This is a genomic window from Phytohabitans kaempferiae, from assembly GCF_042433955.1.
Classification (GTDB): Bacteria; Actinomycetota; Actinomycetes; order Mycobacteriales; family Micromonosporaceae; genus Phytohabitans; species Phytohabitans kaempferiae.
This window is the reverse complement of the sequence record NZ_JBHLUH010000020.1, coordinates 54,797-98,034: the sequence shown is the minus strand read 5'-3', so window position 1 is coordinate 98,034 and position 43,238 is coordinate 54,797. Positions and strand designations below refer to the sequence as shown.

39 protein-coding genes and 1 pseudogene (1 of these 40 cut by a window edge) are annotated in these 43,238 nt (G+C 72.0%); 29 read left to right on the top strand and 11 right to left on the bottom strand.

Going from position 1 to position 43,238, the window contains the following annotated elements:
• Positions 1–114: 114 nt before the first annotated feature.
• From ACFFIA_RS13970 to chrA, 7 genes are all read left to right on the top strand, one after another.
• Entirely contained in the window at positions 115–1,455 is a 1,341-nt protein-coding gene (locus ACFFIA_RS13970) for an ABC transporter substrate-binding protein (RefSeq protein WP_377250753.1), read from the top strand.
• Positions 1,456–2,385 carry a carbohydrate ABC transporter permease gene (locus tag ACFFIA_RS13965; protein WP_377250750.1) on the top strand — a complete coding sequence of 310 codons (930 nt, stop codon included), beginning with the start codon at positions 1,456–1,458 and terminating at the stop codon, positions 2,383–2,385. It begins immediately after the preceding gene.
• Positions 2,382–3,287, top strand: a complete 906-nt coding sequence (locus tag ACFFIA_RS13960; RefSeq protein WP_377250747.1) for a carbohydrate ABC transporter permease — start codon at positions 2,382–2,384, stop codon at positions 3,285–3,287. The genes ACFFIA_RS13965 and ACFFIA_RS13960 overlap by 4 nt, the downstream gene beginning before the upstream one ends.
• Positions 3,288–3,386: 99 nt before the next feature.
• Positions 3,387–4,469 carry a LacI family DNA-binding transcriptional regulator gene (locus ACFFIA_RS13955; RefSeq protein WP_377250745.1) on the top strand — a complete coding sequence of 361 codons (1,083 nt, stop codon included), beginning with the start codon at positions 3,387–3,389 and terminating at the stop codon, positions 4,467–4,469.
• A 35-nt stretch (positions 4,470–4,504) separates the two neighbouring features.
• On the top strand, positions 4,505–5,032 hold the full coding sequence (locus tag ACFFIA_RS13950; RefSeq protein WP_377250743.1) for a hypothetical protein: 528 nt from the start codon (positions 4,505–4,507) through the stop codon (positions 5,030–5,032).
• Between the two features lie 47 nt (positions 5,033–5,079).
• Positions 5,080–5,826: an arsenate reductase/protein-tyrosine-phosphatase family protein gene (locus ACFFIA_RS13945; protein WP_377250740.1), complete on the top strand. Its 747-nt coding sequence runs from the start codon at positions 5,080–5,082 to the stop codon at positions 5,824–5,826.
• Positions 5,827–5,854: 28 nt separating this feature from the next.
• Positions 5,855–7,057: a chromate efflux transporter gene (gene chrA, locus ACFFIA_RS13940; protein ID WP_377250737.1), complete on the top strand. Its 1,203-nt coding sequence runs from the start codon at positions 5,855–5,857 to the stop codon at positions 7,055–7,057.
• Positions 7,058–7,135: 78 nt separating this feature from the next.
• Here chrA and ACFFIA_RS13935 read toward each other — a convergent pair whose 3' ends face one another.
• Positions 7,136–8,341, bottom strand: coding sequence for an AI-2E family transporter (locus ACFFIA_RS13935; RefSeq protein ID WP_377250735.1), 1,206 nt, complete (start codon positions 8,339–8,341; stop codon positions 7,136–7,138).
• Positions 8,342–8,603: 262 nt separating this feature from the next.
• Between ACFFIA_RS13935 and ACFFIA_RS13930 the strand changes: the two genes are divergently transcribed.
• Both ACFFIA_RS13930 and ACFFIA_RS13925 read left to right on the top strand, forming a co-directional pair.
• Complete coding sequence (locus ACFFIA_RS13930; RefSeq protein WP_377250767.1) at positions 8,604–9,608, top strand: TerC/Alx family metal homeostasis membrane protein; 1,005 nt, start codon at positions 8,604–8,606, stop codon at positions 9,606–9,608.
• An 84-nt stretch (positions 9,609–9,692) separates the two neighbouring features.
• A complete protein-coding gene (locus ACFFIA_RS13925; protein WP_377250733.1) occupies positions 9,693–11,018 on the top strand; it encodes a hemolysin family protein in 1,326 nt (441 codons plus the stop codon).
• A 3-nt stretch (positions 11,019–11,021) separates the two neighbouring features.
• Here the strand turns inward: ACFFIA_RS13925 and ACFFIA_RS13920 are convergent, their stop codons facing one another.
• The 3 genes from ACFFIA_RS13920 to ACFFIA_RS13910 form a co-directional block, all read right to left on the bottom strand.
• Positions 11,022–11,429 carry a four-helix bundle copper-binding protein gene (locus ACFFIA_RS13920; protein WP_377250730.1) on the bottom strand — a complete coding sequence of 136 codons (408 nt, stop codon included), beginning with the start codon at positions 11,427–11,429 and terminating at the stop codon, positions 11,022–11,024.
• Between the two features lie 313 nt (positions 11,430–11,742).
• Complete coding sequence (locus tag ACFFIA_RS13915) at positions 11,743–12,084, bottom strand: ArsR/SmtB family transcription factor (RefSeq protein WP_377250727.1); 342 nt, start codon at positions 12,082–12,084, stop codon at positions 11,743–11,745.
• Positions 12,085–12,110: 26 nt separating this feature from the next.
• Positions 12,111–12,743, bottom strand: coding sequence for a TetR/AcrR family transcriptional regulator (locus tag ACFFIA_RS13910; protein ID WP_377250724.1), 633 nt, complete (start codon positions 12,741–12,743; stop codon positions 12,111–12,113).
• A gap of 131 nt (positions 12,744–12,874) precedes the next feature.
• On the opposite strand from ACFFIA_RS13910, the gene ACFFIA_RS13905 reads away from it, so the two are divergent.
• The 3 genes from ACFFIA_RS13905 (at position 12,875) to ACFFIA_RS13895 (ending at position 16,308) form a co-directional block, all read left to right on the top strand.
• Positions 12,875–14,086, top strand: a complete 1,212-nt coding sequence (locus tag ACFFIA_RS13905; RefSeq protein ID WP_377250722.1) for an acyltransferase family protein — start codon at positions 12,875–12,877, stop codon at positions 14,084–14,086.
• An 89-nt stretch (positions 14,087–14,175) separates the two neighbouring features.
• On the top strand, positions 14,176–15,324 hold the full coding sequence (locus ACFFIA_RS13900) for an LCP family protein (RefSeq protein ID WP_377250720.1): 1,149 nt from the start codon (positions 14,176–14,178) through the stop codon (positions 15,322–15,324).
• Between the two features lie 180 nt (positions 15,325–15,504).
• Positions 15,505–16,308: a TerC family protein gene (locus ACFFIA_RS13895; RefSeq protein ID WP_377250718.1), complete on the top strand. Its 804-nt coding sequence runs from the start codon at positions 15,505–15,507 to the stop codon at positions 16,306–16,308.
• A gap of 88 nt (positions 16,309–16,396) precedes the next feature.
• Here the strand turns inward: ACFFIA_RS13895 and ACFFIA_RS13890 are convergent, their stop codons facing one another.
• The 3 genes from ACFFIA_RS13890 to ACFFIA_RS13880 form a co-directional block, all read right to left on the bottom strand.
• On the bottom strand, positions 16,397–16,960 hold the full coding sequence (locus tag ACFFIA_RS13890) for a dihydrofolate reductase family protein (protein ID WP_377250715.1): 564 nt from the start codon (positions 16,958–16,960) through the stop codon (positions 16,397–16,399).
• A 464-nt stretch (positions 16,961–17,424) separates the two neighbouring features.
• Positions 17,425–18,603, bottom strand: coding sequence for a cation:proton antiporter (locus ACFFIA_RS13885; protein ID WP_377250712.1), 1,179 nt, complete (start codon positions 18,601–18,603; stop codon positions 17,425–17,427).
• 4 nt (positions 18,604–18,607) lie between these two features.
• A complete protein-coding gene (locus tag ACFFIA_RS13880; protein WP_377250709.1) occupies positions 18,608–19,096 on the bottom strand; it encodes a cation:proton antiporter regulatory subunit in 489 nt (162 codons plus the stop codon).
• A gap of 235 nt (positions 19,097–19,331) precedes the next feature.
• Here ACFFIA_RS13880 and ACFFIA_RS13875 point away from each other — a divergent pair, with 235 nt between their 5' ends.
• Positions 19,332–19,667, top strand: a complete 336-nt coding sequence (locus ACFFIA_RS13875) for a hypothetical protein (RefSeq protein WP_377250706.1) — start codon at positions 19,332–19,334, stop codon at positions 19,665–19,667.
• On the opposite strand, the gene ACFFIA_RS13870 is transcribed toward ACFFIA_RS13875, so the two are convergent.
• A complete protein-coding gene (locus ACFFIA_RS13870) occupies positions 19,664–20,134 on the bottom strand; it encodes a TrkA C-terminal domain-containing protein (RefSeq protein ID WP_377250704.1) in 471 nt (156 codons plus the stop codon). The genes ACFFIA_RS13875 and ACFFIA_RS13870 overlap by 4 nt on opposite strands.
• A gap of 288 nt (positions 20,135–20,422) precedes the next feature.
• Here ACFFIA_RS13870 and ACFFIA_RS13865 point away from each other — a divergent pair, with 288 nt between their 5' ends.
• On the top strand, positions 20,423–21,184 hold the full coding sequence (locus ACFFIA_RS13865; protein WP_377250702.1) for a site-specific integrase: 762 nt from the start codon (positions 20,423–20,425) through the stop codon (positions 21,182–21,184).
• A 1,133-nt stretch (positions 21,185–22,317) separates the two neighbouring features.
• Positions 22,318–22,924 (top strand): annotated as a pseudogene (locus tag ACFFIA_RS13860) (IS256 family transposase); the annotation flags it as partial.
• Here the strand turns inward: ACFFIA_RS13860 and ACFFIA_RS13855 are convergent.
• A complete protein-coding gene (locus ACFFIA_RS13855; protein WP_377250765.1) occupies positions 22,812–23,057 on the bottom strand; it encodes a ricin-type beta-trefoil lectin domain protein in 246 nt (81 codons plus the stop codon). The pseudogene ACFFIA_RS13860 and the gene ACFFIA_RS13855 overlap by 113 nt on opposite strands.
• Between ACFFIA_RS13855 and ACFFIA_RS13850 the strand changes: the two genes are divergently transcribed.
• Positions 23,029–23,190, top strand: coding sequence for a hypothetical protein (locus ACFFIA_RS13850; RefSeq protein ID WP_377250769.1), 162 nt, complete (start codon positions 23,029–23,031; stop codon positions 23,188–23,190). The two genes, ACFFIA_RS13855 and ACFFIA_RS13850, sit on opposite strands and share 29 nt — an antisense overlap.
• Before the next feature lie 80 nt (positions 23,191–23,270).
• Here the strand turns inward: ACFFIA_RS13850 and ACFFIA_RS13845 are convergent, their stop codons facing one another.
• Positions 23,271–28,508: a DUF5005 domain-containing protein gene (locus tag ACFFIA_RS13845; RefSeq protein WP_377250700.1), complete on the bottom strand. Its 5,238-nt coding sequence runs from the start codon at positions 28,506–28,508 to the stop codon at positions 23,271–23,273.
• Between the two features lie 407 nt (positions 28,509–28,915).
• Between ACFFIA_RS13845 and ACFFIA_RS13840 the strand changes: the two genes are divergently transcribed.
• The 10 genes from ACFFIA_RS13840 to ACFFIA_RS13795 all read left to right on the top strand — a co-directional run bounded on the left by ACFFIA_RS13840 (position 28,916) and on the right by ACFFIA_RS13795 (position 38,360).
• Positions 28,916–29,308, top strand: coding sequence for a hypothetical protein (locus tag ACFFIA_RS13840; protein ID WP_377250698.1), 393 nt, complete (start codon positions 28,916–28,918; stop codon positions 29,306–29,308).
• A gap of 547 nt (positions 29,309–29,855) precedes the next feature.
• Positions 29,856–29,987: a hypothetical protein gene (locus tag ACFFIA_RS13835; RefSeq protein ID WP_377250696.1), complete on the top strand. Its 132-nt coding sequence runs from the start codon at positions 29,856–29,858 to the stop codon at positions 29,985–29,987.
• A 334-nt stretch (positions 29,988–30,321) separates the two neighbouring features.
• Entirely contained in the window at positions 30,322–31,095 is a 774-nt protein-coding gene (locus ACFFIA_RS13830) for a 2-keto-4-pentenoate hydratase (protein WP_377250693.1), read from the top strand.
• Positions 31,096–31,535: 440 nt separating this feature from the next.
• Positions 31,536–32,528 (top strand): ABC transporter substrate-binding protein, encoded by a 993-nt coding sequence (locus ACFFIA_RS13825; RefSeq protein ID WP_377250690.1) that lies wholly within the window; start codon positions 31,536–31,538, stop codon positions 32,526–32,528.
• The gene (locus ACFFIA_RS13820; protein WP_377250687.1) at positions 32,525–33,379 is read left to right on the top strand and encodes an ABC transporter permease; all 855 of its coding nucleotides are present in this window, start codon (positions 32,525–32,527) and stop codon (positions 33,377–33,379) included. Before ACFFIA_RS13825 ends, ACFFIA_RS13820 begins: the two co-directional genes overlap by 4 nt.
• Complete coding sequence (locus tag ACFFIA_RS13815) at positions 33,372–34,217, top strand: ABC transporter ATP-binding protein (RefSeq protein WP_377250684.1); 846 nt, start codon at positions 33,372–33,374, stop codon at positions 34,215–34,217. Before ACFFIA_RS13820 ends, ACFFIA_RS13815 begins: the two co-directional genes overlap by 8 nt.
• The gene (locus ACFFIA_RS13810) at positions 34,210–34,965 is read left to right on the top strand and encodes an ABC transporter permease (protein ID WP_377250682.1); all 756 of its coding nucleotides are present in this window, start codon (positions 34,210–34,212) and stop codon (positions 34,963–34,965) included. The genes ACFFIA_RS13815 and ACFFIA_RS13810 overlap by 8 nt, the downstream gene beginning before the upstream one ends.
• Entirely contained in the window at positions 34,962–36,065 is a 1,104-nt protein-coding gene (locus tag ACFFIA_RS13805; protein WP_377250679.1) for an MFS transporter, read from the top strand. Before ACFFIA_RS13810 ends, ACFFIA_RS13805 begins: the two co-directional genes overlap by 4 nt.
• Positions 36,066–36,216: 151 nt before the next feature.
• Positions 36,217–37,371 carry an iron-containing alcohol dehydrogenase family protein gene (locus ACFFIA_RS13800; protein ID WP_377250677.1) on the top strand — a complete coding sequence of 385 codons (1,155 nt, stop codon included), beginning with the start codon at positions 36,217–36,219 and terminating at the stop codon, positions 37,369–37,371.
• Positions 37,362–38,360: an asparaginase gene (locus ACFFIA_RS13795; RefSeq protein WP_377250675.1), complete on the top strand. Its 999-nt coding sequence runs from the start codon at positions 37,362–37,364 to the stop codon at positions 38,358–38,360. The genes ACFFIA_RS13800 and ACFFIA_RS13795 overlap by 10 nt, the downstream gene beginning before the upstream one ends.
• A 5-nt stretch (positions 38,361–38,365) precedes the next feature.
• On the opposite strand, the gene ACFFIA_RS13790 is transcribed toward ACFFIA_RS13795, so the two are convergent.
• Positions 38,366–39,667 carry an MmgE/PrpD family protein gene (locus ACFFIA_RS13790; protein ID WP_377250672.1) on the bottom strand — a complete coding sequence of 434 codons (1,302 nt, stop codon included), beginning with the start codon at positions 39,665–39,667 and terminating at the stop codon, positions 38,366–38,368.
• A gap of 29 nt (positions 39,668–39,696) precedes the next feature.
• Between ACFFIA_RS13790 and ACFFIA_RS13785 the strand changes: the two genes are divergently transcribed.
• The 3 genes from ACFFIA_RS13785 to ACFFIA_RS13775 all read left to right on the top strand — a co-directional run.
• Positions 39,697–40,959 carry a M20/M25/M40 family metallo-hydrolase gene (locus ACFFIA_RS13785; RefSeq protein ID WP_377250670.1) on the top strand — a complete coding sequence of 421 codons (1,263 nt, stop codon included), beginning with the start codon at positions 39,697–39,699 and terminating at the stop codon, positions 40,957–40,959.
• Positions 40,960–41,069: 110 nt separating this feature from the next.
• Complete coding sequence (locus ACFFIA_RS13780) at positions 41,070–41,531, top strand: (2Fe-2S)-binding protein (RefSeq protein ID WP_377250667.1); 462 nt, start codon at positions 41,070–41,072, stop codon at positions 41,529–41,531.
• Positions 41,528–43,238, top strand: partial view of a xanthine dehydrogenase family protein molybdopterin-binding subunit gene (locus tag ACFFIA_RS13775; RefSeq protein WP_377250664.1) — the 5' portion only. 473 nt of this gene lie beyond the right edge of the window; the window shows 1,711 of its 2,184 coding nt (coding positions 1–1,711); the start codon lies at positions 41,528–41,530; its stop codon lies beyond the right edge, outside the window. Before ACFFIA_RS13780 ends, ACFFIA_RS13775 begins: the two co-directional genes overlap by 4 nt.

The following is a 43,238-nucleotide window of genomic DNA, read 5'->3' as shown; positions in this document are numbered from 1 at the left end:
AATTCCGCAACGAAGCCTTGACAGGGCCTCCGTGGCGCACAGATTCTGTGAACGCTCACAGAGACTCAACTCACACTGCTTCCCCTTCGAGTGAACTCAAGGAGGGCACCCCCAATGACTCAGCAGCTCCCGCTCGGGCGGCGCGGCTTCCTCAAGGGCATCGCCACCATCGGCGCGGCCGCCACGCTGCCCACCTTCCTCGCGGCCTGCGGCGGCGACGACGAGGAGTCGACCCAGCCGCAGGGCGACCCCGACGCCCCGGCCAACCTGACGTTCTGGACCTGGGCCGCCAACATCGAGAAGGTCGTCGAGATCTGGAACGCCAAGAACCCCACGCAGAAGGTGACGGTCAGCAACCAGGCACAGGGCGACGAGCTGATCACCAAGACGCTCACCGCGCACCGGGCCGGCAACGCGCCCGACCTGATCCAGGCCGAGTACCAGGCGCTGCCCGTGCTCATCACCAACGGTGTGGCCGCCGACCTCACCTCGCTCGCCGACAGCGTCAAGGGCGAGTTCACGGAGGGTACGTGGGCGCTGACCTCGTTCGGCGGCAAGGCGTACGCCATCCCCCAGGACGTCGGCCCGATGATGCTCTACTACCGCGAGGACCTGTTCCAGCAGCTCGGCCTCACGGTGCCGAAGACCTGGGACGACTTCGCCGCCGTGGCGCGGCAGGTGCGGCAGAAGGACCCGAAGCGCTACCTCGCGACGTTCTCCTCCGGCGACCCGGGCTGGTTCGCCGGCCTCGCCGAGCAGGCCGGCGCCAACTGGTGGGTCAACGACGGCGGCACCTGGACGGTGACCATCAACGACGAGGCGACCAGGAAGGTGGCCTCGTTCTGGGGCGGGCTGGTCAACCAGGACGTCCTCTCCGGCAAGCCGATGTACACGCCGGAGTGGAACAAGGCGATGAGCGACGGCACGCTGCTGGCCTGGCCGAGCGCGATCTGGGGCGCCGGCGTGCTGGAGGGCGTCGCGCCGGCCACCAAGGGCAAGTGGCGCATGGTGCCGCTGCCGCAGTGGGACGCGGCCGCACCGGCCACCGGCTACTGGGGCGGCTCGGCGACCGCCATCTCCAGCAAGTCGTCGCAGCGGGCGCAGGCGGAGAAGTTCGTGCGGTGGCTCAACACCGACCCGGAGGCGCTCGACGCGCTGATCCGCGAGGGCGGCATCTACCCGGCCGCCACCAAGGGCCAGGCCAGCCCCGAGCTGAGCAAGGCGCCGGCGATGATGCCCAACCAGCCGTCGTTCTTCACCGAGGCCGCCGAGATCGCCAAGACCGCGCGCGGCTTCAACTGGGCGCCCAACGTCAACGTGACGTACGGCCAGTACAACGACATCTTCGCCAAGGCCATCCAGGACAGGTCCGACTTCGCCGCCGCCGTCGACGCGATCCAGGCCGCCTCCGTCGCCGACCTCAAGAAGCAGGGCTTCCAGGTCGAGGAGGCGTGAGTGGTCGCCGCCACCACGGTCCGCCGCCGCCGGCCCAGCCGGCGCGGCGGCCCCACCCCGTACGTGCTGGTCGCCCCGGCCGTCGTGCTGCTCGTGCTCTTCCTGCTGGTGCCGATCGGATACACCGTGTACCTGAGCCTGCGCGCCTCCCGGGTCACCGGCGGCGGGCTCGGCCTCCGCAAGGAGCAGTTCGTCGGGCTGGCCAACTACGCCAGCGTGCTCACCGACTCGGCCTACCTCGACGGGCTGCTGCGCATGCTCCTGTACGGCGTGATCGTCGTGCCGTCGATGCTCGGGCTGGCGCTGCTCTTCGCGCTGCTGCTGGACACGCCGCGGGTCCGGCTCCGCGCGTTCTCCCGGATCGGCATCTTCCTGCCGTACGCGGTGCCGGGCGTGATCGCCTCGCTGCTGTGGGGCTTTCTCTACCTGCCCGGCGTGAGCCCGTTTCGGGACGCGTTCGAGCTGGTGGGGCTCCCCGCGCCCGACTTCCTCGCGCCGGGGAGCGTGCTCTTCTCGGTCGCCAACATCGGCGTGTGGGGCGGTGTCGGCTTCAACATGATCGTGCTCTTCACGGCCCTGCGCGGCGTGCCCCAGGAGATGTACGACGCGGCGCGCATCGACGGCGCCGGTGAGCTGCAGATCGCGCTCCGCGTGAAGATCCCGCTGATCATGCCGGCGATCATCATGGCCGGCATCTTCGCGATGATCTCCACGCTCCAGGTCTACACCGAGCCGGCCACGCTCCAGCCGCTCACCGACACCGTCTCCTCCACCTGGGTACCGCTGATGACGATCTACCGGGACGCCTTCATCAACGCCGACCTCCACAGCGCCGCGGCGGCGTCGGTGGTGCTCGCCATCGGCACGCTCGTCGTGTCGCTCGGCGTACTCACGCTGCTGCAACGGCGCGCGTTCGGGAGTGACCGATGAGCGAGCGGATCATCACCACGCGACGGCCCGAGCTGGCGGTGCGGACCGCGCCGCGCGGCTCGGCGCGGCCCCGCACCCGCTGGCTCCCGACCGCGCTGCTGCTGCTCGGCGCCGCGTACTGCCTCACGCCTGTGCTCTGGGTCGCGATCGCGGCGACCAAGGGGCCGAGCGAGCTGTTCAGCACGTTCTCGTTCTGGCCCAGCTTCCACGGCGGCTTCCGGTACAACATCACGCACCTGCTCGCCTTCCGCGACGGCGTGTTCCTGCGGTGGGCGCTCAACAGCCTGCTGTACGCGGGCGTCGGCGCGGTGCTCTCGGTCGGCGTCTCCACCATCGCCGGGTACGCGCTGGCCAAGTACCGCTTCGTGGGGCGCGAGCTGATCTTCATGACGATCCTCGCCGGCGTACTCGTCCCGCAGATCACGCTCGCCGTGCCGCAGTACCTGCTGATGTCCCAGCTCGACCTGGTCAACTCGTACTGGTCGGTGCTGCTGCCGAGCATCATCAGCCCGTACGGCATCTACCTGTCCCGCATCTACGCCGCCTCGGTGGTCTCCGACGACATGCTGGAGGCCGGGCGGATCGACGGGGCGGGCGAGTACCGGCTGGCGTGGAAGGTCGGGCTGCCGCCGATGATCCCGGGCATGGTCACGCTGCTGCTGCTCCAGTTCGTGGCGATCTGGAACAACTTCCTGCTGCCGTACATCATGATCTCCGACGACGGCCGCTTCCCGATGACCGTGGGCCTATTCACGATGCTCAACCAGGGCGCCAGCCAGCCTGCGCTGTACTCCCTGGTGGTCATGGGCGTCTTCCTCTCCGTGCTGCCGCTGGTCGCGCTCTTCCTGTTCCTCCAGCGGTACTGGCGGCTCGACCTGGTGAGCGGGGGCGTGAAGGGATGAGAGCGCAGACAGGTGGTGCGCACCGGCGCGGTGCCGCGACCCGGGCCGTGGCCAGCGTGGAAAACTGAGTGTGATGAGCGGGAACGGGAGGGGCAGGTAGTGGCCGAGGCGACGAACGCGCGTCACAATCCCTTGGACGCGGCCCAGCCCCACCCCAAGTCCCGAGGTGCCGCCCGCCGTGCGATGCGCCGGGGGCCGACGATCGACGACGTGGCGGAGGTCGCCGGCGTCTCCCGGGGCACGGTCTCCCGCGTGCTCAACGGCGCGCGGTACGTCAGCCCCGCCGCGCTCAAGGCGGTCGAGCGGGCGGTGCGCACCACGGGCTACACCGTCAACCAGAGTGCCCGCAGCCTGGTCACCAAGCAGTCCAACGCGGTCGCGTTCGTCCTGTCCGAGCCGCAGGAGCGCCTCTTCGAAGACCCCAACTTCAGCGTGCTGCTGCGCTGCTGCACGCAGGCGCTCGCCGAGCACGACATCAGCCTCATCCTGATGCTGGAGTCCAGCGACGCCGAGCGCGACCGCGTCCTGCGATACGTCCGGGGCGGCCACGTCGACGGCGTGCTGCTCATCTCGGCCCACTCCGGCGACCCGGTCATCGCCGACCTGGCGCGCGGCGTGGTGCCGGCGGTGGCGTGCGGCAAGCCCGGGGGAGCGGACGCCGCGATCCCGTACGTGGCGGCCGAAGACCAGGAGGGCGCCCGCCAGATGACCCGCCACCTGGTCGCCCAGGGCCGCAAGCGGATCGGCATGATCGCCTGCACGCAGGTGGTGGGCGGGCAGGAGAGGCTCCAGGGATACCGCGACGTGCTGGGCCGTCGGGCGCTCAAGCGGCTCGTGGTGCACACCTCCGACTACAGCTTCGCGGCGGGCGCGGCGGCCATGCGCGAGCTGCTCGCCGAGAGCCCCGACATCGACGCCGTCTTCGCCGCGTCCGACCTGCTCGCCGCCGGCGCGCTCGCCGAGCTGCGCCGGGCCGGCCGCAGCGTGCCCGGCGACGTCGCGGTGGGCGGCTTCGACGACTCCCGCATCGCCCGCGAGACCGACCCGCCCCTGACCACGATCCGCCAGCCGCTGGAACGCGTCGCCGCCGACATGGTCGACGTCCTGCTCCGCCTCATCCGCCGCGAGCCAGCCTCGTCCCGCCTGCTTCCCACGGAGCTGGTCCTGCGCGAGTCCGCGTAGCCCCGGCGCGGTCGTTTCGCGCTAGCGTCTCGGCCATGGACCCTGCGGCAGACAGTGACCGGGTCGCCGCCTCGCTCGCCGGCTGGCTGGCCGAGCTGAGGTTCGCCGACCGGACCGCCGACGAGGTCACCGCGGCGCTCGCGGACGCGGTGGTGGCGTGGGCGGTGGGCCAGGGATGGCGGGCGTACCGCCGGGCGCCGAGCGTGGTGCCGCTGCCGCCGCCGTTCGCCCACCGGCACTCGTGGATCGACGTCGGTTGCGCCCGCCCCGGGGCCGCGCCGATCGCCGTCGAGATCGACCGTACCGACCGGCGGCGCAGCGTCGACAAGCTGCTGGCCGAGGCGGAGGCCGGGCGGGTCGCGCTCTGGGTCCGCTGGGGCACGGGGCCCTTCGCGGCGCCGCCCGCTCCGGTCCGGATGGTGACCTGCGAGGTGACCTCGCGCCGGGGCGGGGCGGAGCACCGCTACACGCGGCAGCTGGCCCCCGAGCGGCCCGCGCCCGAGCACTCCGCCACCGGCCTGACCGCCGGCGAGCAGACCGACCTCTTCGCCGGCCCGGGGTAGGGGCGCCCCGGTTATCTATCAAACCGGTTTGATGTATCGTGCGGGGCGTGGGCGAGGCCGGTGTGGCGCCGCCGGTGTTCCTGGCGCTGGCCGGGCATCCGGTGCGGTGGCGGCTGCTCGTCGAGCTGGCGCGCAGTGACCGGCAGGTGCACGAGCTGACCGACCTGGCGGGCGAGCCGCAAAGCCTCGTCTCGTACCACCTGGGGAGGCTGCGGGCGGCCGGCCTGGTGTCCGTGCGGCGCAGCGCCGCCGACGGGCGCGTGGTCTTCTACTCGGTCGACCTGGTCCGCTGTGGAGCGTTGCTCTCCGCGGCGGGCGCCGCGCTGCACCCGGCCCTGGGGCTGGTGCCGCCACCGCCGGCCGCGCGCCCGCCGGCGGGCGCCGTGCTCTTCCTCTGCACCGGCAACAGCGCGCGCTCGCAGATGGCCGAGGCGCTGATGCGGCAGGCCGAGCCGGGCGCGCGCGTGCGCAGCGCGGGCAGCCATCCCAAGCCGCTGCATCCGTATGCGGTGCGGGCGATGGCCGAGCGGGGGATCGACCTCTCCGGGGGGCGCAGCAAGCACCTGGACGAGTTCGCCGGCGAGCGTTTCGGGCACGTGGTGACGTTGTGTGACCGTGTTCGCCTGGTGTGCCCGGCCTTCGCGGGCCAGCCGGAGCTGGTCCACTGGAGCCTCCCCGACCCGGCCCGCGAGGGCGACGGCTACACCGCGTTCGTGCGTACGGCCGGTGAGCTGAGCGTGCGGATCCATCACCTGCTGCACCGCGTCCCCCCGGCGTCCACTGTGGAGGCATGATGTCCAGCCAGCCCGCCGCACCGGCAACATGACCGAGGCCGAGCCGATGGCACCGGTGCCCGCCGCCGGAGCCCGTCCCACGGCGAGCCTCGCCACGGTCCTCAAGGAGTGGGGGCGGATCGGCTGCATCGGCTTCGGCGGGCCGCCGACCCACATCGCGCTGCTCCGCGAGCTCTGCGTCGACCGGCGCCGCTGGCTGGACGACGAGGCGTTCGAGGACGCGGTGGCGGCGTGCAACCTGCTGCCCGGCCCGGCCTCGACCCAGCTCGCCATCTTCTGCGCCTGGCACGTGCGGGGCCGGCTCGGCGCGGTGGTCGGCGGCGTCGCGTTCATCGGGCCGGGCCTGGTGGCGATCCTCGCCCTCGCGGCGCTCTTCCTGGGCGGCTCGCCCCCGCTGTGGGTCGCCGGTGCCGGGGCCGGCGCCGGGGCGGCGGTCGCGGCCGTCGCCGTACACGCGGGGGTCGGCCTCCTCCCACCGAGCTGGCAGCGCATCACCTCGCGGGCCCGCCGCGCGCGCTGGCTGGCCTATCTCGCCGTGGGGCTGGCCGGCGCGGCGCTGGTCGGCCCGTGGCTGGTCCTGCTGCTGCTCGCCTGCGGCGCGGTCGAGGTGGTCTCGCAGCGGGCGCGGCGACCGGCCGGCACCGCGGCGGCGCACGTGCCGCTCCCGGTGCTGGCCGTGGCCGGGATCGGCGGTGGCGTGCTGCTGCCGCTCGCCTGGGTCGCGCTGAAGGTCGGCGCCCTCTCCTACGGCGGCGGCTTCGTCATCATCCCGCTGATGCGGGCCGACGCGGTGGAGCGCTACGGCTGGATGACCGACGGCCAGTTCCTCAACGCGGTCGCGCTCGGGCAGATCACGCCCGGCCCGGTCGTGCACACCGTCGCCGCGGTCGGCTTCGCCGCCGCCGGTGTGGGCGGAGGGCTGCTGGCGGCGGCGGTCGCGTTCGGGCCGTCGTTCGCGTTCGTCCTGCTCGGCGCGCACCGGTTCGACCGGCTGCGCGGCAATCCGACCGTGCGCGCGTTTCTCGACGGTGCCGGACCGGCCGCGATCGGCTCGATCCTCGGCTCGGTCATCCCGCTCACCGCCGCGCTCAGCGAGCCCTGGCAGTACGCGGTCGCGGCCGGCGCCGCGCTCCTGCTCCTCGCCGCCCGGCGCGGCGTGGTCACGACCCTGCTCTGCGCCGCCGCCGTCGGCGTGGTGATCGCCCTGGCCGGCGGCCCGCTCCCCGCGTGAGCCGACGTCGCGCACAGGGTCCGGGCCGTCCGTGGCGATCCGTCGTCTGGTCGCCACGGACGCGCCGCGGGACCGCGCTCAGCTGCGCTGCTGCCGGGGGAGCACCACCTCGCGGACGATGAGCTGGATCGCGGCCACGGCCGGGATGGCGATGAGCGCGCCGACCACGCCGAGCAGGGCGATGCCGAGCAGGGCGGCCAGGATGGCGGCGAGGTCGCTGACCTTGACCGCGCGGCGCATCACCTTGGGGTAGATGACGAAGTTCTCCAACTGCTGGTAGACGATGAAGAAGACCACGCAGGCGATACCGACGGTGACCGAGCTCGTGGCGAAGCCGACCGCGCTGACCACGACCGCGCCGAGGGTCGCGCCGACCTGGGGGATGAGGTCGCAGACGGCGACGACGACGGCGAGCGCGAACGGGTACGTCACGCCGACGATCACCAGGAAGAGCCAGGTGGTGGCGCCGGCGATCAGGGCGATGGCGAGCGCGCCGGCCATGAAGGCGCCGACCTTCGCGAGGATCTCGTCGCCGATCGCCTGCGCGCGCTCGCGGCGCGAGGCGGGCACGAGCTTGTACGCGCCGAGCCGCAGCCGGTCGAAGGCGGCCAGGAAGTAGATGGTCAGCACGACCACGGTCAGGACGTTGAAGACCGCGCCGAAGACGACCTGGGCGCCGCCGAGCACGCCGCCGGCCGCGCGGGTCACGTTGGAGGCCGTGGCGGCGGACTGCAGGCGGTCGATGATCTGGTACTGGTCGTTGAGCTCGCGCAGGGTCTCGCTGCGCCGCATCTGGTCGATGTACTCGGGCAGGTTGTCCAGCAGCGCGCCGGTCTGCGTGACCACCGGCGGGACCAGCGCGAGCAGCGCGCCGCCGAGCAGGACCAGGACGCCGACGCCGACGCTGGTCACGGCCAGGGCCCGGGGGAGTCCCCAGCGCTGGAGCCGTACGACGGCGGGGTTGAGGCCGATCGCGAGGAAGAGCGCGATGAAGATCAGGATGAGGATCGACGCGGCGTCCTGGATGACCAGGAAGAAGGTGTAGGCGAGCAGCAGGCCGAGGCCGCCGGTGAGGCCGATCACGAACGGTGACCGGCCCAGCGGCGCGCCCGGCCGGCCGAACTGGGCCGAATCCTCCGGGGCGGTGCCCTCGGCCGGCGGAGCGTCGGTGGCGGGGCCGCCCGGCTCGCCCGGCCGCTGCCCGGGGAGCTGCTCCGCGGTCGCCGACGAGCTTTCTGGGGAGTTGTCCGGTTCGTGAGCGATGGTCGGCGCCTTGTCAGACACCTGGTCACCTCCGTGGCGTGTCGGCGGCGGGACCGCCGCTGACCGGCAGGGTAGTGAACGCGAGCACCCGCGCACCGCCCGTGACACGCCATCGCCCGTACGGGTGATTCGAGGCGCCTCCCAGCGGGCTCCCAGAAACGGCCCGTATCCTGTCTCGCGAGGGGAGTACCTCGCCAAGATCGTTCCGGTCAATACGGGCATGTCACCCCGCCCTCGGGACGCCGCCCGCCCTGTGCGGGTGAGGGAGACCTCGGATGGTGCCATGTGTCCGAGGAAAGGATCTTGCGGGGTGTTGGAGTCAATCGGTTCGCCGCTGCTCTGGGCGGTGACCATCACCGTTCTGCTCGTGCTCCTGGCGCTGGACTTCGCGGTCACGCGGCGCCCACATGAGGTGCCGATGCGCGAGGCCGTCGCCTGGTCTGTCTTCTACCTGGCGCTGCCGGTGATCTTCGGTGTGCTGCTCTGGTGGGGCTACGGCGGCGCGCCCGCGGTGGAGTTCTTCACCGGATACGTCGTGGAGAAGTCGCTCTCGGTCGACAACCTGTTCGTGTTCATGCTGCTGCTGTCCGCGTTCGCCGTGCCGTCGGCGCTCGCCCAGCGCGTGCTGCTGTACGGCATCATCGGCGCCCTGGTGCTGCGGGCGATCTTCATCGCGGCCGGCGCCGCGGTGATCGCCAGCGGTGCGTGGGCGTTCCTGCTCTTCGGCGGCGTGCTGCTGGTGACCGCGGTGAAGGTGATGCGCGACGCGGTCCGCGGCACCGAGCACCACATCGACATCGACAACATGCGCTCGGTGCGGCTGATGCGCCGGCTGATGCCGGTGACGCGCGAGTACCACGGTTCGCGGCTGACCGTACGGGAGGCCGGCCGGCGCGCGTTGACGCCGATGGCCCTGGTGGTCGCGGCGGTGTTCATGACCGACGTGGTCTTCGCGGTCGACTCCGTCCCCGCCGTGTACGGCGTGACCGAGGACCCCTACCTGGTGTTCGTCACCAACGCGTTCGCGCTGCTGGGGCTCCGCGCCCTGTACTTCGTGCTGCGCAACGCGCTGGCCAGCCTCCGGCACCTCAACCACGGCCTGGGGCTGATCCTGGCGTTCATCGGCGTCAAGCTGGTGCTGCACTGGGCGCACGGGGTCTGGACCTGGGTCCCGGAGGTGCCCACGCTGGCCTCCCTGGGGGTCATCCTCGCGACGCTGGCCACGGTCACCCTCACCAGCGTCGCCGCCAACCGCCGCGACCGCCGGGCCGCGCTCTCCCACCACTGACCGGCATCCGGACCGGAGGGCCACTGGTGTGGGCCATCTCGCACTGGCTACGGTGAAGGTTCCCCCGGGACCCTGGCGAGGAGGATGCGGGCGGTCGTGGACGGCTATTGGCTACAGGTAGCACTCGTCCTTGTCCTGGTGTTTGTCAACGCGGCGTTCGCGGGCAGCGAGATGGCACTGGTGTCGCTGCGCGAGTCGCAGATCCGCCGCCTCGAGCGGGGGTCGCGGGGCGGCCGGGTGCTGGCACGGCTGGCCCGGGACCCAAACCGGTTCCTGGCCACCATCCAGATCGGGATCACGCTGGCCGGCTTCCTGGCCTCGGCGGCCGCGGCGGTGTCGCTGGCCCGGCCGCTGGTCGGCCCGCTCGGCTTCCTCGGCGGCGCGGCCGAGCCGGCGGCGATCGTACTGGTCACGATCGTGCTGAGCTTCGTGACGCTGGTGCTGGGCGAGCTGGCGCCGAAGCGGATCGCGATGCAGCGCGCGGAGGGCTGGTCGCTGGTGGCCGCCCGCCCGCTGGACGCGCTCTCGGCCCTGTCCCGGCCGGTGGTGTGGCTGCTGGGGCGCGCCACCAACCTGGTCGTGCGGCTGGCCGGCGTCGATCCGAGTGCGACCCGCGAGGAGGTGACCACCGAGGAGCTGCGGGACATGGTCGCCGCCCAGCGGAGCATCTCGCCGGACCAGCGGCTGATCATCAGCGGGGCGTTCGAGGTGGCCGAGCGGATCCTGCGGGAGATCCTGGTGCCCCGGCGCGAGGTGTTCACACTGCCCGCCGGCACCCCCGCCGACCAGGCGTTGCGCGACCTGGCGGCGTCGGGGCAGACCCGGGCGCCGGTGGTCGGCCCGTCCGGGCTCGACGACGTGGTCGGCGTGGTGCACCTGCGCGACCTGCTCGACAAGGGCGGCACGGTGGCCGAGCAGGCTCACCCCGGGCTGTTCATGCCGGACACGCTGAAGGTGACCGAGGCGATCCGGCAGATGCGCCAGCAGCGCCAGCAGTTCGCCCTCGTGGTCAACGAGCGCGGCGCGATCGACGGCATCGTCACGATGGAAGACCTGGTCGAGGAGATCGTCGGCGAGATCTACGACGAGACCGACCGCGACGTGCAGGCCGTGGTGCGCGAGCCCAACGGAACGATGCTGCTGGCCGGCGGCTACCCGATCCACGACCTGCCGGACATCGGCATCGACCTGCGCCACGACGAGGACAGCGGCGACTACACGACCGTCGCCGGGCTGGTGCTGAGCCGGCTGGGGCACATCCCCACCGCGCCGGGCGAGACGGTCCGGCTGGACGGCTTCACCGCCGAGGTGGTCGAGATCAGCGGCCGGGCGATCACGAAGGTGCGGCTCCTTCCGGTCCGCGCCCTCGCGCCGCAGGCCGAGGAGGCGGCCGACCGGGCCGGCGGTTAGCGCTCAGCCAAGCGCCCCCAGCAGCTGCTGGCAGGCCTGCTCGGCGCGCCGGCACGCCTCGGCGCAGACCCGGCAGTGCTCGTGCATGGCCGAGTGCCGCTCGCACTCCATCGCGCAGGCGCCCAGCGCGGCGGTGCACGCCTGTACGGTCCGCAGCGCCACGACCGCGTCGAAGCCGGTGGGCCGGGACAGCATGTTGCCCGTGGTGGTGCAGAGGTCGGCGCAGTTGAGGTTGAGGCTGGCGCAGCGCACCAGGTGGGCGACCATCTCCTCGGCCAGGCAGGCGTCCGCGCACGCGGTGCAGGTCTGCGCGCAGTCGAAGCACGCCTCGATGCAGGCGGTCACCAGTTGGCGGTCGACCCCGGCCAGGCCGTCCGGATGGGTCTCCAACATCGCTGTCGCGTGGCCCATGACGTTCTCCCTCCGCTTCGTGGCTGTCGTCTCCGGACGGGTACCCGCGCCGCCGTTGGGGTAACTGGTCGGCAGGGACGCGGGTCCGCACGAGCGGCCTCGGTCGCCCGCGGGCACGCGGCTGTCCGGCGCGAGCGAGGTGGGGCGCCAGCGGCGCCCCACCTCGCATGTGTTTGTCACCTCGCTACCGGAGCCAGGGCTGCCGGCGGACGAGCGGCAGCCGCGCCCACCACCGGCCGAGGCCGAGGGTGGTGCCGGCGCCGACGAGGGCGAGCCCGGGCGGTGGATTCGTCGCCGGCCGGGCGGGCGGCGTCTACGCGGGCGGCTCGACTCCGGCCCGGAGGTCGCCGAGGAGCTGTGCCTGGTTGGCGAGGACCTCGGTGAGGATGCGCCGGGCGACCGCGAGCAGCTCGGCGACCTGGGGGCTGACGAGCGAGTAGTACACGGCCGACCCGTCGCGCCGGGTCACGACCAGGTTGGCTCGGCGGAGGACGGCCAGTTGCTGGGAGAGGTGTGCGGCCTCGATGCCGATCTCGGGGAGCAGCTCGGAGACGGCGTGCTCGCGTACGGCGAGGAGCTCCAGTACGCGGATGCGGGCGGGGTGTCCGAGAGTCTTGAAGAACTCGGCTTTGACCTGGTACAGCGGCGCGCTCACGGGACCACCCCTCTCCGGGGGACACGCTACGGGGCCGCTCCCGGGTCCGGGCCATCCGCGCCGGCCGGGGGTCCGAAGAGGCCGTGGCGGAGCAGGCGCTGGTTGGCGGCGCTGCGCCGGGCGAGCACCTCGGGGTCGAACATCGGCCGGTCGAGGCTGGGCTGCATGACCGGCTCCAGCAGCAGCGGGCCGAGGATCAGGCAGAGCATCTGAAACGGCGCCCACTCCAGGTCGAGGCCCGCCGGGTCGGTGCCCTCGGCGGCGACGAGCCGGTCGAGCTCGGCGCGGGCACCGGCGAGCAGCCGGGCGAAGAGGGCGGCGCTGGCCGGGCTCGCGTCCTGGAGCACGCGCCGCAGGTAGCCGCGCAGGACCGGGTCGGCGCCGAACATGCGGGCCGACACCGCGCCGACGGCGGCCATCACGTCGCCGCCGGTGTCGACGTCGCGGAGGGCGGCACCGACGCGGCCGAGCACCTCGTCGTCGACCGCCGCGCGCAGCCCCTCCTTGGAACCGAAGTGGTGGATCACCAACGCCGGCGACAGCCCGGCCGAGGCGGCCACCGCCCGCGCCGAGGTGGCCTCGAAGCCCTTCTCGGCGAAGAGCCGGAGCGCGGCCTCGCGGAGGCGGGCCCGGCCGGTCAGGTCCGGCGACAGCGTCATGCCCCGAACCGTATGCCACGCGCCCCGCCCGCTCCGCCCCGCTGCCCGCCGGGCTCAGGGTCATCCCGGAGATCGGGTTTCCGGGGGTCCACCTGACCCGAGGCTGAACATGTGTTTAGTAGGCTGAACACATGTATAGTGTTGCGCAGGCGTCACCCGATTCGCCAGCCCGGACCCGCCCCTATCTGCACTACCTCGACAACCTGCGGGTCGCGATGATCCTGCTGGTCGTGGTGCACCACGCCGCCCAGGCGTACGGGCCGCCGGACTGGTGGTACGTGCAGGACGACCGGAGTGCCGGTGCGCTGGCCACGCTCTCGGCGGTCGGCGGGGCGTTCCGGATGAGCCTGCTGTTCTTCGTCGCCGGCTTCCTCGTACCTCACGCGGCCGACCGCCGGGGCGCCTGGGGCTTCGCCCGTGGCCGGCTCCGGCGCCTCGGCATCCCGTTCCTGGTCGGCGCGGCCACGATCATCCCGGTGCTGATGTACGTCTACTACTCCGAGTACCGCGGCTACCCGCCGATCTCCTTCGGTCGCTACTACCTCGACGTGTTCCTCGGCTTCGGCGAGGAGCCGGCGGACTGGACCGGACCGATCTGGCCGGACCTCCAGTTCGGGCACCTGTGGTTCATCCAGAACCTGCTCGTGATGAGCCTGCTCTACCTCGTGGCCCGCGCGCTCGCCCGCCTCGCCCGCCGGGTCCGGCCCCGGGCGGAGCGGCCGGAGCGACCGGCCTGGACGCCGGGGCACCGCGCGCTCGTCGCCTTCACCGTCGTACTCGCCGCCGTCGCCTTCGCCATCCGGATCCGCTACCCGCTGGACGAGTGGGTACCGGTGGCCGAGTTCATCCAGGCCGAGCCGGCGCGGCTGGCGCAGTACGTGGCGTTCTTCGCCGCCGGGATCGTCGCGTACCGGCGGGACTGGCTGAGCCGGCTGCCCCGCCGCGTGGGCTACGTCTGGCTGGCCGCCGGCCTCGCGGTGACGGCGGCCCTGTTCGTCACCGGTACCGACACGTCGTACTTCGCCACCGGCGGCGCGAGCTGGGCCTCGGCCTGCTGGACGCTGGTCGAGACGGTGCTCTGCGTCGGGCTCAGCGTGGGGCTGCTCACCCTGTTCCGGGACGTGGCGACCGGGCACAACCGGCTCAGCCGGGCGATGGCCGACAGTTCGTACACGATCTACATCATCCACTTGCCGATCGTGGTGGCCCTCCAGTTCGCGTTCGTCCACACCGGCCTGCCCGCGCTGGCCGCCTTCGCGGTCGTCTCCGCGCTCGCGGTGGTGGCCAGCATCGTCGCCGCGGTGCTCAGCCGCCGGGTCCCGGTCCTCCGCGCACTTCTGTGAACGGGGATGATGGCTCTCGGCGATACTTCAGAAACCGCCCGTAGCGTCGCGGGCGAAGGCCCGTAGACCGTTTCCGATCGGAGCCCACCATGGCCGATGGCGCCGCCACCGCCACGCGTCACAAAGCCCCGCTGTGGGCGAAGGTGGCGGTCGTCCTCGGCGCGCTGCTGATGGTGACGAGCGGCGCCGTGATCGTCGGCTCCCGGCTGCTGATCTCCCGAGTCACCTCCGACATCACCCGCGCGACGCTGATCGAAGGGGTGGCCGGGGCGGGAGCCGGGGGCAACGACATCGACGGGCCGGTCAACCTGCTGCTGGTCGGCCTCGACGAGCGCGAGGGGAGAGACGAGGAGGGCGCCCGCTCGGACACGATCATCATCCTGCACATTCCGGCCAGCCACGACCAGGCATACCTGGTCTCGATCCCGCGAGACGCCCGGGTCGACGTGCCGGCGTACCCGAAGAACGGCTACGCCGGCGGCACGACGAAGATCAACGCGGCGTTCGCGGCCGGATACGAGGGGCCCGGCACCGAGCTGGAGAAGCGGGCGCGCGGCTTCGACCTGCTGGCCAAGACGATCAACTCCCGCACCGGCATCACGTTCAACGGCGCCGCGATCATCGACTTCCCCGGCTTCGAGGCGGTCGTCGAGGAGCTGGGCGGCGTCGACATGTGCGTCGACACGCGGGCCGAGTCGATCCACATCGGCGTGACCCCGGAGGGCGAGCTGGTCCGCGGCTGGTACCAGGAGGACGTCGGCCTCCAGGGCCTGCCGCCCGGCGCGAAGCCGCTGGTCCACGAGACGGGCTGCCGGCGGATGTCGGCGATCGAGGCGCTCGACTACGCCCGGATCCGCAAGAGCCTGCCCGACGGCGACTACGGCCGCCAGCGCCACCAGCAGCAGCTGCTCAAGGCGATCGGCAAGGAGGCGACCAGCAAGGGCATGCTCATCGACCCCGGCCGGCTCGACCGCGTGATCAAGGCGGCCGGCAAGGCGTTCGTGCTGGACACGCAGGGCGTACCGGTCGAAGACTTCCTGTTCACGTTCCGCGGGCTGGCCGCCAACGACCTCGTCCTCGTCAAGACCAACGCCGGAGAGTTCGCCTCCGAGACCATCGACGGTCAGAGCTTCGAGCACCTGACCCCGGACACCATGCGGATGCTCTCCGCAGTCCGCGACGGCTCGCTGCCCGGCTTCCTCATGGCCAACCCCGCGTTCGTCGCCACCACCGAGTGATCCGCGGCGACGGTCCTCTCCCCAGCACCGGCGTGGCTTTCAGCAGACTCACAGAAACCGTTGCTACGGTGCTGGCCGCGTCAACCATGCCGGTGGGCATGACCGGGTGGGCGGCGTCGCCTCGCGCGACGCCGCCCACCTTGTTGACTGGACCGCTGCCCCGCAGGCCCGATCGGACCGGTGAGACACGTGGAACTTCTGGCCAGCCCAGAGATCTGGATCGCGTTCGCGACCCTGTTGCTGCTCGAGATCGTCCTTGGCATCGACAACGTCGTGTTCATCTCGATCCTGGCCGGACGCCTGCCGGAGCACCAGCAGGCCCGCGCCCGCACCATCGGCCTCTCGCTGGCCCTGATCACGCGGCTGCTCCTGCTGGCGTCACTCTCCTGGGTGATCGGGCTGACCGCGCCCATCTTCACCGTCGCCGGGCACGAGATATCCGGCCGTGACCTGATCCTGATACTCGGCGGCCTCTTCCTGCTCGCCAAGGCGACGTACGAGATCCACCACAGCCTCGAGGGCGCCGAGCAGGGCCCGGGCCGCAAGGCCGCCTCGTTCGCCAGCGTCATCGTGCAGATCCTGCTGCTCGACGTGGTGTTCTCCCTCGACTCGGTGATCACCGCGGTCGGCATGGTCGAGCACCTCTCCGTGATGGTCGCCGCCGTCGTCGTCGCGATGGCCGTGATGCTGGTCGCCGCCGGCCCGGTGAGCCGCTTCGTCAACGAGCACCCCACCGTCAAGATGCTCGCGCTGTCGTTCCTGCTGTTGATCGGCGGCAGCCTCATCGCCGAAGGGCTCGACCAGCACATCCCCAAGGGGTACGTGTACGGGCCGATCGCGTTCTCCATCTTCGTGGAGTTCCTCAACCTCCGCTTCCGGTCGGCCCAGAAGCGGGCGCAGGCCAAACCGGTGCAGCTCAACCCCCGGTACCCCGCGACCAAGGCGGCGACGGAGAGCGAGCGCAGCGTGTCCGAGCAGTCCTGACCGATCGTTGGCTCGCCGGCGTCTCCGGGTCGGCTGACGCGTTGCCGGTCCGGTGGCGACACGCGGCCGCCACCGGACCGGCGTGCGTCTACTTCGTCGCCGGCCGGTACCGCACGCTCACCTCGGCCGTCGGATCGTCCGCGCCGACGCGGTGGAGGTAGATCGGGCTGCCGCCGATGTGCTCGTACAGCCGGATGCCCTGCCCCAGCAGCACCGGCGCGATGTGCAGGTCGATCTCGTCGAGCAGTCCCCGCTGGAGGAGCTGGCGGCCGATGTCCGGCGACAGCACCTCCACGTTCTTGCCGCCGGCCGCCGCCAGCGCGATCCGCACCGCCTCGGCCAGGTCGCAGTCGAGGAACGTGACGCGGTCGGCCGGCTCGGCGTCCTCCGGGTGGTGGGTCATCACGAAGACCTGCCCGGTGAAGGCCCCGCCGTAGACGTTGTCGGCGCCGGGGAACGCGTCCCAGCCGCGCCGGCCACCGAGCACCGCCCCGGTCGTGGCGACGTACGGGTCGACCAGGCCGGGCTGCATCGAGATTCCGGTCATCATCCAGCTCATGTCGTGGTCGGGTCCGGCCACGAATCCGTCCAGGGACATGGTGAAGTGCCACAGGACCTTGCCGTCGGCGGTCTGTGGTGCGAAGTCGTTCATGCCGTTCTCCTCGCGGTGATCGCTTCTCGTACACATGTGAGACGGCAACCACCGCGAAACCTCATCGGTCGGGTCTCATCGGTACAGGCGCGGCGGCAGACCGAACGCCGGCGGATGGTGGCCGGCGGCGCGCCGAATGGGGGCGGGCACGGATGGTGTCAACGCGGCCCGCCGGCCGACCATTGGGTACACCGCCGGCCGCGCAGGGCATACCGCGGTCGCGGTCACCGATTGCGGGTGAGGATGCATGGAGCGGCTGGACGGGCACGTGTGCCGCCGCGCACGGCCCCCGTGCCGTGGCCGGCCGCGTTCATGGGCACCGCGACACGCCGCGTCGGTATGGGAGCGGCCGCCGGGCCGGCCGGGCGGTGGGCGCCCCGCCGGCCGGCGGTCGCGACCCGCTCCGCCCGCGCGCCGCCGCCCCCGGATGCTGGGCTGGCTGGCGCCGCTGCTCGGCTACCTCGTCACCGCGCTGCTCCACCGGCTGCGGCGGCTCGGCTCCGGCGCTGCACCATCGGTTCGACCACACGCGCGGCAAGTGGCGCGACGATCGCCAGGATCAGTACGTACGCGGCGGCGAGCGGTCCCAGGCTGGCGTGCGCGCCGGCGGCGACCGCGAGTCCGGCGATCACGATGTTGAACTCACCGCGCGGGATCAGCGCCGCTCCCGCCCGGGCCCGCCCGGTGCGGCCGATGCCGGCCCGCCGGGCGACCCACCAGCCGGTGGCGAACTTGGTCGCCATCCCGGCCACCGCGAGCAGCAGCGCGAGCCCGACGACCGGCGGCAGGTCGGCGGGGTTGGTGGAGAGGCCGAAGAACACGAAGAAGACGGCCGCGAACAGGTCGCGCAGCGGGCTGAGCAGGTCGCGGGCGGTGTGCGCGAGCGGCCCGGAGAGTGCGATGCCGACCAGGAACGCGCCGACCGCGGCGGAGACCTGGAGGCTCTGCGCGATGCCGGCGACCAGCACGGTCAGGCCGAGCACCTTCAGCAGCAGCACCTCCTGGCTGGGACTGTCCACAAAGGCCTCGACGGCGCGGCCGAAGCGCAGCGCCACGAAGAGCACGACGGAGACGGTGCCGGCCGCGACCGCGAGCGCCACCGAGCCGCCGAGCAGCCCGGTGCCGGCGAGGACCGCGGTGAGGATCGGCAGGTACAGCGCCATCGCCAGGTCTTCCATCACCAGCAGCGACAGCACCACCGGCGTCTCCCGGTTGCCGATCCAGTCCAGATCGGACAGTACCTTCGCGGCGATGCCGGACGAGGTGACGTACGTGACGCCGCCGAGGACCAGCGCCGCCACCGGTCCCCAGCCGAGCACGACGGCGAGGATGACCCCGGGCGCGGCGTTGAGCACCAGGTCGACCAGCCCGCCGACGGCGGAGGTGCGCAGGGTGCCGACCAGTTCCGGTGCGGTGTACTCCAGGCCGAGCGTGAACAGCAGCAGGATCACGCCGATCTCCGCGCCGGTGGCGATGAACTCCTCGGTGGCGCCCAGCGGCAGCAGCCCGCCCTGGCCGAAGGCCAGTCCGGCGAGCAGGTACAGCGGGATCGGGGAGATCTGGAACCGGATGGCGAGCGCGCCCAGCAGGCCCAGACCGAGCAGTACCGCGCCGAACTCGACCAGCAGCAGCGAACCGTGCACGCGGTCAGCCCCGCGCCAGGATGTCGGCGACCGCGGCGGTGCCGTCGGCCGTGCCGACCGCCACCACGATGTCCGTGGCCTGGAAGCGGAAGTCGGGGCGCGGGCTGGCGATGACGTCGTGGCCGCGCACGACCGCGACGATCGACGCCGCGGTGCGGGTCCGCGCGCGCGTGTCGCCGAGGGTACGGCCGTCGTAGGGAGTGCCGGGGACGATCGGGATCTGCGCCGTCACCAGCCCGTCGACCTGGCGGTGCAGCTCGCTGATCCGCTCCACGACGCGGGCCGAGCCGAGCAGCTCGGCCATGCCGTCCGCCTCCTCGGCGTTGAGCGTCAGGGTCACCGCGGCGGTGTCCGGGTCGTGCCGGTCGTAGACCACCACCTCCCGCCGCCCGGTGCGGTGCGACACGATGCCGACCCGCCGGCCCCGCTCGGTGACGAACTCGTGACGCAGCCCGATGCCCGGCAACGTGGTGCGCTGCACCTCCAACGCCAACCCCTCTCCCCAGATCCGGGCACGAACCATCGGCTCCGGACGCATTGGTTTTCGGCATCGATCTGCTTACACGACGGCGATCACCGTTTCAACGGAAACCGGTGAGGGAGAGGCGACAAACACGAAACCTACTCCCGACGCAGGCCAGAAATGGGTGTCAGCACGTATTGCGCGACCGAGCCCTGGCCGGTAACGGTACGGACCACCCCCGACGCGAAACGACATCAGGAGCGCGATGTCCCCCTATTCCGAGTCCACCTATTCCGACGAACTGGTGGGCCGGGCACTGCACGCCCGGGACCACCGGCCGGTCGGGCGGATCACCGCCGTGTACCGGTATCCCGCCGAGCTGGACGCGCCCTGCGGCGCGGTCGCCGTCAGCGCCGGACTGCTGCGCGGTTCGTACATCGTCGACCTGGCGCAGGCGCGGGTCGTCGACGGTGTCCTGACCGTGCCGCACGACCGGCGCACCATCAGCAGCGCGCCCCGCTTCCGGCCGCTGCCGGACAACACGCTCTCCCCGGGCGACGCCGCCCGGGTGCGCGAGCACTACCGGATCGCCGGTCCTTAGTGCTCGCCGCCGTCGAGGTGGCGGGTCAGGGCGTCGATGCCCGCCGCCGTGCCGGTGGCCACGATGGTGTCCGAGGCGCGCAGGGTGGTGTCCGCACTCGGCCAGCCGACCAACTGTCCATCCCGGATGATCGCGAGTACGCGAGTGTCGGGGGTCTCCAGCACCGAGAGGCGCTGGCCGTCGGCGGGCGAGCCGCTGAGCACCTTGAGCCGCACCAGGCTCGGCTGGTCGGCGGAGGGGTCGACGTGGTCCACGGTGACGACCGGATGGAGCAGGTCGACCAGGTGGTGCGCCTCGTCCGCGTCGAGCGTGGCGGCGCGGTGCACGGCGTGCGGGTCGTCGTCGCGGTAGAGGGCGAGGGTGCGCTGGCCGTCCCGGCGCTGGATGACACCGACCCGCTGCCCGGCCCGCGTGGTGAACGCGTGCAGCGTGCCGATGCCGGGGAGCTCCTGCCGGTCGATCCGCATCCGTTCGCCTCCTCTGTGGACGGTGGGCCGGCGGCTGTCGCGGCCACGACGGTGTAGACCTGCCATGCTCGCTCGCGTACCGCCTGGCCGACCATCGGTACCCGTACCCAAATCCGGGTGCGGCGGCCACGCAGACGCGGTGCGTGGCCCCACGGACGGTGGCCGACCGGGGTGGGTCCGCCCGCCAATGTGGGTGTCGCCACGGATGGACAGTCACCGCCACCGTCGCCACGCTGGCGGTGACTGGCCGCCGGTCAGCGACGCGCCCCCGACGTCGAGGCAGCCTCCATGACCACGCACCAGTACCTGATCCAGCTCGCCGCCTCGTTCACGTCGCGGCATCCGGAGTACGGCGAAGACGTGGCCAGGTGGCTCTCCTGGTGCCTGCCGCGCGGCATCGACCCGCTCCGTCCCGCCGCGCTGGCGATCGACTGCTACCAGCGCGAGACCAGCTGTGGCACCGAGCCGCTGCGGAGCTGGCTGCACTGGTCCCGCCCGCGGCGCGACCGGCACGAGGGGCCGCGTCCGGTCGCCGCTCTCGCCATGCGCCGTGCCGGTCGGGCGACCCCGGGCGCGCGCCGCCGGCCAGCCGCAATGCTCTCCGCGGACCAGACCCGGCGCCTGCTCCGGGCCGCCGACCGGCACCGGGGCGAGCCGGCGGCGGTCGCCCTCTTCCTGCTCGCGACGACCGACCGGATCCGGCTCCAGCAGATCTGCCGGATCGACCTGGCCGACATCGACGTACGGCTGGGCGGACCGGGCCGGCTGGTGCTGCACGTGCCGGCCGGGCCAGTACTCGCGCTGCCGAAGGTGGTGGCCGACCACGTGGCCGACCACCTGGCCGCGTACCCGAAGGCCCGGGAGGTAGCCGTCGAGGGCGACCGGAGCCGCGTGCCGCTGCTGCGCAACCGGGCCGGCGGCCGTACCACCCCCACCGGGCTCGGCCAGGGCATCCGCCGCATTGCCGCCACCGCCGACCACGACATCGGCGTGCTCGCCTACCGGATCACGCCGGGCTGGCTGACCGAGGTCGATCTCCGTACCTGGTAGCGCATACCTGGCAGCGCTGGCCCTGCCGCGTTGCGCCTCGCCGGTCTTCTGCCGGGGCTCTCGCCGGTCGGGATGATCACACGGACCGCGTTTGCTCCGCTTCCCTGGAGGAAACACGTAGGCGCCAGCGGTGTCACGTCTGGCTGTCTGGCGCTGCGGGCGGGTGGCTGCCGGGCGCCGGCGCCTTTCCGTATCGCTCGCATCCGTTGTGGCACAACGTTATCGGGAGGCGTTGGGATGCGAGATCTAGGCGCTTGCGGGTGAGGTATCGACAGTTATTGTCTATGTGGCTGTGGTGTGGGTGCCGAGGTGGTTGAAGAGGGTTTGCATGCCGATGCGTAGGGGGTTTTTCGTACTGGCGGTCGATGGTGGTCCAGTGGCTGGGTTTGCGGCCGTTTCGTGGGCTGCGGACGCCCGGCGAGGATGGGTGCGATGATGTGGTCGCGGAGAGTGAGTAGTGCGGTGATGGTGTGGGCGGCTGGGGCAATGGCGCTTCTTTAGGGTGTTTCTGCTGGTAGCGGTTTCACCCTGTGCAGAGTGATGGTGTGTGTTCTACCCGGCGGGTCGGGGGTCGGTCGCTGCGGCTGGGGTAGCGGTGGGTTTGGCGTTTGGTGGCGTGAGGGCTGGTTCTGCCGGGCCGGTTGTGGACGCGGCGGCCGAGTTCAGAGCAGGCGCGTTCACGGGCGTGTCGGAGTTGGTGAGGGGGAAAATCCGTCGGGATCCGGGACACGGATCGGCGGGCGGCGTTGCGGGCACGTAGGAATCTGATCCGCCTCCCGGGTCGACGCGGTGGTGTCGGGCGGCGTCGGCCGACCAGGTCGGCCAGGGCTTGGTAGAGGCAGAACAGCGCCCAGATCTCCTGCCGGGTCCCATCCGGGCTTTGCGAGCGCGTCAGCACGTTCGGGCCGCCGCGTAGGTCGGTCTTGACCGCGTCCAGCAGGGTTTCTGCCCGCCATCGTTCAGGTGCGCCGTGCACAGCTGGATGAAGGGGATGTCAGATGGTCTGGGTAGGGAGATCCTCTTGAGTTGAAGAAGGATGACGCATGACCGTGACTGACGATCGACGTGATACTCATCCGCTCGGTGTGCCGCCGGGCAGCGGGCCTACGACAGCGCGGGCGGCGATCAATCAGATGATTGAGGCGGGACTGCTCGACGATGTAATGGCTCGGGTGGACGCCGGCGAGTTGCGGCTGGCGGGGGAGGGTGGGTTCCTCCTGGAGATGATCAAAGCGGTTCTGTAGCAGGGGTTGGCCGCGGAACGGACCGGTCATCTGGGCTATGAGAAGGGCGATCCGGACGGGCGGGGTAGCCGCAACTCGCGGAACGGGTCGAGTCCGAAGAGCCCGGCGACCGAGGTCGGGGACGTGGCTTTGGCGGTGCCGCGGGACCGGGCCGGCAGCTTCGAGCCGCGGTTGGTGCCCAAGGGGGCGCGGCGGGCAGGCGGTCTGGACGACATGATCGTCTCGTTGTATGCGGGTGGGATGACCGTGCGGGACATCCAGCATCACCTGGAACGCACGCTGGGCACCGAGTTGTCCCACGACACCATTTCGAAGATCACCCGGCGGGGTCCTGGACGAGGTCAAGGCCTGGCAGAGTCGGCCCTTGGAGGAGATCTACCCGATCATCTACCTGGACGCCCTGGTGGTGAAGGTCCGCGACGGGCACACCGTGAAGAACCGGGCCGCACACTGCTGGTCGGGGGCGCCGGTGCAGTCCTGGATCGCCGTCTGGCTGCCGCCGTGAGGCACTTGGTGCCCGCGTACGCGGTCAGCTGCCTGCCGGAGGTGTAGTTCCACTGCTGGTTGCTTCCGCCGTTGCAGTCGTACAGCTTGACCTGGGTGCCGTTGGTCTTGCTGACGCCGGGCACGTCGACGCAGCGGCTGGACGGTACGCCACGGACCGCGCCGACCGCGGCCGAGGCAGGTGCCGCGACGGCGACCGCGAGCACGGACCCGGCCAGTGCGGTGGCCGCCGCGACGGCGACGGCCACCAGGGGATGAGGCTTCGACATTCGTAACTCCTCAACACGAGACACATCTATAGAGACATTTAGACCCATGAGTTGAGGAGGCGCAATGGGCTACCTTCCGCTCGCCAGCCCTTCGGGAGATCCGGGTACCACGCAGTCGTTCCTGCTCCGTTCGATCCTCGTGTAGTCGTCCGAGTTGCGGTAGTAGTGCCCGAATCCAGTGGTCCGGACGCAGATCGTCGGCGGTCCCAGCGCCCTGGCCCACGCGACGGTGAACGTGGGTCCGGTGCGCTGGCACGAGGTGATACCGTCGCTGGCCCCACGACAGTAGTCGCTGCTCGAACGGCGCAGGTTGCCGTTGTGCCGGATCTCCCAGCCGATGTTGAGCTGGTTCAGGTACTGGAAGTTCGGCGACCAGCCGCTCAGCGTGGCGGTCGGGTAGACGGTCGCCTCGCAGAACTCGATGTATGTCACGTAGCACCGCAGGCTGTACGGCACCTGGGCGGAGACGCTTCCCGCCGCCGGGAGCGGATAGTTCGACGCCAGTGTCACGGTCGGCGACCGGGGGCTCTCGCCGCCGTACGGGCCGATTTCCGTGACGTAGAACTGGTACGCGCTGCCGCCGAGTGGCCTGACGACCTGCCAGGTACGGCCGCTGACCGGGTAGGTCTGTCGCACGAACGCTCCGCCGGCGTCGACGTCGCGGACGTACAGGTAGAACCAGCCGCCCGGGTTTCCGGAGCTCCACGACACCCTCGCGGTCGCGTGGTCGGTCCAGCCGGCGCGCACGTTCGACGGTGCGAGGATTGTCGCGGTCGCCTGCACCGTACTGGAGGCCGGTCCCTCACCGCCCTCGTTGATCGCCCTGACGTAGAAGGCGTAGACGTGGCCGACGACGAGGTACCCGGCGGAGTAGGCGGTGCCGTTGGTGATGGGGTACCGGCTGCGCTGGAACGACCCGCCGGCGGTAACGTCCCTTGTGTACACGTAGTACCATAGGCCGCTGCCCGACGAGTTCCAGGTGAGGCGGATGGTGCCGTCGTTGCGTGCGGTCGCGGTCACGTTGGACGGCGCGGGCGGCGGCGGGACCGTCGCCGTCGCCTCCACGGTGTTCGACCGCGGGCTCTCCCCGCCGTCGTTGAACGCTGTCACGTAGAACGCGTACCTGTGGTTAAGCGTCAGGTGGTCGACGGTGAACGCGGTCCCGTTCGAGACCGGGTACTTCGACCGGGTGAAGCTCCCTGCCGAGGTGACGTCGCGGGTGTAGACCCAGTACCAGATCCCGGCTCCCGAGGAGCCCCAGGTGAGCCGGATCGTGCCGTCTGCGCGGGCGGTGGCGGTCAGGTTGGTGGGTGCCGGCGGGACCGGCAGGCGTGGGACCGCCTGCACGGTGTTGGACGGCGGGCTTTCGCCGCCGCCGGTGCCGATGGTGGTGACGTAGAAGGCGTACGTGTGGCCGTTCGTGAGGACCGTCGCGGTGTGCGTGGTGCCGCTCGTGATCGGGTACTGGCTCCGGACGAACTGCCCGCCCGCCGTCACGTCCCTTGTGTAGACGTAGTACCAGAGGCCGGCCGCCGGGGCCGTCCAGTTCAGGATCACCTGGCCGTTGCCCGCGGTCGCCCGGAGGTTTCGCGGCGCGGCCGGCGGCGGCATGTACGAGACGGCCTGTGCGGTGTTGGATGGCGCGCTCTCGTCACCGCTGGCGGCGATGGCGGTCACGTAGAACGCGTACGTGTCCCCCACGGTGAGGTACCCGGCGGTGAACGTCGTGCCGGTCGAGACCGGGTACTGGATCCGGGTGAACGCCTCCCCGTCGCTGACGTTGCGGTAGTAGACCCAGTACCAGATGTCCGGCCCGGAGCTGCCCCAGGAGAGCTCGATCGTGCCGTCGTCGCTCGGCGAGACGGTCAGGTTCGTCGGGGCGGGCGGCGGCGCCACGGTCGACCTCGCCTCCACGTGGTTCGAGGCACTCTCCCCACCCTCGTTGATGGAGGTGACGTAGAACTCGTACCGGTGTCCGGCGGTCAGGTAGCCGGCGGTGAAGGTGGTCCGGTCCACCACGGGGTAGATGCTCTTGGTGAACGTCGCCTCACCGTTGTCGATGTCACGGTAGTAGACGTAGTACCAGATGCCGGCGCCGGAGCTGGTCCACGACAGGCCGATCGTCCCGTCCTCCCTGGAGGTGGCGACGAGGTTTGTCGGGGCGGGTGGCGGCGCGATCCGGGACACCGCGCTTACTGTGTTGGACGCGAGGCTCTCGCCGCCCTCGTTGAAGGCGACTACGTAGAACTCGTACGTGTGGCCGACAGTCAGGTAGCCGGCGGTGTTGGCCGGGCCGGTCGACACCGGGTACTCGTGGCGGGTGAACTGCGCGTCCGGGTCTGCGGTCACGTCGCGGCTGTACACCCAGTACCAGATTCCTGGTCCGGAGCTGGTCCACGTCAGGCCGATCGTGCCGTCCTCATTGGAGCTGGCGACAAGGTTTGTCGGCCTCGGCGGCGGGTCGATCCGGCTCGTCAACTGTACCACATTGGACGGTGGCCCCTCGCCGCCGCCGTTGAACGCGTGTACCCGGAACTCGTAGACGCCACCGCGGGTGAGTCCGGTGATCCTCGCAGTCGTCCCGTTGACCACCGCGCTCCGGGCCTCGGCGAAGTCCGCCTCGTTCGCCGTGAGGTTCCGCTGGTACACCCGGTAGTTGATCCAGCCCGCGCCGCTGACCGCGCCCCAGCTCAGTGACACCGAGCCGTCTGGGTTCGCGGTGCCGGTCAGGTTCGCCGGCGCCTGGGCGGGCGGCGGTATGACCACCACGACGCTCACCGGCAGGGACGGGGGCCCCTCTCCCGACGTGTTCTGGGCGGTCACCCGGAACTCGTACACGCCAGGGTTGAAGATGCCGACGGTGGTCGACGTGGCCGAGACGGTGCCCGAGGGGCGGGTGAACTGGGTTGCGCCGGCGTCCGCGTTGCGCTGGTACACGCGGTACACGACGTTGGAGTTCTTCGCACCGCCGGGCATCGTCCACGAGAGGTTCACCGCGCCGGTGGAGTTGGCAGAGCCGGTCAGGGCGCGCGGCGCGTCGGGCAGGAGGCTGGCGTCGACCGGCGGCGGGAGCGTCACGTCGACGAACTTCGGCCGGTAGCGGCGGGCGTTCGCGTACACGTCGTCGGGGTCGAAGCTGTTGACGTTGTACGACACGACGAAGTCGCCCGAGCTGCTCTGCTCCGGATGGATCCGGGCGTTGTAGACGTATGTGTTCCCGCTCGCCTCCGGCGCCTGGTAAAGGAGTCTAGGGTGGAGGAACGGGCCGGTGGGGGTCTCGGCGGAGAAGCCGAGGATCCGGGCGGTGAAGGGCTGGCTCTCGTCGAAGGTCACCAGCACGTACCGGCCATTGTGCTCCTTGACGCTGAACCCGGCGCCCACGTCCGTCATGACGCGGGCCGCCTGGGACTCCAGGGCGCTCCACGACTGGCCGTTCCAGAACCGCAGGGACGCGGCGTTGGTCACGGTGTTCTCCGGAGCGCGCGCCACGTACATGTTGCGGGTCGCGCCGTCGTTCGCCGTGCCGTAGACGTAGATGTAGCCGTCGCCGCCCGGCACCGCCGCCGCGCCCCAGTCGATCTGCTTGCCGAGCCCCAGCGGGGTCAGGCTCACCAGCGTGAGGTCGGGCAGTGAGAAGCGGGCGACGGCCTGGTCCAGCGTGGTGAAGGAGAGGGCTCCGCCACCGCCGTGGCCGACGTGCGTGTAGAAGACATGCAGCTCGCCGCCGACCACCCGGGCTTCGCCCGGCCACCAGCCGAGGTCGTCGGGGTCGGTGGAGGGCGTACCGACGAACTGGTGCGGGTTCGTGGGGGTACCGCCGATCAGGGTCTCGGTGAGGGTGTCGCCGTCCTGAATGACCACTGAGTTGTGCACCATCGGCGTGCCGCGGGGGCGGGTGCCGTCGGGGTTGACGGTGCCGAGCATCGTGTCGCCGAAGAACCAGGCGACCCTACCGTCCGGCAGCTCCACCGACACCGTCTCGTCGCCGCCGGTCCAGTGGCCGCCCTGGTCCCCGTACGCGTTGAACAGCTCGTTGAGGTCCGAACTGGACACCGATGTGCCCGGCTGGTCCGGCAGCGGCACGTACAGCAGGCGGCTCGCCGCGGCGGGACTCTGGGAGTTCTGCACGACGCCGGGTGTCGCGTCCGCCACTAGGGCCGCACGCACCTGGCTCGGCGAGAAGCTCGGATGCGTGGCGAGCAGCGTCGCGGCGGCTCCGGAGACCTGGGGCGCGGCGAACGACGTACCGGTGTCGGGCGGCGCGCTGAGTGCCGGGTTCAGATGCGACGCGGACGGGACGTCCACGCCCGGGGCGAACAGCGTCACGCAGTCGCCGTAGCTGTTGTCACTGAAGCTCTGGTCGAACTGGTCCGTCGCGGCTACCGAGATGCCGCCCTCGGAGCCGGCGGCGACGTTGGTCGGCGAGGTGGTGCAGGTGTCCTCGTTCGGGTCGTTGCCCGCCGCGATGACCACCGTGAAGCCGTTGTCGAGGAGCATCTTGGTCGTCTGGTCGACGATCGACACAATGCCCGGGAACCCGAGGCTCATGTTGACCACCGCGGGCTTCTGACCGTTGACAAGGATGTGGTTCAGCCCGGCGACGAGGCCGCTCACAGTGCCGGAGTTGCAGTCGAGCACCTTGATGGAAATGATTGGGGACTGCTTCGCCACGCCATACCGGCTGCCGGCCGCCAGACCGGCCACATGGGTGGCGTGTCCGTCACAGTCCCGGTACGGCGCGGGGGCGAACGCGTTGAAGCCGACACTCACCCGGCTCAGCGGACCGCCGAAGTCCACGTGGTTGAGCAGGATGCCGTCGTCGACGATGTAGATCGGCACGTTCGTCGTACCGTGGTTGAACCTGCCGTCCGGCGGTTGCGCCCGCTGGTCGATCCGGTCCAGATGCCACAGGTCGTACGGCTGGTTGGGATCAGGTCCGCTGGGAAACGCCCGGGTGTCCTGCGTGTCCCGGCGGAAACCCCGCAGGTTCCGCTCCACGTACTCCACCGCCGGGTCGCGGGCGAGCCGGCTGGCCTGGGCGTCGGTCGCGGAGAACGCGAAGCCGGGCAACGCCTCGTAGACGTTCATCACCGATCCGCCGTACTTCGCGACGAGCTGCCGCACGGTGGCCTCGACGTCGGAGCCGGCCGCCTGCTTCGCGAGCATGGCCAGGAACTGACCGGGTATCGCCGTCCTGGCGTCCGCGTTCCGGATCTCGCCGGAACGGGACGCGTCCGACATGGGCAGAAGCGTTACGGTGATCGCGAAGATGATCAGTGCGGTGACTCCCGAGCGAACGCGGTTCATGGCTCCCCCATCGACCGACACCACTTCCGGCGACGGCAGTATGGCAGTGGCGGCGGCGCGGTCACCACAAGGTCGTCCTACACGTTCAGAGATCGCCGGTTCCTCCGCTTAGGATGGCAATTGCACGGACCATCGGTTGGCATTGAGGATGAAGGATCCATCAATGTCGTTTGACGCCGAACGGAGGGAACGCCAGGTCAGTGATCATGATCACCTACGCATCACCCGTTCCCGCCACCGCGAAAGTGAACACCAGATGGCCTCGCTGAGCCCTCGGCGGGCCAAATAAGCTGGTGAATGTGGCGATCGCGATCGTGGGGGCGGGGCCGGTCGGCGCGTCGACGCGCATATCACCTACGAGGTGCGGACGTCGCGGTCGTCGCCCACAGGAGCCGGGAGACGACGACATGTACCGGCAGTCCGGGGGCTGCATCTGCTGGCACCGGAGCGGGCCGGAGCGGGCCGCGGCGATCGCCGAGACCGGCCGGTTCGTGTCCGACAGCGTCCGCGAGGGCGCGCCGATCCGGGTCCGCGACATGCCGTACCTGTTCCTCGACATGGGCGCCTTCGTCCCCGGGCTCAACATCATCGCCTCCGACCTCGTAGACCACCTGCTCACGCAGGCCGCCGCGCCCCGGATCGACCTCGGCGCGGTCACCGCCGTCGTGCCCGTCGCCGGGCGCTACCGGGTCGTTGGCACCGGTGGCGATCTGACCGCCGGGTCGTCGTCCTGGCCTGTGGCACCGGCAACCTCGCGCTCATGCCGGCGCTCCGCGCACCGGTGGAGAAGCACAGCCTGATGGTGGTCGACGTCCCTGTTGACGAGCTGCGGCGCGCCATGCCACACATCGTGAGCCGCCTCGGCGCCGGATGCGTGTAAAGCTTCGTCAAGGAGCACGACGGCCAGCTGCGGATTCACGTGGGCCAGGAGGAGCTTGTCGACGACGACGCCCCGGTCCGGTCGACTACCTGCCCGCGCTGACCGGCCCGGGGCTGGCGGCACGCCTGCCGTACCTCGCCGGGGCCCGCACCGTTGGCGTGCTGTGGCCGGAGGCGGACTGACGTCGACGTGCACGGTCTCCGCGGGCTTCACGTCGATCTCGATCGAGTTGGCCAGGTCAAGGCTGCTGCAGTCCTCCCCGTCCAGCAGTTCGCGGGCGCTGCACCGGTACAGGTAGGCGAGCTTGTTGAGCGTGTCCGGCGACAGTGTCCTGCCTCCCGGGGCCGGCCAGATTTCCCAGTACGAGAATGGTCTTCGCGGTCTTCGGCGTGCGGGGTCCGGCCATTGGACATTCAACCTGCTACCGCGAAGACCACTCCCGAGTCCGCACCCGGTCCGGACCACGCGTGCGGGCATCCCTGCGCAACCTGGCGATCAACGCGCTACGCCTGGCCGGACGCCTCGACATCACCAAAGCCACCCGATGGGCCAGCCGGAACATGACCGGGCCCTTCACCATCCTCGGCATCACATCATGATCTTGAAACGCCCGTGGGTCATGACGCAGGGCCAACTCGCGCATGTGATCGCAGGAGATCGCCCCGGCCACGATCGTCAACCCGGCCACGGTTAGCGCGCACTACACGCGTAACGCCTTGTGGCAATGCTTCCCCATGTTCCTTCGACGCGGCCAGTCTGGTCATCGAGAGCACGCTTGACCTGCCCAAGCCCGCCTATGGCGTTGGTGTGGAGAGGGACGTGCGATGAGTGGTTGTATAACGGCAGCTACCTGCCACGATCTGCTCGGAGCCGTGTCCGGTGAGTGGGCGGCGGCGGTTGCGGCGGATCGCCGGGGGCCGGTTGACTGCCGCGGTGACGACCAACGATATCGCCGAGCGGCTGCTGCGCGCGTACGTGACCCGTGAGGCGATCGAGCCGATCTCGTCCGGGCCGGGCGTGCGGACCGTGGACGAGGCGTACGCGATCCAACTCGCCCAGGTGGACCGGTGGCGCCGGGACGGGCGCGTGGTGCGGGGACACAAGATCGGGCTGACCTCGGCGGCGATGCGCGAGCAACTCGGCATCGACCAGCCCGACTACGGGCACCTGTTCGAGGACATGTTCTTCACGCCGGGCGAGCCGGTCCCGGTGGGCCGGTTCCTCCAGCCGCGCGCCGAGCCGGAGATCGCGTTCGTGCTCTCGGGCGACCTGGCGGGTCCGGGGCTGACCGTCGACGACGCCGCGGCGGCGGTGGGGTCGGTGCACGCGGCGCTGGAGATCATCGACTCGCGGATCGCGGACTGGCGGATCGGTCTGGTGGACACGATCGCGGACAACGCGTCGTCCGGGGGCGCGGTGGTCGCCGCCGAGCCGCTGCCCGTCGCGGCGACCGATCTCGCCGACGTGGAGTGCGTCTTCCGGGTCGACGGCGAGGTGGTGGCGACCGGCGTGGGCAGCGACGTCTCGGGCACGCCGCTGGGCGCGCTGGCATGGCTGGCGAATCGCCTCGGCGAACTCGGCCACCGGCTCGAGGCGGGGCACGTCGTGCTCTCCGGCTCGCTCACCAAAGCGGCGGGGATTTCCGCCGGTAATGTCGTGACGGCCGATTTTCCCAGCCTCGGAAGTGTCCGCGCGACATTTGCTTGACGGCAATTCATAACGATTACGAAACCGTCGCCGCGGAGACCTGCGGCGGCGGTTTGGCGTGCCATTTTCCGGCCCGTTCCCGGTAAGGTGGCGGACGCGGCGCGTGACGAGGTGGACACGACGCGCAGTCACGTTGTGGATCTTCTGGGGCCCGCCGGCAGGTATGTCATGATGGGCCATGTAATGGGCGAATGTCCGTGTGACCAGGGGTTCGGCGAGGGTGGCCCGCCGCCGCCAGGTAGCGGGCGTTCCGCTGAGTGGTATGGCGCTCTTGCCCGTGATCGGGGTCGCGGTGTTGGCTTCCTCACCTATCGCACCCCATTGGCAGCGGGGCCGGGGAACGACGTTGTCCGTCGCGTTGTCGCCATTTCCTGGTGGATTCAAATGTGTCGTTGAACGGTGAAAGAGGGCCGGCAGTGAAAACCAGACATAGGATTCTGATGGCCACCGCCGCGGTGGCCTTGACGCTCGTCGGCTCGGCCTGTGGAGGCGGTGACGACGAGAGTTCGGGCTCCGGCGACGGCGAGGGCAACCTCGGCACGATCAAGGTCGCGGTGGGCATCCGGCAGACGTTCGAGTTCCTCCCCGCCGAGTACGGCAAGGAGCTCGGCGTGTGGCAGAAGCGCGGCCTCAACGTGGAGAACATCTACGTCCAGGGCAGCGGCCAGGTCTCCCAGGCCATGGCCTCGAACCAGACCGAGCTGGGCCTGACCGCCGGTGCTTCCGGCGTGGACGCGATCCTCAGCGGTGTGCCGTCCAAGATCGTCGGGCTCATCGGCAAGGACTTCAAGATGATGCTCGTGGTCGTGCCGAAGGACTCGCCGATCACCGACATCAACGGGCTCAAGGGCAAGACGATCGGCGTATCGGCCGCCGGCTCGCTCACCGACTACCTGGCCAAGACCATCGCGGTGCACCAGGGCTGGGCCGAGACCGACATCAAGCGGGCCAACGTCGGCGGCCTCAACGAGCAGCTCGCCGCGCTGGAGTCCGGCGCCACCGACGCGTTCGTCTGGTCCGCCGAGGCCGGCTTCGCGCTGGAGGAGCAGGGCAAGGGCCGGGTCCTCATGGACTTCGGCGACGTGGTCAAGGACAACGTCTTCGAGGACATCGTCGCCAACGACAGCGCCATCAAGGACCGCGAGGCCGCGGTGCGGGCGTACCTCGAAGGCTGGTACGAGACGGTCAACCACATGAAGGCCAACCGCGACGAGACGATCGCGTTCATGGTCAAGGAGTTCGAGGTCTCGGAGAACGTGGCCAGCAAGACCTACGACCACGACATCGACAACCTCTCGCTCGACGGCACCATCCCCGAGGTCAACCTCAAGGGGCTCGCCAAGTCGGTGGTCGACCAGGGCATCACCGACAAGGAGCCGGCCATCGAGACGTTCTGGGACGGTCGCTTCGTACCGGTCTCGGCGGCCGGATGAGCACCGACCAGACGGTCCGCCCGGCAGCCGGCGCCGCGGTCACCGACCGCGGTGCCGGCCCCGCGCCGGATACCGGGGCGCGGTCCCGCTGGCGGCTGTCCCCCACCGGGATGGGCATCGTTGGGGTCCTGGTGGTCTGGCTGGTCGCGTGGGAGCTGACCGTACGGACCGGGCTGATCAGCTCGACCTTCGCCGCCGCGCCGAGCGAGGTGGCGGTCGCGATGGTCGACCTGGCCGGCAACGGGAGCGTGCGGGCCGCGTTCGCCGGTGCGATCGGGATGTTCGTGGTGTCGTTCGCGATCGCGGCGGTGGCCGGCGTGCTGGCCGGCGCGGCGATGGGGCTGTCCCGGATCGCGTACCGGGTCTTCCATCCGGTCATCCTCGGCCTCTTCTCGACCCCGAAAATGATCTTCATTCCGATCTTCATCCTGGTGGCCGGCTTCGGCGTCGCCTCGAAGATCTCGTACGGCGCCGTGTCGGGGTTCTTCCCGGTCGCGGTCACCGTCACCGCCGGCGTGCGCATGGTCGACCGCCGGCTGCTGCTCGCCGCGCGCTCCATGGGCGCGTCGCGGTGGCAGACCCTGCGGAGCGTCGTCGTGCCGGGCTCGCTGCCCGCGGTCATGGCGGCACTCTGGTACGGCATGAAGCACGCCCTGCTCGGCGTGCTGATCATGGAGCTGTTCGCGTCGCAGGAGGGGATCGGCCACTACATCGGCCTCTACACCTCCACCTTCCGCACCGACCGCGTGTTCGCCCTCGTGCTGGGCCTGGCGCTCTTCGCCATCCTGCTGGGCTCCCTGTGGCGGTGGCAGGAGAAGCGGCTGAGCCGATGGAGAGGAAGCCATGGCTGAAACGACCACCGCACCGGCGCTGACCGCCACCGAAGTGACGATGGCCTACCAGACGCAGCGCGGGCACACCGTCGTGGCGCTCGACCGGGTGAGCCTCGACGTACGCCGGGGCGAGTTCGTGAGCCTCATCGGCCCGAGCGGCTGCGGCAAGTCCACGCTGCTGTACATCCTCGGCGGGCTGCGCCGGCAGACCTCCGGCGAGGTCGCGCTCGAGGGCCAGCGGATCACCGGCCCCACGCCGCGCAAGGTGGGCTTCGTCTTCCAGGACTACACGCTCTTCCCGTGGCGCACGATCATCTCCAACGTCGAGGCCGGGCTCGAGTTCCGCGGCATGGGCAAGCGGGAGCGGCGCGAGCGCGCGGAGCACAACCTCGACCTGGTCGGGCTCGGTGCCTTCGCCAACGCGTACCCGGGGGAGCTCTCCGGCGGCATGCAGCAGCGCGTGGCGATCGCCCGCGCGCTCTCCATGGACCCGGAGATCCTGCTGATGGACGAGCCGTTCGGCGCGCTGGACGAGCAGACCCGTACCGTCCTCGGCGAGGAGCTGGCCCGGATCCTGGAGAAGACCGGCAAGACGATCGTCTTCGTCACGCACAGCCTGAGCGAGGCGGTCTTCCTCTCCGACCGGGTCGTGGTCATGTCGGCCCGGCCGGGGCGGATCAAGGAGATCCTCACCGTGGACGAGCCGCGGCCGCGCCAGCCCGCGTTCTCCACCTCGCAGTCCTTCACCGACCTGCGCAACGGGCTCTTCGAGCTGCTGCACGAGGAGGTACGCGCGGCGACGCTCGCCGAGATGAGCGGCGCCGCCCTCGGCGGGGACGGCGGCCGCCGTGGCTAAGCGGGAGCGGCTCACCGCCGTCGCCATCCAGCTCGGCCTGGCGGCCGTGGTGCTGGCGGTGTGGGTCTACCAGACGCGTACCGGCCGGGTCTCGCCGATCCTGCTGCCCCAGCCGGAGCGCGTGCTGGAGCAGTTTCCCGAGCTGCTGCGCGACTCGGTCTTCTGGAACAGCCTGCGGGTGACCGCGCTGGAGCTGCTCGGCGCGTTCGCGGTGGCGGCCGTCTCCGGGCTGATCGTCGGCGTGCTGGTCGGCCGCTGGGCGCCGGCCGCCCGAGTCGCCACGCCGCTGCTCGCCTGGGCGCAGACCGTACCGATCATCCTGTTCTACCCGATCTGCATCCTGCTCTTCGGCATCGGGCCGATGTCCAAGGTGGCCTTCGGTGGCTTCTACGGCTTCTTCCCGATCGCGGCGAACACCGTGCTCGCCCTCTCCACCGTGCCGGCGCGCTACCTGACCGCCGCCGCGGCGCTCGGCGCGAGCCGGCGGCAGACCATCACGCGGGTACTCATCCCCGCCGCCCGGCCGCTCATCCTCTCCGGTATCCGGCTCGGCGCGGCGCTCTGCCTCATCGGGGTGCTCGCCGGCGAGCTGCTCGGCTCGACCGAGGGGCTCGGCTACCAGATCGCCTCCAGTTCGGGCTCGTTCCGGACGCCGGAGCTGTACGCGTACATCACCGTCGCCCTCGTCCTGGTCGCGATCTTCAACCTCGCGATCACCCGCGCGGACGAACGCAATGCGCGGGTATGAGCCGGGCCACCGCGCTCAGCACCCTGCTGTTCTGCCACGGCCTCGGCGTCAACACGGTGGCGCTGCCACTGCTGGCGCTGCACCACGGCCACGGCGCGACGGCGGTGGGCGTGCTGGTGGCGGTCTCCGGCGCCGGCCAGATCGGCATGCGGATCGCGGTGGCCCGCTGGGCACACCGGCTCACCGAACGCGGGCTGATCCTGGCCGCGGCGGCGTTGCTCTGCCTCGCCAGCGCGGTGGTGCTGGCGGAGTCGGCACTGTGGGCGTTCGTCCTGGCCAACCTCGGCCAGGGCGTCGCCCGCGGCTTCTTCTGGGTCGGGATGCAGGCCCACGTGGTACGCAGCGTGCCCGAGCCGAGGCGGGCGCTGGCGGTCGTCGACTTCGCCGGTGGCGTGGGGCTGGTGACCGGCCCGGCCATGATCGGCCTCGCCGGCGGCTCGCTGACCACCGCGCTCGTCCTGGGGATCGCCGCCACGGCGGTCGCCGCGCTGCCCACGCTCCGCATGGCCCGGCTGCCCCTGCCCCCGCCGGAGAAGTCGACCGCCAGCGCCCGGGTCTGGCGCCGGCCACCGCTGCGCCCGTCGGTGCTGGCCGCCATCTCCACCGGCACGTGGCGGGGCATGCTCGGCTCGTACGTCCCGGTGGTGCTCGCCGCCGCCGGCTACTCCGCCTCGGCGGTCGGCCTGCTCGTCGGGATCGGCTCGGCCACCAGCATCGCGGGATCGATGCTGGCCGGCCTGGCCCCGCCCCGGCGGCTGGCACCGCTCTACGTGTCCGGGGCGCTCGCCGCGGGGACGGGGCTGGTGGGCATCGGGCTGTGGCCGCGCGAGCTGCCGGTCGCGGTCGCGCTGCTGGTCGCCAGCGGCGTGGGCGCGGGCGCGTTGCAGACGCTCAGCACCTCGATGGCGGCCAGCGCGGTCGACCCCGAGGAACGCGGCCGCGTGGTGGCCGACGTCGGCACGTACCGGGCCGTCGCGCTGCTCACCTCGCCGCTGGGCATCGCCGCCCTGCTGCCCCTCTTCGCGCCCGGCGCGGCGATGGCACTGGTCGGGGCGGTCGCCGCCGTGCCCGCCCTGCGCCGCCCGCCGCCGTCCGCCTGAAGCCCGCACCGGCCCTCGCGATGCCCGCTGGCCCCGGCCTGAAGCCCGCACCGGCCCTCGCGATGCCCGCTGGCCCCGGCCTGAAGCCCGCCGCGAGCCGCGCGAAGTCCGCCGGCCTGACACCGGCCGCCGCCTTTCTGGAGGAGAAGTGATGTTCGAGCAGACGCATCCGCGTACCCGGATCGTGGCCGGCGCCGGCGCCCACCGCCGCCTGCCGGCGCTCCTGGCCGACCTGCACGCGGGCTCGGTGTTCGTCGTGTGTGGACGGACGGTGGGGGCCGGGCCGCAGCTCGCCGCGTTGCGTGAGGTGCTCGGCGACGCGATCGTCGGGGTCTTCGACGGGATCCGCCCGCAGGGCGGCATGACCGACCTGGACGCGGCCGCCGCGACCATCCGGGCCTCCGGCGCCGAGGCCGTGCTCAGCCTCGGCGGCGGGGCGGCGATCGACACCGCCAAGTACCTGATCCTCCTGCTGACCGTGAACGGGCCGCTCGACGACTACCAGGTGCCGAAGGGGCGCGGGCGGGAGGGGCGGCCGGCGCGGGCGCTGGCGGCCACCGCGTACCCGCACATCGCGGTGCCGACGACCACCGGTTCGTCCAGCGAGGTGATGCCCTGGGCCGGCGTACGGGACGAGCGGCACGGCGAGAAGGTGCTCTTCCGGGACCCGCTGCTCGTGCCCGACGTGGCCGTGCTGGACCCGCTGCTCGTGGTGCCGACCGGACCGGCGCTGACCGCGTCGAGCGGGGTGACCGCGGTCGCCCGCGCGGTGGAGGCCACCTACTCGCGGGACCGGCAGCCGATCGCCGACGGCTACGCGCTCCAGGCGCTGCACCTGCTCGCCACCGGCCTGCCCCGCTCGATCGAGGCGCCGGACGACCTCGTGGCCCGGCTCGACGCGCAGGTCGGCGCGCTGCTGTCGGGTATCGCCGCGGACAACGCGATGGTGTCGCTCACGCACGCGATCGGGCACGCGGTCGGCGGCCGGTACGCGCTCCAGCACGGCGTCGCCCACCGGATCTTCCTGCCCCCGGTCGCCGGCCGGCTGCTGCCCGCCGCCGGGTCCACTTTGGAGCGCGTCGCCGAGGCGGTCGGCGCGGACGGCCGGGACGCCGCCGCGGTCACCGCCGCGCTGCGGGAGACGCTCGCCCCGCTGCCGATCCCCACGCGCCTGCGCGACGTGAACGTCGACCGGGCCGACCTGCCGGCGATCGCCAAGGCCACGGCGGTCGAGCCGATGATGGCGTACGTCCCGCGCGAGGTCCCGATCGAGGAGATCGAGGAGCTGCTGGAGTCGTGCTGGTGACGCCGCCCCGGGTCGCGCTCGTGTCGACCGGCGGCACGATCGCCTCGGTGGGCCGGGACCGGCTGGACCTCACCGGGTACGCCGAGATCGGCGACATGCGGGCGGCCGGCGCGCTGCTGGCCGAGCTGCCCGAGCTGGCCACGATCGCGCGCATCGAGGTGGTCGAGCTGCCGAACGTGCCGAGTCACGCGCTCGGCCTGGACGGCGCGCTGGCGGTCGCCCGTACGGCGCGGCGGCTCGCCGCCGACCCGGAGATCGCCGGCGTGGTGGTCACGCACGGCACCAACACGTTGGAGGAGACGGCCTTCCTGCTCGACCTGGCCTGCCCGCCCGGTACCCCGGTGGTGGTCACCGGCGCGATGCGGCCGGCCACGGGCCTGAGCGCGGACGGGCCGATGAACCTGGTCAACGCGGTCCGCCTGGCGGTCGCACCGGCGGCGCGCGGGCGCGGCGTGCTCGTGCTGCTGGACGACACGGTGCACGCCGCGCGGGACGCCACCAAGACCTCCGCCAACCGCCTCTCCGCCTTCCGCGGCGGCGAGCTGGGCCCGCTCGGCTTCGTCGAGGGGGACGGCGAGGTGCGCTTCCACCACGCGGTCGAGCCGTGGGCGGCGCGGGGGGCGTTCGACCCGGCCGGCCTCGGTCCGCTCCCGCGTGTGGACGTCGTGGTCTCGTACCTGGGCGCGGACGGCGCGCTCGTCGACGCGGCGGTGGCGGCGGGCGCGGCCGGGATTGTGAGCGCGGGCACCGGCGCCGGCTACCCGACCCCGGAGGAGACCGAGGCGCTGGAGCGGGCGGCCGCGCGAGGCGTGGTCGTGTGCCAGGCGACCCGCGTGCCGACCGGGCGCGTGACCCCGCGACCGGAGGCGGTCGCCGGCGGCGTGGTGGCCGCCGGCGACCTCAACCCCTGGAAGGCGCGGCTGCTGCTCGCGCTGGCGCTGACCCGCACTCGGGACGCGGTCGAGATCCAGCGGCTATTGAGCCGGTGAACCGGTCAGCGCCGCCACAGGTCGGCGACCGTGTGGCGGTCGAGCCCGCGCGCCGCCTCCCACAGGGCCTTCGCGCCGCCGGTGTTCTCGTCGAACTTGCGGCGCACGCCGGCCGCCTCGTCCACCGGCCGGGTCGGGTCGCCGTCGACGCGCGCGTCGCCGGCGACCAGGCGCATCCGGGCGCCGAAGCCCTCCGCGAGCGCGGGGTCGGCCACGTACTCGACCCGCCGGGCCAGCGCCCGCACCTCGGCCCGCCCGGTGCTCTCCGGCTCGAACGACGCGACCCCGACCCGGCCGTCGACGAGCGCGAGCGCGACCGCCAGCGGCAGGCTTGCCCGCGCCTGGTACTCGCTGGCCGGCGCCACCTTCTCGGCGGCCGGCTCGCAGACGATCGGCACGTACCAGGGGGCGACCTCGCAGACGATCCGGTCCACGCGGGCCACGTCCACCTGCCCGCGCAGGTCCAGCGCCATCTCGATGAACGGATGCAGCACGTGCGCGCAGGGGTAGAGCTTGACCTGGGCCTCGTACGAGAGCCACCGCTCGCCGAGCCCGTCGGTGATGCCGTCCGGCGCGGGCGTGCCCAGGTACGAGGCGAAGAGGCCGTGCCGCCCCTCCACCACCGACGCCGGGCCGGGGAAGTCGCGGGCGGCGAGGCCGTCGGCCACGATGCCGCCGTGCGCCGCCCAGCCCGGGTGCAGCCGCTTGGACCAGGTGCCGTCGCTGAGGAACTCCAGCAGCCCGCCGGACATGCTCCCGGCCAACCCCATCGCGCTGGCGATCACGGCCGGCTCCCGGCCGTGCAGCACGCCGGCGACGAGCGCGGCGGCGAGCGGGCCGAAGACGCCGGTCGCCTGGAAGCCGCGGGCGTGCAGGCCCCGGCCGGCCGCCGCGCCGAGCCGGGCCAGCAGCTCGTCGCCGGCCGCGATCGCGGTGACCACCTCGTCGCCGGGGCGCTCGGGGTCCGCGACGGCCAGCGCCGCCGGCAGCAGCACGCCCATCGGATGGATCACCGAGGTCGGGAACGTGTCGTCGAAGTCGAGCGCGTGCACCAGCGTGCCGTGGGCGAGCGCGGCGGCGGCGGGGTGCAGCGGGGCGGGGTCGAAGAGCAGCCGGGCCGTGCCGGTACCGCCGAGCTCCGCCGCGAGCCCGCGCACGGCGACGCCGGGCGGTGTCGGCCAGGCCGCGGCCACCAGCCCGACGGCGTCGGCGACGCGGAGCGCGACCCGGTCGCGGACCTCGGGGGGTACGTCGGCCGAGCGCAGGTCACGGGCCCAGGCGGCGAAGGTGGCGGAGACGGTCGACACAGAAACACTCCAGAAAGGTTGTACCGGACATGACGAATCTATGGGAAAAGGTGGACGCGGCGGAGGTCGGTGAGCTGGCCCTCGCGCTCGGCCGGATCGACAGCCCCACCGGCGACGAGCACGCGGTCAGCGACTTCCTCTTCGACTGGTGCGCCGAGGCCGGCCTCGCGCCGCGCCGGGTCCGCTCGCATCCGGACCGCGCGGCCAACGTCGTGGCCCGTATCCCGGGCACCGGCGGTGGCCGCTCGCTGCTGTTCAACAGCCACATGGACACTGCGGTGGCGCCCGGTGACCGCACCTACTTCGCCGAGCCGGACCGGCCCGAGTTCCACACCGCGTGGCGCGACGGGGACGACCTGGTCGGCGTCGGCGTTGTCAACGACAAGGGGCCGATGGCGTGCTGGCTGGCCGCCGCCGCGACGCTGCGCCGGCAGGGCGTACGCCTCCCCGGCGACCTGGTGCTGACGATGGTCACCGGCGAGATCGGCCACGAGCCGGTGGACGACCTCGACGGCCCGCGCCACCAGGGCAAGGACCACGGCAGCCGGTACGTGGCCACGCACGGCGGGCTCGCCGACTACGTGGTGGTCGCGGAGACCACCTCGTTCGCCCCGATCTGGGTCGAGCCGGGCAAGGCGTTCTTCCGGATCGAGGTACGCGGCCGCGACCGGGGCGTCTACACGCCGTACCTGCGGCGGCCGTACGCGGCCGACGAGCAGCCGAACGCGATCGTGCGGGCCGCCCCGGTCATCACCGCGATCGAGGAGTGGGCGTACGGCTACCAGGAGCGCAACCGGTCGGTCCGGGAGGCCGGCGAGGTCGTGCCGAAGGTCAACATCGGGGCGCTCCGGGCCGGCCATCCGACCCAGCCGATCCTCTCGCCCGCCTCCTGCGTGCTCTACGTGGACGTGCGGATCCCGCCCGGCGACAACCCCCTCGGCGTGCAGGACGAACTGCGCGCGCTGGTCCGCGGGGTCACGCCCGATGCCGACGTGGAGTGCTACCTGTTCCGGCGCGGGTACGAGGCCGAAGGCGCCGAGCCGCTCGTGGCCGCCCTGCGCGCCGCGACCGACGCCGAGGTCGCCCCCGAGCGGCGTACCGACCCGGGGCACACGCCGTCGAGCATGTGGCGGGACCTCAACGTCTGGAACGAGATGGGGATGCCGGCCGTGACGTACGGGCCGGGCCAGGGCACCGGTGCCGGCAACGTCTCCATCGCGGCTGGCGACCTCGCGTCTTGCGCGCGGGTCTACCTGCGCACGGCGCTCGAGATCTGCGGCACGCCCCGGTGAACCCACCGGCCAAGACTCCCGGACCCGGACCGGAGCGGGGCAGCGGCGCGTTCCACTGGGCGGACGGCGCCGGTAGCCGGGCGGGCGGTGGCACCACTTCACTTGACCCGATGGAGGTCCCGCTCACCGTCAACGGCACCGACCACCGGCTGCCGATCGAGGACAACGCGCTCCTCCTCGACGTGCTGCGGGAGCGGCTCCGGCTGACCGGGGCGAAGCGCTCCTGCGACGTACAGGTCTGCGGGGCGTGCACGGTCCTGGTCGGCGGCGAGCCGGTCAGCTCCTGCTGCTTCCTCGCGCACGACGCGTGCGGGGGCGAGGTGCAGACCATCGAGGGGTACGCGGCCGAGGAGGGCTTCGCGGCGGTCGCCGAGGCGTTCGAGCGCCGCAACGCGTTCCAATGCGGCTACTGCGCGCCCGGATTTCTGATGACGCTCAAGCCCCTGCTCGCCAGCGGCGCCCTGCGCAGCCGCGCCGACGTGGAGCGCGAACTGTCGGGCAACCTGTGCCGCTGCACCGGCTACCGGGCGATCGTCGACGCGGTCTGCGACCTGGCCGGGGTCGCGCCGTGACCGGCCGGTCCGCGACCCGCCCCGACCTCGCCGTGGTCGGGCAGGCGGCGGTCCGTCCCGACCTCGCGGCCAAGCTGACCGGCGCGGCCGAGTACGGCGCGGATCTCCACGTGCCGGGCGCGCTGCGGGTCGCGCTGGTGCGCAGCCCGGTCGCCCACGCCCGGATCATCGCCATCGACACGTCCGAGGCGCGGGTCGTACCCGGAGTCGTCGCGGTGGTGACCTCGGCGGACCTGGACGACTACGACGCGACCTGGGGCCACTACGTGCGGGACCGGCCGATCCTCGCCCGGGACGTGGTCCGCTTCGCCGGCGAGATCGTCGTGGCGGTCGCCGCCGAGACCGAGGCCGCCGCGGCGGCCGGCGCCCGCGCGGTGCGGGTCGGATACGAGCCGCTGCCCGCGGTGCTGGACGTGCGCGAGGCCGTGGCGCCGGGCGCGGTGCGGGTGCACGACGGCCCGGCCCGGCCCGGCTTCGGCTGCCCGCCGCGCGCCGCGTTCGACGACGGCAACGCCTTCTTCCACCACCGGATCGACATCGAACGGGCCGCCGGCGAAGACCCGCCGGACGCCATCGTGATCGAGCGGGAGTACGCCTTCCCGGCCGTCTACCAGTACGCCATGGAGCCGCACGCCGTGGTCGCCACCGCCGGCGCCGACTCGATCGACGTGTGGTCCTCCTGCCAGCATCCCTTCCTCGTACGCCAGGAGCTGGCCGAGGTGTTCGGGCTGCCCGAGGAGCGCGTGCGGATCCGCGTGCCGTACGTGGGCGGCGGCTTCGGCAGCAAGTCGTACGCGAAGATGGAGCCGGTCGCGGTCGCCGTCGCGCGCGTCGCCGGCCGGCCCGTACGGCTGGTCAACCGGGTCGAGGACGCGATGCTCACCACGCGCCGCCACGGCATGCGCTGCCGCATGCGCACGGTCGTCGGCCGGGACGGGCGCCTGCTGTCCCGCCACGCCGAGATCTGGATGGACACCGGCGCGTACGCGGACAACGGCCCCACGGTCACGATGGTGGCCGGCATGGCGGCGGTCGGCCCGTACCGGTGGGACCGCGTGCACGTCGACGCCGCCTGCGTCTACACGCACCTGCCGCCGGCCGGCTCGTACCGGGGCTTCGGCGCCGCGCACCTCCAGTGGGTCGGCGAGTCGCAGGTGGACGAGGCGGCGGCGGCCCTCGGCATCGACCGGCTGGAGCTGCGCCGGCGCAACCTGCTGAGCCGGGGCGAGATCGTGATCCCGGGCTGCAAACCGCTCGACGCCGACCTTGCCGGCGACCTCGACGCGGTGGCCGCCCGGCTCGGCTGGGGCGCCGACCTGCCCGCCTGGCACGGTCACGGCCTCGCGGTCGGCGTCTCCCCGGCCGGCGTATCGGCGCGTTCGCACGCCCGGGTCGAGCTGCGGCCCGGCGGGCGGATCGCGGTGCTGGTCGGTTCGCAGGAGATCGGCCAGGGCGCCCGGACCGTACACGCCCAGGTCGCGGCCGAGGTGCTCGGCGTGCCGCTGGACCGGATAGACGTACCGGCCACCGACACCACGACCACGCCGTACGACCGGTCGACCGGGGCCAGCCGCTCCACCACCGTCGCCGGGCTGGCGGTCCAGCGGGCGAGCGAGCGGCTGCGCGACGCGATCGCGGTCGCGTCCGGCGGGCGCGGCGTGGACCTCGCCGAGCTGGCGCCACTCGCCGGCGAGGGCTCCGCGGAGG

Excerpts from the sequence above, each read along its gene's own strand:
- ACFFIA_RS13970 (WP_377250753.1), top strand. The coding sequence starts at position 115 with ATGACTCAGCAGCTCCCGCTCGGGCGGCGCGGCTTCCTCAAGGGCATC.
- ACFFIA_RS13960 (WP_377250747.1), top strand. The coding sequence starts at position 2,382 with ATGAGCGAGCGGATCATCACCACGCGACGGCCCGAGCTGGCGGTGCGG.
- ACFFIA_RS13950 (WP_377250743.1), top strand. The coding sequence starts at position 4,505 with ATGGACCCTGCGGCAGACAGTGACCGGGTCGCCGCCTCGCTCGCCGGC.
- chrA (WP_377250737.1), top strand. The coding sequence starts at position 5,855 with ATGACCGAGGCCGAGCCGATGGCACCGGTGCCCGCCGCCGGAGCCCGT.
- ACFFIA_RS13930 (WP_377250767.1), top strand. The coding sequence starts at position 8,604 with ATGTGTCCGAGGAAAGGATCTTGCGGGGTGTTGGAGTCAATCGGTTCG.
- ACFFIA_RS13925 (WP_377250733.1), top strand. The coding sequence starts at position 9,693 with ATGCGGGCGGTCGTGGACGGCTATTGGCTACAGGTAGCACTCGTCCTT.
- ACFFIA_RS13920 (WP_377250730.1), bottom strand. The coding sequence starts at position 11,429 with ATGGGCCACGCGACAGCGATGTTGGAGACCCATCCGGACGGCCTGGCC.
- ACFFIA_RS13910 (WP_377250724.1), bottom strand. The coding sequence starts at position 12,743 with ATGACGCTGTCGCCGGACCTGACCGGCCGGGCCCGCCTCCGCGAGGCC.
- ACFFIA_RS13905 (WP_377250722.1), top strand. The coding sequence starts at position 12,875 with ATGTATAGTGTTGCGCAGGCGTCACCCGATTCGCCAGCCCGGACCCGC.
- ACFFIA_RS13900 (WP_377250720.1), top strand. The coding sequence starts at position 14,176 with ATGGCCGATGGCGCCGCCACCGCCACGCGTCACAAAGCCCCGCTGTGG.
- ACFFIA_RS13890 (WP_377250715.1), bottom strand. The coding sequence starts at position 16,960 with ATGAACGACTTCGCACCACAGACCGCCGACGGCAAGGTCCTGTGGCAC.
- ACFFIA_RS13875 (WP_377250706.1), top strand. The coding sequence starts at position 19,332 with ATGTCCCCCTATTCCGAGTCCACCTATTCCGACGAACTGGTGGGCCGG.
- ACFFIA_RS13870 (WP_377250704.1), bottom strand. The coding sequence starts at position 20,134 with ATGCGGATCGACCGGCAGGAGCTCCCCGGCATCGGCACGCTGCACGCG.
- ACFFIA_RS13865 (WP_377250702.1), top strand. The coding sequence starts at position 20,423 with ATGACCACGCACCAGTACCTGATCCAGCTCGCCGCCTCGTTCACGTCG.
- ACFFIA_RS13845 (WP_377250700.1), bottom strand. The coding sequence starts at position 28,508 with ATGAACCGCGTTCGCTCGGGAGTCACCGCACTGATCATCTTCGCGATC.
- ACFFIA_RS13840 (WP_377250698.1), top strand. The coding sequence starts at position 28,916 with ATGTACCGGCAGTCCGGGGGCTGCATCTGCTGGCACCGGAGCGGGCCG.
- ACFFIA_RS13825 (WP_377250690.1), top strand. The coding sequence starts at position 31,536 with ATGGCCACCGCCGCGGTGGCCTTGACGCTCGTCGGCTCGGCCTGTGGA.
- ACFFIA_RS13820 (WP_377250687.1), top strand. The coding sequence starts at position 32,525 with ATGAGCACCGACCAGACGGTCCGCCCGGCAGCCGGCGCCGCGGTCACC.
- ACFFIA_RS13815 (WP_377250684.1), top strand. The coding sequence starts at position 33,372 with ATGGCTGAAACGACCACCGCACCGGCGCTGACCGCCACCGAAGTGACG.
- ACFFIA_RS13805 (WP_377250679.1), top strand. The coding sequence starts at position 34,962 with ATGAGCCGGGCCACCGCGCTCAGCACCCTGCTGTTCTGCCACGGCCTC.
- ACFFIA_RS13800 (WP_377250677.1), top strand. The coding sequence starts at position 36,217 with ATGTTCGAGCAGACGCATCCGCGTACCCGGATCGTGGCCGGCGCCGGC.
- ACFFIA_RS13785 (WP_377250670.1), top strand. The coding sequence starts at position 39,697 with ATGACGAATCTATGGGAAAAGGTGGACGCGGCGGAGGTCGGTGAGCTG.
- ACFFIA_RS13780 (WP_377250667.1), top strand. The coding sequence starts at position 41,070 with ATGGAGGTCCCGCTCACCGTCAACGGCACCGACCACCGGCTGCCGATC.